The organism is Streptomyces sp. NBC_00252 (genome assembly GCF_036187565.1).
Lineage (GTDB): Bacteria > Actinomycetota > Actinomycetes > Streptomycetales > Streptomycetaceae > Streptomyces.
This window is the reverse complement of sequence record NZ_CP108087.1, coordinates 8350001-8407671: the sequence shown is the minus strand read 5'-3', so window position 1 is coordinate 8407671 and position 57671 is coordinate 8350001. Positions and strand designations below refer to the sequence as shown.

44 protein-coding genes, 2 rRNA genes and 1 riboswitch (2 of these 47 running past the window's edge) are annotated in these 57671 nt (G+C 69.6%); of the genes, 15 read left to right on the top strand and 31 right to left on the bottom strand.

Annotation, left to right across the window (positions count from 1 at the left end; all coding sequences use genetic code 11):
- Positions 1-722, bottom strand: the start of a protein-coding gene (locus OHT77_RS37320) for a potassium transporter Kup (protein WP_328832762.1). Its footprint begins 1249 nt before the window's first position; the window shows 722 of its 1971 coding nt (coding positions 1-722); its start codon is at positions 720-722; its stop codon lies beyond the left edge, outside the window.
- Between the two features lie 202 nt (positions 723-924).
- On the opposite strand from OHT77_RS37320, the gene OHT77_RS37315 reads away from it, so the two are divergent.
- Entirely contained in the window at positions 925-1734 is an 810-nt protein-coding gene (locus OHT77_RS37315) for a PhzF family phenazine biosynthesis protein (RefSeq protein ID WP_328832761.1), read from the top strand.
- A gap of 28 nt (positions 1735-1762) precedes the next feature.
- On the opposite strand, the gene OHT77_RS37310 is transcribed toward OHT77_RS37315, so the two are convergent.
- Positions 1763-2563 (bottom strand): CPBP family intramembrane glutamic endopeptidase, encoded by an 801-nt coding sequence (locus OHT77_RS37310; protein ID WP_328832760.1) that lies wholly within the window; start codon positions 2561-2563, stop codon positions 1763-1765.
- Positions 2564-2749: 186 nt separating this feature from the next.
- Here OHT77_RS37310 and OHT77_RS37305 point away from each other — a divergent pair, with 186 nt between their 5' ends.
- Positions 2750-4537: a substrate-binding and VWA domain-containing protein gene (locus OHT77_RS37305; RefSeq protein ID WP_328832758.1), complete on the top strand. Its 1788-nt coding sequence runs from the start codon at positions 2750-2752 to the stop codon at positions 4535-4537.
- Positions 4538-4588: 51 nt separating this feature from the next.
- On the opposite strand, the gene OHT77_RS37300 is transcribed toward OHT77_RS37305, so the two are convergent.
- Positions 4589-6106: a glutamate-cysteine ligase family protein gene (locus OHT77_RS37300; RefSeq protein WP_328832757.1), complete on the bottom strand. Its 1518-nt coding sequence runs from the start codon at positions 6104-6106 to the stop codon at positions 4589-4591.
- A 518-nt stretch (positions 6107-6624) separates the two neighbouring features.
- Here OHT77_RS37300 and OHT77_RS37295 point away from each other — a divergent pair.
- The gene (locus OHT77_RS37295; protein WP_328832756.1) at positions 6625-7209 is read left to right on the top strand and encodes a hypothetical protein; all 585 of its coding nucleotides are present in this window, start codon (positions 6625-6627) and stop codon (positions 7207-7209) included.
- A 283-nt stretch (positions 7210-7492) separates the two neighbouring features.
- Entirely contained in the window at positions 7493-7684 is a 192-nt protein-coding gene (locus tag OHT77_RS37290) for a DUF5999 family protein (RefSeq protein ID WP_033283380.1), read from the top strand.
- A 94-nt stretch (positions 7685-7778) separates the two neighbouring features.
- Here OHT77_RS37290 and OHT77_RS37285 read toward each other — a convergent pair whose 3' ends face one another.
- The 9 genes from OHT77_RS37285 to OHT77_RS37245 form a co-directional block, all read right to left on the bottom strand.
- Positions 7779-8822 (bottom strand): endo-1,4-beta-xylanase, encoded by a 1044-nt coding sequence (locus tag OHT77_RS37285; protein WP_328832755.1) that lies wholly within the window; start codon positions 8820-8822, stop codon positions 7779-7781.
- Between the two features lie 91 nt (positions 8823-8913).
- Complete coding sequence (locus OHT77_RS37280) at positions 8914-10359, bottom strand: glycoside hydrolase family 43 protein (protein ID WP_328832754.1); 1446 nt, start codon at positions 10357-10359, stop codon at positions 8914-8916.
- A 57-nt stretch (positions 10360-10416) separates the two neighbouring features.
- Positions 10417-12963, bottom strand: coding sequence for a sensor histidine kinase KdpD (locus OHT77_RS37275; protein WP_328832753.1), 2547 nt, complete (start codon positions 12961-12963; stop codon positions 10417-10419).
- Between the two features lies 1 nt (position 12964).
- Complete coding sequence (locus OHT77_RS37270; RefSeq protein WP_328832752.1) at positions 12965-13648, bottom strand: response regulator transcription factor; 684 nt, start codon at positions 13646-13648, stop codon at positions 12965-12967.
- A 100-nt stretch (positions 13649-13748) separates the two neighbouring features.
- The gene (locus OHT77_RS37265; RefSeq protein ID WP_328832751.1) at positions 13749-14417 is read right to left on the bottom strand and encodes a potassium-transporting ATPase subunit C; all 669 of its coding nucleotides are present in this window, start codon (positions 14415-14417) and stop codon (positions 13749-13751) included.
- Positions 14418-14423: 6 nt separating this feature from the next.
- Positions 14424-16520, bottom strand: a complete 2097-nt coding sequence (gene kdpB / locus OHT77_RS37260; RefSeq protein WP_402413485.1) for a potassium-transporting ATPase subunit KdpB — start codon at positions 16518-16520, stop codon at positions 14424-14426.
- Positions 16521-16549: 29 nt separating this feature from the next.
- Positions 16550-18214, bottom strand: coding sequence for a potassium-transporting ATPase subunit KdpA (gene kdpA, locus OHT77_RS37255; protein WP_328832749.1), 1665 nt, complete (start codon positions 18212-18214; stop codon positions 16550-16552).
- Positions 18215-18221: 7 nt separating this feature from the next.
- A complete protein-coding gene (kdpF, locus tag OHT77_RS37250) occupies positions 18222-18311 on the bottom strand; it encodes a K(+)-transporting ATPase subunit F (RefSeq protein ID WP_016434100.1) in 90 nt (29 codons plus the stop codon).
- Positions 18312-18555: 244 nt separating this feature from the next.
- Positions 18556-20400 carry an APC family permease gene (locus tag OHT77_RS37245; protein WP_328832747.1) on the bottom strand — a complete coding sequence of 615 codons (1845 nt, stop codon included), beginning with the start codon at positions 20398-20400 and terminating at the stop codon, positions 18556-18558.
- Between the two features lie 269 nt (positions 20401-20669).
- On the opposite strand from OHT77_RS37245, the gene OHT77_RS37240 reads away from it, so the two are divergent.
- Entirely contained in the window at positions 20670-21209 is a 540-nt protein-coding gene (locus tag OHT77_RS37240; RefSeq protein ID WP_328832746.1) for a hypothetical protein, read from the top strand.
- A 163-nt stretch (positions 21210-21372) separates the two neighbouring features.
- On the opposite strand, the gene OHT77_RS37235 is transcribed toward OHT77_RS37240, so the two are convergent.
- A complete protein-coding gene (locus OHT77_RS37235; protein ID WP_328832745.1) occupies positions 21373-23886 on the bottom strand; it encodes an ATP-binding protein in 2514 nt (837 codons plus the stop codon).
- A 152-nt stretch (positions 23887-24038) separates the two neighbouring features.
- Between OHT77_RS37235 and OHT77_RS37230 the strand changes: the two genes are divergently transcribed.
- From OHT77_RS37230 to OHT77_RS37220, 3 genes are all read left to right on the top strand, one after another.
- Positions 24039-25643, top strand: a complete 1605-nt coding sequence (locus tag OHT77_RS37230) for a Na+/H+ antiporter (RefSeq protein WP_328832744.1) — start codon at positions 24039-24041, stop codon at positions 25641-25643.
- Positions 25644-26012: 369 nt separating this feature from the next.
- Positions 26013-27968 (top strand): APC family permease, encoded by a 1956-nt coding sequence (locus OHT77_RS37225; RefSeq protein ID WP_328832743.1) that lies wholly within the window; start codon positions 26013-26015, stop codon positions 27966-27968.
- 152 nt (positions 27969-28120) lie between these two features.
- The gene (locus OHT77_RS37220) at positions 28121-28642 is read left to right on the top strand and encodes a hypothetical protein (RefSeq protein ID WP_328832742.1); all 522 of its coding nucleotides are present in this window, start codon (positions 28121-28123) and stop codon (positions 28640-28642) included.
- Here the strand turns inward: OHT77_RS37220 and OHT77_RS37215 are convergent.
- Complete coding sequence (locus tag OHT77_RS37215) at positions 28620-29210, bottom strand: DUF1707 domain-containing protein (protein WP_328832741.1); 591 nt, start codon at positions 29208-29210, stop codon at positions 28620-28622. The two genes, OHT77_RS37220 and OHT77_RS37215, sit on opposite strands and share 23 nt — an antisense overlap.
- A 98-nt stretch (positions 29211-29308) precedes the next feature.
- Here OHT77_RS37215 and OHT77_RS37210 point away from each other — a divergent pair, with 98 nt between their 5' ends.
- On the top strand, positions 29309-29704 hold the full coding sequence (locus tag OHT77_RS37210; protein WP_328832740.1) for a TOBE domain-containing protein: 396 nt from the start codon (positions 29309-29311) through the stop codon (positions 29702-29704).
- 22 nt (positions 29705-29726) lie between these two features.
- Here OHT77_RS37210 and OHT77_RS37205 read toward each other — a convergent pair whose 3' ends face one another.
- The 3 genes from OHT77_RS37205 to OHT77_RS37195 all read right to left on the bottom strand — a co-directional run bounded on the left by OHT77_RS37205 (position 29727) and on the right by OHT77_RS37195 (position 33447).
- The gene (locus OHT77_RS37205; RefSeq protein ID WP_328832739.1) at positions 29727-30887 is read right to left on the bottom strand and encodes an NAD-dependent formate dehydrogenase; all 1161 of its coding nucleotides are present in this window, start codon (positions 30885-30887) and stop codon (positions 29727-29729) included.
- A 101-nt stretch (positions 30888-30988) separates the two neighbouring features.
- Positions 30989-31924, bottom strand: a complete 936-nt coding sequence (locus OHT77_RS37200) for a LysR family transcriptional regulator (protein ID WP_328832738.1) — start codon at positions 31922-31924, stop codon at positions 30989-30991.
- 41 nt (positions 31925-31965) lie between these two features.
- Complete coding sequence (locus OHT77_RS37195; RefSeq protein ID WP_328832737.1) at positions 31966-33447, bottom strand: helix-turn-helix domain-containing protein; 1482 nt, start codon at positions 33445-33447, stop codon at positions 31966-31968.
- 180 nt (positions 33448-33627) lie between these two features.
- Here OHT77_RS37195 and OHT77_RS37190 point away from each other — a divergent pair, with 180 nt between their 5' ends.
- Together OHT77_RS37190 and OHT77_RS37185 are read left to right on the top strand one after the other, a co-directional pair.
- A complete protein-coding gene (locus tag OHT77_RS37190; RefSeq protein WP_328832736.1) occupies positions 33628-34449 on the top strand; it encodes an FAD binding domain-containing protein in 822 nt (273 codons plus the stop codon).
- Positions 34446-37187: a molybdopterin-dependent oxidoreductase gene (locus OHT77_RS37185; protein WP_328832735.1), complete on the top strand. Its 2742-nt coding sequence runs from the start codon at positions 34446-34448 to the stop codon at positions 37185-37187. The genes OHT77_RS37190 and OHT77_RS37185 overlap by 4 nt, the downstream gene beginning before the upstream one ends.
- Here OHT77_RS37185 and OHT77_RS37180 read toward each other — a convergent pair.
- The gene (locus tag OHT77_RS37180) at positions 37102-37590 is read right to left on the bottom strand and encodes a molybdopterin-dependent oxidoreductase (protein WP_328832734.1); all 489 of its coding nucleotides are present in this window, start codon (positions 37588-37590) and stop codon (positions 37102-37104) included. The genes OHT77_RS37185 and OHT77_RS37180 overlap by 86 nt on opposite strands.
- Before the next feature lie 205 nt (positions 37591-37795).
- Between OHT77_RS37180 and modA the strand changes: the two genes are divergently transcribed.
- Genes modA through OHT77_RS37165 form a run of 3 tightly spaced genes read left to right on the top strand, consistent with a single transcriptional unit; the run spans position 37796 to position 40547 of the window.
- Positions 37796-38617, top strand: coding sequence for a molybdate ABC transporter substrate-binding protein (modA, locus tag OHT77_RS37175; RefSeq protein WP_266766830.1), 822 nt, complete (start codon positions 37796-37798; stop codon positions 38615-38617).
- Positions 38614-39471 carry a molybdate ABC transporter permease subunit gene (gene modB, locus OHT77_RS37170; protein WP_328832733.1) on the top strand — a complete coding sequence of 286 codons (858 nt, stop codon included), beginning with the start codon at positions 38614-38616 and terminating at the stop codon, positions 39469-39471. The genes modA and modB overlap by 4 nt, the downstream gene beginning before the upstream one ends.
- Positions 39468-40547, top strand: a complete 1080-nt coding sequence (locus tag OHT77_RS37165) for an ABC transporter ATP-binding protein (RefSeq protein WP_328832732.1) — start codon at positions 39468-39470, stop codon at positions 40545-40547. Before modB ends, OHT77_RS37165 begins: the two co-directional genes overlap by 4 nt.
- Before the next feature lie 397 nt (positions 40548-40944).
- Here OHT77_RS37165 and gcvP read toward each other — a convergent pair whose 3' ends face one another.
- Entirely contained in the window at positions 40945-43830 is a 2886-nt protein-coding gene (gene gcvP, locus OHT77_RS37160; RefSeq protein WP_328832731.1) for an aminomethyl-transferring glycine dehydrogenase, read from the bottom strand.
- A 181-nt stretch (positions 43831-44011) separates the two neighbouring features.
- Positions 44012-44107, bottom strand: a riboswitch (glycine riboswitch).
- Between the two features lie 114 nt (positions 44108-44221).
- Between gcvP and OHT77_RS37155 the strand changes: the two genes are divergently transcribed.
- Complete coding sequence (locus OHT77_RS37155; protein ID WP_328832730.1) at positions 44222-44593, top strand: PRC-barrel domain-containing protein; 372 nt, start codon at positions 44222-44224, stop codon at positions 44591-44593.
- Here OHT77_RS37155 and OHT77_RS37150 read toward each other — a convergent pair.
- From OHT77_RS37150 to OHT77_RS37095, 12 genes are all read right to left on the bottom strand, one after another.
- Positions 44515-46194, bottom strand: coding sequence for a DNA polymerase IV (locus OHT77_RS37150; RefSeq protein ID WP_405879371.1), 1680 nt, complete (start codon positions 46192-46194; stop codon positions 44515-44517). The genes OHT77_RS37155 and OHT77_RS37150 overlap by 79 nt on opposite strands.
- 57 nt (positions 46195-46251) lie before the next feature.
- Positions 46252-46896, bottom strand: coding sequence for a MerR family transcriptional regulator (locus OHT77_RS37145; RefSeq protein WP_327405541.1), 645 nt, complete (start codon positions 46894-46896; stop codon positions 46252-46254).
- Between the two features lie 215 nt (positions 46897-47111).
- Positions 47112-47585, bottom strand: a complete 474-nt coding sequence (locus tag OHT77_RS37140) for a bifunctional nuclease family protein (protein ID WP_006123076.1) — start codon at positions 47583-47585, stop codon at positions 47112-47114.
- 85 nt (positions 47586-47670) lie between these two features.
- Positions 47671-48408, bottom strand: coding sequence for a transcriptional regulator FtsR (gene ftsR, locus OHT77_RS37135; RefSeq protein WP_328832729.1), 738 nt, complete (start codon positions 48406-48408; stop codon positions 47671-47673).
- Positions 48409-48451: 43 nt separating this feature from the next.
- Complete coding sequence (locus OHT77_RS37130) at positions 48452-49333, bottom strand: FHA domain-containing protein (protein WP_328832728.1); 882 nt, start codon at positions 49331-49333, stop codon at positions 48452-48454.
- 61 nt (positions 49334-49394) lie between these two features.
- Positions 49395-50231, bottom strand: coding sequence for a DUF881 domain-containing protein (locus OHT77_RS37125; protein ID WP_328834446.1), 837 nt, complete (start codon positions 50229-50231; stop codon positions 49395-49397).
- Positions 50232-50236: 5 nt separating this feature from the next.
- On the bottom strand, positions 50237-50569 hold the full coding sequence (locus tag OHT77_RS37120) for a small basic family protein (protein ID WP_019059351.1): 333 nt from the start codon (positions 50567-50569) through the stop codon (positions 50237-50239).
- Positions 50566-51402, bottom strand: coding sequence for a DUF881 domain-containing protein (locus OHT77_RS37115; RefSeq protein ID WP_328832727.1), 837 nt, complete (start codon positions 51400-51402; stop codon positions 50566-50568). Before OHT77_RS37115 ends, OHT77_RS37120 begins: the two co-directional genes overlap by 4 nt.
- Before the next feature lie 167 nt (positions 51403-51569).
- The gene (locus tag OHT77_RS37110) at positions 51570-54065 is read right to left on the bottom strand and encodes a mannose-1-phosphate guanyltransferase (protein WP_328832726.1); all 2496 of its coding nucleotides are present in this window, start codon (positions 54063-54065) and stop codon (positions 51570-51572) included.
- Positions 54066-54180: 115 nt separating this feature from the next.
- Positions 54181-54789: a CDP-alcohol phosphatidyltransferase family protein gene (locus tag OHT77_RS37105; protein WP_266766841.1), complete on the bottom strand. Its 609-nt coding sequence runs from the start codon at positions 54787-54789 to the stop codon at positions 54181-54183.
- A gap of 110 nt (positions 54790-54899) precedes the next feature.
- Positions 54900-55016: ribosomal RNA gene (gene rrf, locus OHT77_RS37100) — 5S ribosomal RNA — on the bottom strand.
- A gap of 91 nt (positions 55017-55107) precedes the next feature.
- Positions 55108-57671, bottom strand: a 23S ribosomal RNA gene (locus OHT77_RS37095) (it continues 559 nt past the right edge of the window).

Genomic DNA, 57671 nt, shown 5'->3' with positions numbered 1-57671 from the left:
GCCGTGCCGAAGTGGCCGAACAGGAAGCCCAGGGCGTAGCTCGGCCACAACGCCCGCAGGATGCCCGGGTGTTCGGTGATGCCGACGACTCCGCACGCGCCGATCGCCGTGAACCAGGCGATCATGACCGGCCCGAACACCCGGCCCACCGCGGCCGTTCCCCTGCGCTGCACCAGGAACAGCACCACGATGATGACCGCGGTGACGGGCACGACCGCGCTGTCCAGGGACGGTTCGACGACCTTGAGCCCTTCGACCGCGGACAGCACCGAGATCGCCGGGGTGATCATGCTGTCGCCGAAGAACAGCGACGCGCCGAAGATGCCAAGTCCGGTCAGGACGAGGGCCGCTCGCCCGCCCCGCTCCGAACTCCAGCGCCGCAGCAGGGTGATGAGCGCCATGATGCCGCCCTCGCCCTCGTTGTCGGCGCGCATCGCCAGCAGTACGTAGGTGACCGTGACGATGACCATCACCGACCAGAACACCAGCGAGACCACGCCGTACACGTTCTGCGTGCTGACCGGGACGGGGTGCGGGTCGCCCGGGTTGAACACCGTCTGCAGGGTGTAGATCGGGCTGGTCCCGATGTCACCGAAGACCACGCCGAGCGCACCGACCACCACCGCGAGCCGTACGGCGTCCCGCGCGCCCCCGTGACGGGCTTCCGGCGGCCCCGGCGCGGGCGCCTCGTCCGCCTCGGTGCCGTGTCCACGGTCGGCCATGGTGTTCCTCCTCGTCATGGACCGCGGTGCCGCGGGCCCGGTACGTCGGGGCGGACATTACCCATGCGCCGGGGCGATCGCCGGTAGGTGTGCGCCGCTTCACCTCGGACCGCGTCGCCTCCCCGCCGCCGGTGCGCGAGTCGGTCCAGTGACCGTGAATTGGCCTTGGGCCGGGAGGCGGCGGCGCGGCTAGCGTCGCCGTATGCGGATCCGAATCGTCGACGCCTTCACCGACCGCCCCTTCGCCGGCAACCCGGCCGGGGTGCTGCTCCTCGACGCCTTCCCGGCGGACGCGTGGCTCCAGCGGGTCGCGCTGGAGGTGAACCACGCCGAGACGGCGTTCGCGCACCGGCTGCCCGAAGGCGGGGACGCGGACTGGGCGTTGCGGTGGTTCACCCCGGCGACGGAGGTCGCGCTGTGCGGGCACGCGACCCTCGCGACGGCCCATGTGCTGCACAGCACCGGCGCCCATGAGGGGCCCGTGCGGTTCGCGACGCGCAGCGGGGTGCTCAGCGCCACCCCGGCCGAGGACGGGTCGATCACGCTGGACTTCCCGACCGCTCCGCTCACGTCCGTCGAGATCCCGGACGGTCTCGCCGAGGCGCTGGGTGCCGAGCCGCTGACCGCGTTCGACACCGGCCCGGCCATCGGGGACCTCGTCGTCGAACTCGCCGACGAGGAGACCGTCGTAGGACTCGCGCCGGACCTCAGGGCTCTCGGGGCCGCGTCCGAGCGCGGCATCATCGCGACCGCCCGGGCCCAGGACCCCACCGGGGGCTACGACTTCGTGTCGCGGTGCTTCTTCCCGAACATCGGGATCGACGAGGACCCGGTCACCGGCAGCGCGCACACGGCGCTCGCGCCGTACTGGTCCGAGCGGCTCGGCGGCACGGTCCTCACCGGGCTGCAGGCGTCGCCGCGCTCCGGGCGGGTGCGTACCGAACTGCGGGGCGAGCGGACCCTGTTGACCGGTCGGGCGGTCACGGTCGTCGACGGCGAGTTGCTCGCCTGAGCCGTAACAGGCGTGCCCTGTACGGCTGTTATGCGGTGGGCAGCCAGCCCACCTTGCCCGCGAGCAGCGCGTAGCCGACGAACGCCCCGATGTCGAGCAGGGAATGCGCCACCACCAGGGGACCCACGCGGCCCCAGCGCCGGTACAGGTAGACGAAGACCACGCCCATCACCATGTTGCCGATGAAGCCGCCGATGCCCTGGTAGAGGTGGTAGCTACCGCGCAGTACGGAACTGGCCACCAGCGCGGTGCCCGGTGTCCAGCCCAACTGGCCCAGCCTGCGCAGCAGATAGCCCACCACGATCACCTCTTCGAGGATCGCGTTCTGCATCGCGGAGAGGATCAGGACGGGGTACTTCCACCAGACGTCGGGCAGTGCCTCCGGCACCACCGTGAGGTTGAAGCCGAGGCCGCGTGCGGCCAGGTAGAAGGCGATTCCGGTGGAGCCGATGACCGCCGCGACGCCCGCTCCGCGCCCGAGGTCGGGCCAGGGGCGGGTGCGGTCGAAGCCGATCGTGCGCAGGCTCTCGCCCTCCCGCAGGAGGAAGTGCGCGACGAGGGCTACGGGGACGAGCGCGGAGGCGATCCCGAACAGCTGCCAGGCCAGATCAAGCCAGGGACGGCCCGGCGCGGCCGAGGCGTTGAGGGTGGCCGCCTGGTCCTTGAGACCCCCCGGTTTGGTGACCGATCCGACAAAGCTGATCAGGGCGGACACTCCGCTCGCACCGAGCGAAAGCCCCAGAACGAGCAGCGCCTCGGACCGGAGAATCCGCCGCGTGGGCCGCTCCAGCGGAAAAGTTTCGGCCACCTGCCCTGCCTCCACCTGCACACCTGCCTTCAGTTCGGAAATCCCGCCTCATGCCCATCTTCGCCCCGCTAGGGTCTCGAAAGAACTTACGAAGATCGTGCGCGACAGGCCGTTGGGGGGACGGACGCCGTACGGGGCGAACCTCCCCCATGTCTGCCATACGGCCGCATACCGGCACGAGGTTCAACAGGGAGGGGCACCACCGTCATGGGACGTCACAGCTTGCCCGATCAGTACCGGGCGGGCGGCAGCGACCCCCGTCCTCGCGCGCGTCGCCGTACGATCGCCATCGCCACGGTGCTGGTGCTGACCGTCGCCGGCGGTACCGCCGTGGCGGTGCAGAGCGGGTTGCTCTCCTTCGGCTCCTCCTGCCGGAAGGACGCGGTACGGCTGAAGCTCGCCTCCTCCCCCGACATGGCCCCCGCCCTGCGCGCCGCGGCCGGCCAGGCCCGCGATGAGAACATCACGTCGGACGGGCAGTGCCTGAACATCTCGGTGACCGCCGAGGAGTCGTACAAGTTCGCGGACACGCTGAAGGCGGGCAAGCACCCGGACGTGCAGGTGTGGGTGCCCGATTCGGAGCTGTGGGTCAGCGAGGTCTCGTCGGCCGCCGACAGCTCGGCCACGGAGGTGACGCCCGCGGGCAACGTGGCCTCCACGCCGGTCGGGGTCGCGATGGTGCCGGCCGCCGCGAAGTCGCTGGGCTGGCCGGAGAAGACGTACACCTGGCTGGACCTGGCCGGCGCCACCCTCCAGGACGATTCGCTCCGGCTGGGCGCGGCCGACCCGGCGCGCAGCGCGACGGGACTGCTGGCGCTGACGCAGCTGAGCACGGCCGCCGGGAAGGTCAAGGGCGGGGCGACGCAGGCGGCGGCGATGATGAAGACCCTGTCGCAGCGGATCTCGGACACCGACGGCCAGGTCCTGGACACGCTGCCGCGCAACGCGTCGGGCACCGAGCAGGGCAACCCGAAGCGCAACCAGGCGCTGGTCCTCAGTGAGCAGTCGGCGTTCTCGTACAACGCGTCGGCGGACAGTGACGCGAGCCTCGACCTCTTCTATCCGAAGGACGGCTCCCCGCGGCTCGACTACCCGTACAACCTGGTCGACCAGGACCGGTTGACCACGGACCAGAGCCGGGCCGCGATCCGGTTCGAGACGTATCTGAGCCAGCCCGCGCAGCAGAAGCTCATGGAGAAGTACGGCTTCCGCACCGATGACGACACCGCGCCGAAGGCGGTGGTCGCCAAGGCCGGTGGCACCAGCCCGCAGCCGTACGCCGTGGCGGCGGCCGAGCCCGCTTCCGACGCGGCGCTCCAAGAGGCCCTGGGCACTTGGACGATCACCGTGCAGAGCGCGCGGATCACCACGGTCGTCGACGCGTCCGCCTCGATGGCGGAGAAGGTGCCGGGGACCGGCCAGTCGCGCATGGACGTCACGAAGGCGTCGCTGCTCCAGGCGCTCGCCACGTTCACGCCCGAGGACGAGATCGGGCTGTGGGAGTTCTCCACGAAGCTCGACGGCGACAAGGACTACCGCGTCCTGGTCCCGACCGAGCGGCTCGGCGACCACAAGGGCGACGGCACCCAACGCGACGCCCTGTCAGCGGCGTTCGGCTCGCTGAAGCCGGTGCGGAACGGCGCGACCGGGCTCTACGACACCACGCTCGCCGCGTACAAGGCGGCCACCTCCTCTTATGTGAAGGGGAAGTTCAACGCGCTGGTGATCCTGACCGACGGCGTCAACCAGGATCCGGGCAGCATCTCCCGCACCGCGCTCATCAAGCAGCTGCAGCAACTCGCCAGCCCGGAAAGGCCGGTGCCGCTGATCATGATCGCGGTGGGCCCTGAGGCCGACAAGGAGGAGGCCCGGCAGATCGCCGAGGCGACCGGCGGCTCGGGGCACGAGGTGAACAACCCGGCTGAGATCCAGTCGGTGATCCTCCAGGCCATCGTGGCGGCGGGGGCGTCGGGCGCGTCGGCCAACGCAGGCTGAGACAGAGGCAGTTCACCCGCATCCGCCAACGCGCCCCGGAACAGCCGCCGTTCACCCCAGCGGCGCCGGCTCCGGCAGTCCCACCGGCCAGGTGTGGACCGGCTCGCCGAGGTGCATCAGCTCGCTGTAGCGGCGGGTGGTCGCGGCCAGCGCGGCCTCCCTGCTGAGCCCCTGCTCCAGGGCCTGGTGGAAGGTGGCGGCCTGCCAGGTCGCACCGTTGGCCCGGCGCCTGCAGCGCTCGTCGATGACCCCCAAGTACAGGTCCCGGTCCGCCGGTTCGACCCCCCACGCGTCCAGCCCCGCCTCCGCGAGCGGCAGCAGTTCGTCGCGTACGAGGGTCACCGCGTCGATCTCGGTGGTGCCGCCGAGCCGTCCGCGCCGGGGCCAGACGAGGCGGGCGTCGATGCCGTCGCGGCACGCGGTGTCGAAGTTGGCGGCGGCGGCCTCGAACGGCAGCCGGGTCCACACCGGCCGCGACTCCTCGGCGAGGGCGCGCACGACGCCGTAGTAGAACGCGGTGTTGGCGATGACGTCGGTCACCGTGGGGCCCGCGGGCAGCACGCGGTTCTCGACGCGCAGGTGCGGGACGCCGTCGGCGATGCCGTAGACCGGACGGTTCCAGCGGTACACCGTGCCGTTGTGCAGGACGAGTTCGGCGAGGGAGGGGATGCCGCCCTCGTCGAGGACGTCGAGGGGTTCCTCGTCGTCGTGGATCGGGAGGAGGGCCGGGAAGTAGCGCAGGTTCTCCTCGAAGAGGTCGTACGCCGACGTCACCCAGCGTTCGCCGAACCAGGTGCGGGGGCGGACGCCCTGGGCCTGGAGTTCGGGCGGGCGGGTGTCGGTGGCCTGCTGGAACAGCGGGGGCCGGGACTCGCGCCACAGCTCACGGCCGAACAGGAACGGCGAGTTGGCACCCACTGCGACCTGCACGGCGGCGACGGCCTGCGCCGCGTTCCACACGTCCGCGAAGCGGTCCGGGGTGACCTGGAGGTGCAACTGCACGGAGGTGCAGGCGGCTTCGGGCGCGATGGAGCCCGAGGTGCAGGTGAGGTGCTCGACGCCCTCGATGTCGAGGACGAAATCCTCGCCGCGGGCGGCCACGATCTGATCGTTGAGCAGGGTGTAGCGGTCCACCGCGGAGAGGTTCGAGGAGACCAGGTCGTCCCGGTCGAGTGTCGGCAGAATGCCGATCATCAGTATTCCCGCGTCGACCTCGCCCGCTTTTCGATGGGCATATGCCAGTGACGTACGGATCTCCTCTGCGAGCCGGTCGAATACCCGGCCGTCCAATCGGTGTGGGGCAATGTTGACTTCCAGATTGAACATGGCGAGTTCTGTTTGGAAATCTCGGCTCGCGATGCGCTCGAGAACCTCTCCATTCAGCATTCTCGGCATGCCGTCGGTGCCGACCAGGTTCAGTTCGATCTCCAGCCCCATGAGGTTCTTGGGGCGGTCGAACCGCTTCTCGGCCAGCAGCCGCTCCAGCCCCGTCAGGCACCGCCCCAGCTTGGCGCGGTAGCGCTGGCGGTCGGCCAGCTCGAACGGCCCTGCCACGACCTTCTCGCCCATCGAAGCGTCACCTCCTCGTCCCGGGTCAGGAAGGATGATGCCCAGACATCGCGATCGATAACGTCCCGGGGCGGCCCGGCGCCCGCTACTCTGGTCGGACGTGACCCGCGGCACATTCACGAGGCATGCCGCAGTAAGCGGTTCCTCGCCCTATGAGCCCTCGTGAAAAACGCCGACGAGAATTGGCCGACCCAGCCGGAGACAAGTCCCGAGGTCATGGCCGTGGAGCCGGTTCGGAACCGGGATGATTCCCGTGAATCGCTGACCGAATAGGCCCTTGTTGTTCATACGGGAAACGGTTAGACGAAACATCTTCTGAACACGTGTCGTATAAACTCCGCGAACAAGGCAGAAGGTTGGCGCCCCGGTCCCGGAACCTGCCGTCGAGTGACGTGCGGCAGGCCGCACCCATGCTCACGGAACCCGGCCCGGCCTCTTGACCCCGAGAGCTGACAGCGCCGTCCGCCCCCGCCCCGCCCTCGCGCCACCAGTGCCTGTCGAATGAGAGGCGACCCACCATGCCGCTGCATGTCCCCTCGGCTCCCGCGCCCGCCCTGCGCTCCGTTCTCACGGCACTCGGTTCCCCCACCGCAGTCCGCGAGGCCAAGACCCCGTCCCTGCGCACGGCCCAGGGACCCGCGACACCCGAACTCCCTCTGCCCCTCCATGTGTTGGACCGCGTCTCCGAGGACGGCACGGCCGTCACCCGGCTGGCCGGATGGCGTTTCCTGATCCGCTGCGGGGACCGCGCGGTCGCCGCCGCGGAGACCATGCTGACGCCCGACGGCTGGGCGTTCTCGCACTTCTTCGAGGGGCCGTACATCGCCTCCACCGAGCGGGCGCTGCGCCAGGCCGAGAACATGAAGGGCGCCCACCAGCCGCGCCTGCTCTCCGTTCCCGGCCTCTACATGCTCACGCTGTGGCTGCACGGGGACCTCACGGCGGACGGCGCCGGCGGCCACCCGGCGGCGACCGATCTGCTGGTCCCGCTGGCCCCCGCGCCGCCCGGCATCGCGGCCCACCGTCCGCACCGGGTCGCCGAGTTGCTGCCGATGCTGACCCATCGGGTGACTCCCGCGCCACTGCTCGGTTCACCCGCCTGACTTTCCCCCGCCGCCACCCCCGTACCCCGCCGCCGAATTCCCGGCAGCGGGGTACGATCGCGTTTCCGGCCCTTTTACGCTCGTAACGCTCGTACGAGCAGGAAAAAGCTCGTACGAGCTGGGAATTGGGATGAACCGTCCGCGCGGGTGATGCGTCATCAACCTGTGAGAAGCGGTGCTGCTAAATCCCTGCGGATTGACGCCCGTGGGGCAACACTGGGTTCGGACCGACTCAACACCACGGGGGACGGACATGACCACAACAGAGCGAGAGATCCCACCAATGTGCAAGCACCAGCCACCGTGTCCCACAGCCGAATCCGCCGACCGGGAATCCGCCCGCCTCATGGCGCACCACCCGGAACAGGGCTGGAGCCTGCTGTGCAACGGCGTTCTCCTGTTCGAGGACACCGGTGAGCTCCTGCCCGACGGCCAGATCATCGCCCCGCACCGCCAGGTGGTGACAGCGGCCTGAGCATTTCGGGAACTGAGGGGCCGGACGCACGACTTCCACGGTGCGCACCGGCCCCGACGCATATCCGGGGTCGCTCACTCCCCGTAGTCGCTCGCTATCCGAGCGCCGAACGCAGCGCGTAATAGGCCGGTTTCGGATTCAGCAGTTCGTCCCACGGAAGTGCCGCCCCTTCACCAGGGAAGACGGCCGGAATCCACGAATACTTGTCCGTGTAATCCCAGATGGTCACCCCGACACAGCGGCGCACCGCGAGGCACGCCTTGGTCAGATCCCGGTACCAGGTGGCCTGCTCGGTCAACTTGGCATCCGTCGCCGGGAGTTGCATCCGGACGTCGACCTCGGTGAGCGCGGTGTCCAGGCCGAGGCGGGAGAAACGCCGGAGGTTGTCCTCCAGGGTCGTCGGATAGCCGTACTGAAGCGCCAGGTGAGCCTGGAAGCCGACACCGTCCAGCGGGACGTGCTGGGCCTTCAGCTGCTTGGCGAGGGCGTAGTAGGCGTCGCTCTTCGGGCCTGTCGCCTCGATGTTGTAGTCGTTGACGTACAACTTGGCGTGCGGGTCGGCCTGGTGGGCCCAGCGCAGGGCGTCGGCGATGTAGCCGGGACCGAGCGTCCGATACCAGATGGTGTCGCGGTAGGTGCCGTCCTCCTTGAAGGCCTCGTTGACGACGTCCCAGGAGTAGACCTTGCCGCGGTAGTGCCGGACTTCGGTGGTGATGTGCTTCTTGAGTACGGCCCTCAGCTCGGCCGCCGTCCAGGTGCGGGACGTGAGCCAGTCGGGCAACTGGCTGTGCCAGACCAGGGTGTGGGCGCGGACCCGCTGGTGGTGCGCGCGGGCGAGGTCCACGATCTGGTCGCCGTTCGTCCAGTCGAAGACGCCCTGTCGGGGCTCGGTGGCGTACCACTTCATGCCGTTGCCCGGGGTGATCATGTCGAATTCGCTGCCGAGGATCCTCGTGTACGCGGTGTCGGTCAGCTCGGGGTTGTCGGTGGCGCTGCCGAAGTAACGGCCGTGCCGCTCGGCGAGTTGGGCCAGGGTGGGCTGCTTTCCGTGGGCCTGCGCGGGCGTGCCGCCGGCGATGCCCGCGGCGATCAGGACGGCGGCGAGGGCGGCGGCGAGTCTCAGTCTGGTTCCGGGCATGGTGCGACTCCTGTCCATGGGTGAGCGGTGCGTGAGGTTGCGCCCGTACTGGTGGGGGTCGAAAGTTTCGGAGCCGGTCCTGAAAGATGTGTTACCGCGGCTGGTAGTCGAACCAGTCGAAGGCCGCCCCGCCCTCGGCCGCGTACATGCCGATCACGCGACCGGTGAAGCCCCCGGCGACCTGCGTCGAGAGGTAGCGTCCGTCCAACTCCGTGAGTCCTACGGCTCCTTCGGGGCCCTCGACGGAGAAGGTCAGGATGTCGGGGCCACAGGTGTCGGCGCCGGTCGCGGTGATGTCGACGGTCAGGACGACCGGCCCCGGCGCCACCGGGTGCTCCGCGATCCGCTGCCGTACGGGACCGATCCGCGCGACCACGCTCGCCACTCCCCCGGCGATCTCGATGTCGTAGTGATGGACCTCGTCCATGCGGACGGAGAGGCCGGCGCGGCCGGAGCCGGGGTCGATCCGGGTGGACGCGCGGCAGTCGGGGTGCTGTTGGCGGCGGCCGAGGAACACCGGGTCGGACTTCGCGTCGAGGGTCAGCCAGCCGGGGCGTTCGGTCAGTGACCAGGTGTCGTCCGGTCGGCTGCGCGGGGAGATCCAGGAGAAGGCGAGGGCCGAGGCGTCGAAGTCGTCGCGTACCGGCGGGAGTTCGAGGGGGTGCCAGGCGGCCGGTGCCGGCTGCTGCTCCCGCACCGGGCCGACCCGGGGCCAGCCGTCGACCCAGTCCACCGGGGTCAGGAAGGTCTCGCGGCCCAGGACGTGGAAGCCGGGGAAGAAGCCCCGGGGGCGGGTGCCCAGGAGGACCATCCACCAGGTGCCGTCGGGGGCGGTGACCAGGTCGGCGTGGCCGGTGCTCTGAATGGGGAGGTCGGTGCTGCGGTGGGTGAGGACGGGGTTCGCGGGGGCCGGTTCCCAGGGGCCGCGCGGGGAGCGGGCGCGGGCGACGGAGACGCTGTGGCCGTGCGCGGTGCCGCCCTCGGCGAGCAGCAGGTACCACCAGTCGCCGATGCGGTAGAGGTGCGGGGCCTCGGGGTGCTGGAGTCCGGTGCCGGACCAGGCCGGGAGCGGGCCTTCCAGGACCTTGCCGGTCCCCGGGTCGATGCGGGCCACCTTCACCCCGGCGACCGCGCACCAGCAGTTGCCTTCGTCGTCCCAGGCCAGGTCGGGGTCGATGCCGGGCATGTCGACCAGGATGGGGTCCGACCAGGGGCCTTCGGGGCGGTCGGCGGTGACGATGAAGTTGCCCTTTCCCCTCACGTCGGTGGTGATCAGGTGGAAGCGGCCGTCGTGGTGGCGGAGGGTCGGGGCGTAGATGCCGGCCGAGGCGGGGGTGTCGGCCGGGAGGTCCAACTGCCCAGGTCGGTCGAGGACGTTGCCGATCTGTCGCCAGTGCACCAGGTCACGGCTGTGGAAGAGCGGGACCCCGGGGAAGTACTCGAAGCTGGAGCACGCGAGGTAGTAGTCCTCGCCGACCCGGCACACGCTGGGGTCGGGGTGGAAACCGCCGATGACCGGGTTGTCGTAGGTCCGCATGTGGTCCCGCCCCTCCGTCCGGCCCGGGTTCGAAAGTTTCGGGCCGATCGACGAACATTACGGAGCCGGACTGTAGGTGGATCCTTCGGCGGGAGCAAGGGTGGGCGCAGGGGTGAGGTGGAGGCTGAGGACCATCGTGAGGCCGCCACCCGGGGTGTCCTCGGCGCTGAGTGTGCCGCCGAGGGCCTCGGTGAAGCCGCGGGCGACTGCCAAGCCGAGGCCCACTCCGGCGCCGCGCGGGGCGTCGCCGTAGCGCTGGAAGGGTTCGAAGATGCGGTTCTTGGCCTCGTCGGGGACGCCTGGGCCGCGGTCGACGACGCGGATCTCGACGCGGTCGGCAATGGCACTCGCCGTGACCAGTACGGGAGTTCGCTCCGGGCTGTACTTCACCGCGTTCTCGACGATGTTGGCGACGGCGCGCTCCAGGAGGCCCTTGTCGACGGGGACCATGGGGAGGCTTTCGGGGATGTCGAGTTCGACGCTGTCCTCCGGGACACCTCCCAGGGCCATCGGGATCACTTCGTCGAGGTCCGCCTCGCGGATGATCGGGGTGACCGTGCCGGTCTGGAGGCGGGACATGTCGAGGAGGTTGCCGACGAGGTGGTCGAGGCGGTCGGCGCCGTCCTCGATGCCCTCCAGCAGCTCGGCCTGGTCCTCGTCCGACCAGGCGACGTCCTCGGAGCGGAGTGAGGACACCGCCGCCTTGATGCCGGCGAGCGGGGTGCGCAGATCGTGGCTCACGGCCGCCAGGAGGGCCGTACGGATGCGGTTGCCTTCCGCCAACGCCCTTGCCTGGTCGGCCTCTTCGCGGAGGCGGCGGCGGTCCAGGACCACGGCTGCCTGTGCGGCGAAGGCGGCCAGGACGCGGCGGTCCTCGGCGGGCAGGACCCGGCCGGAGAGGGCGAGGGCCATGTGGTCGCCGACCGGTACGTCGACGTCCGCGTCCTCCGGGTTCCGGCAGGGACGGGGGCCCACGCTGCCCGCGCAGGTCCAGGGTTCGACGTCGCTCGCGCGCTCCAGCAGGGCCGCGGACTCCATGCCGAAGGTCTCCCGGACCCGTTCCAGGAGCGCCTCCAAGCTGGTCTCGCCGCGCAGCACGTTGCCCGCGAGGTAGGAGAGGATCTCCGACTCGGCGCGCAGCCGGGCCGCCTGGTGGGTGCGGCGGGCCGCGAGGTCGACCACCGAGGCGACCGACACCGCTACGGCCACGAAGATCGCGATGGCCACGATGTTCTTGGGGTCGGCGATGGTGAACGTATGGACGGGCGGGGTGAAGTACCAGTTCAGGAGCAGTGATCCGACCGCCGCCGAGGCCAGCGCGGGGAAGAGTCCGCCGAGCAGGGCCGCCGCCACCGTCAGGGACAGGTACAGCAACATGTCGTTGGCCAGGCCGACTTCGGGGGCGACGCTGCTCAACAGCCAGGTGAGCAGCAGCGGTCCGCCGATTCCGGCCAGCCAGCCCCAGACGATCCGGGCCCGGCCGAGCCGTGTGCCCCGGTTCACGGGGAGTCCGCGTCCCTTGCCCGCCTCGTCGTGGGTGATGAGGTGGACGTCGAGGTCGGGGCCGGACTCCCGGGCGACCGTCGCGCCGACGCCGGGCCCGAAGACGTACTGCCAGCCCTTGCGGCGGGAGACGCCGAGGACGATCTGGGTGGCGTTGACGCCACGCGCGAAGTCCAGCAGCGCGGCCGGTACGTCCTCGCCGACGACATGGTGGAAGGTGCCGCCCAAGTCCTCGACGAGAGTGCGCTGTTGGGCGAGTTCCTTCGGGGAGGCCGAGGTGAGGCCGTCGCTGCGGGAGATGTAGACCGCCAACACCTCGCCGCCCGCGCCCTTTTCGGCCAGGCGCGCGGCCCTGCGGATGAGGGTGCGTCCCTCGGGCCCGCCGGTCAGGCCCACGACGATCCGCTCACGGGAGCCCCAGATCGCCGAGACGCGGTGTTCGCTGCGGTACTCCTGGAGGTAGGCGTCGACCCGGTCGGCGAGCCAGAGCAGCGCCAACTCCCGTAGTGCGGTGAGGTTTCCGGGGCGGAAGTAGTTGGAGAGGGCCGCGTCGACCTTGTCCGGTTTGTAGATGTTGCCGTGGGCCATCCGGCGCCGTAGCGCGGGGGGTGACATGTCGACCAGTTCGATCTGGTCGGCGCGGCGCACGACCTCGTCGGGGACGGTCTCCTGCTGGCGGACGCCGGTGATGGACTCGACGATGTCGCCCAGGGATTCCAGGTGCTGGATGTTGACGGTCGAGACCACGTCGATGCCCGCCGCGAGCAGCTCCTCGATGTCCTGCCAGCGCTTGGCGTTGCGGGAGCCGGGGATGTTGGTGTGCGGCAGCTCGTCGACGAGGGCGACCTCGGGGCGGCGGGCGAGGACCGCGTCGACGTCCATCTCGGTGAACGTCGTGTCCCGGTAGGCGAGTTCACGGCGCGGGATCTCCTCAAGGCCGTGCAGCATCACCTCGGTGCGGGGCCTGTTGTGGTGTTCCACGAAGGCGACCACGCAGTCGGTGCCCCGCTCGATCCGCCGGTGCGCCTCGGACAGCATCGCGTACGTCTTGCCGACGCCCGGTGCCGCGCCGAGGTAGATCCGGAGCTTGCCGCGTCCCATGTCATCCTTCGAAGCGGTAGCCCATGCCGGGCTCGGTGATCAGATAGCGGGGGCTCGACGGGTCCCCCTCCAACTTGCGGCGCAACTGGGCCATGTAGACCCGGAGATAGTTGGTCTTGTTGCTCTGGGTCACCCCCCACACCTCCTGGAGCAGGTACTTCTGGGTGATCAGGCGGCCGGGGTTGGTGACCAGGATCTCCAGCAGATGCCACTCGGTGGGGGTGAGCCGGATGTCGTGTCCGGCGCGGGTGGCCTTCTTGGCCAGCAGGTCGATGGTGAAGTCGTCGGTGGTGACGAGGGTGGCCGTCGGGGCGAGCGGCACGTCCTCGACGCGGCGGACGGCGGCCCGCAGCCGGGCGAGGAGTTCGTCCATGCTGAACGGCTTGGTGATGTAGTCGTCGGCGCCCGCGTCGAGCGCGGCGACCTTCTCGTCGGAGGCCTGCCGGGCCGACAGCACCAGGATCGGGACCCGGGTCCAGCCGCGCAGTGCCCTGATGACGTCGACGCCGTCCATGTCGGGCAGCCCGAGGTCGAGCATCACGACGTCGGGCTGTCGCATGGCGGCGAGCCGGAGCGCGGTGGCGCCGTCGGGGGCGGCGTCGACGCCGTACTGCCGGGCCTGCATGTTGATCACGAGGGCCCGCACGAGCTGCGGGTCGTCCTCCACCACCAGCACCCGTGTCATGGGGGTGTGCCTTTCGTGTGGTCCCTGGCATGGCGGTGGGAGTCGGCGGCGCCGGGATCTCTCCCGGGCCGCCGACTCCCCTGCCGGTCGTGTAACGCCATCAGCTCTTCGTCACAAGGGACTTGAGCGCGATGTTGAGCTCCAGCACGTTCACCGTCGGCTCGCCGATGAAGCCGAGGGTGCGGCCGTCGGTGTGCTCGTCGACCAGCTTCTGCACCTGGGCGACGGACACGCCGTTCTTCTCGGCGATGCGGTGGACCTGGAGGTCCGCGTAGGCCGGGGAGATGTCCGGGTCGAGGCCGGAGCCGGAGGACGTGACCGCGTCGGCGGGCACCTGGGACGCACTGACCGTGTAGCCGGGCACCGAGTTGTCCTTGATGACGGCGGCCTTGGCGTCCTTCACCTGCTGGACGAGGACCTTGCTGTCGGCGGAGAGGTTGGTGGCGCCGGACAGGATCAACGAGTACTGCGTGTTGATGCTGTTGGTGCCGAGACCGTTCTGCGGCCGGCCCTGGAACCACTTCAGGTCAGGGTCCGGGGTCTCCTGCCCCTTCTTCAACGGCAGGTTGTACGACTGCCCGATGAGGGACGAGCCGACGACCTTGCCGTCCGCCTTGATCTCCGAGCCGTTCGCCTTGCCGGAGAAGATCCCCTGGGCGATGCCGGTGACGACCAGCGGGTAGATGACACCGGTCACCAGGGTCAGCACGAGCAGGGCGCGCAGGCCCGCCCAGAGCAACCGGGCTGTGTTGGATACCGAGATGTTCATAGCCGATCAGCCGATTCCGGGGATGAGGGAGATGAGGAGGTCGATGATCTTGATGCCGATGAAGGGGGCGATCAGACCGCCGATGCCGTAGATCGCGAGGTTGCGGCGGAGCATCTTGTCGGCACTGACCGGCCGGTACTGCACGCCCCGCAGGGAGAGCGGGACCAGCGCGATGATGACCAGCGCGTTGAAGATGACCGCCGAGAGGATCGCGGAGTCGGGCGAGGCCAGGTGCATGATGTTGAGCTTGTCCAGGCCCGGGTAGACGGCCGCGAACAGCGCCGGGATGATCGCGAAGTACTTCGCGACGTCGTTGGCGATCGAGAACGTCGTCAACGCGCCCCGGGTGATGAGGAGTTGCTTGCCGATCTCGACGATCTCGATGAGCTTCGTCGGGTTCGAGTCGAGGTCGACCATGTTGCCGGCCTCCTTCGCGGCCGACGTGCCCGTGTTCATCGCCACGCCGACGTCCGCCTGCGCGAGCGCGGGGGCGTCGTTGGTGCCGTCGCCGGTCATCGCGACCAGCTTGCCGCCGGCCTGCTCCCGCTTGATGAGGGCCATCTTGTCCTCGGGAGTGGCCTCCGCGAGGAAGTCGTCGACACCGGCCTCGTCCGCGATCGCCTTGGCGGTCAGCGGGTTGTCGCCCGTGATCATGACGGTCTTGATGCCCATGCGGCGCAGTTCCTCGAACCGCTCGCGCATGCCCGTCTTGACGACGTCCTTGAGGTGGATGACGCCCAGCACCCGTGCGCCGTCGGTGTCTTCGACCGCCACGAGCAGCGGGGTGCCGCCCGCCGCGGAGATCCGGTCGGTGAGCGCGCCGGCGTCCTCGGACACCTCGCCGCCCCGCTCGCGGACCCAGGTGACGACCGAACCGGCCGCGCCCTTGCGGATCTTGCGCCCGTCCACGTCGACGCCGGACATCCGGGTCTGCGCGGTGAAGGCGATCCACTCGGCGTGGGCCAACTCGCCCTGGTGGCGCTCCCGCAGGCCGTACTTCTCCTTCGCCAGGACGACGATGGAACGGCCCTCGGGCGTCTCGTCGGCCAGCGAGGAGAGCTGGGCGGCGTCGGCTACCTCGGCCTCGGTGGTGCCGGTGACCGGCACGAACTCGGAGGCCTGGCGGTTGCCGAGGGTGATGGTGCCGGTCTTGTCGAGCAGCAGGGTCGACACGTCGCCGGCGGCTTCAACTGCCCTGCCGGACATGGCCAGTACGTTCCTCTGCACCAGCCGGTCCATGCCCGCGATGCCGATCGCGGAGAGCAGGGCGCCGATCGTGGTCGGGATCAGACAGACCAGCAGGGCGACCAGCACGATCATCGTGAGGTGGGTGCCCGCGTAGTCCGCGAACGGCGGCAGCGTGGCACAGGCCAGCAGGAAGACGATCGTCAGCGACGCCAGCAGGATGTTCAGCGCGATCTCGTTGGGCGTCTTCTGCCGGGCGGCGCCCTCGACGAGGGCGATCATCCGGTCGATGAAGGTCTCGCCCGGCTTCGTCGTGATCTTGATGACGATGCGGTCGGAGAGGACCTTCGTGCCGCCGGTGACGGCCGAGCGGTCGCCGCCGGACTCGCGGATGACGGGCGCGGACTCGCCGGTGATGGCCGACTCGTCGACGGACGCGACGCCCTCCACGACGTCCCCGTCACCGGGGATGATGTCGCCGGCCTCGCACACGACCAGGTCGCCGATGCGCAGTTCGGTGCCGGGGATCTGTTCCTCGGCCGTGCCGTTGAGGCGCCGGGCCACCGTGTCGGTCTTGGCCTTGCGCAGGGTGTCGGCCTGCGCCTTGCCGCGGCCCTCGGCGACCGCCTCCGCCAGGTTGGCGAAGATGACGGTCAGCCACAGCCAGGCGCTGATCGTCCAGCCGAACCAGTCGCCCGGGTCCTTGAAGGAGAAGACGGTGGTCAGCACCGAGCCGATCCACACCACGAACATGACGGGCGACTTGACCATCACCCGCGGGTCGAGCTTGCGGCAGGCGTCGGGCAGGGACTTGATCAGTTGCTTCGGGTCGAACAGACCCGCGCCGACACGTCCCTCTTCCTTGTGACCGGTCGGCACATCGCTGTGCGGCGCCCTGGTCGGAGTGGCTGTGGACATCGAGTCCTCTTGGTTGTCTGTGCGGGTGCTCATGACGCCAGCCCCTCGGCCAGCGGTCCCAGCGCCAGGGCCGGGAAGTAGGTCAGACCGGTGATGATGAGGATCGCTCCCACCAGCAGGCCGGTGAACAGCGGCTTCTCGGTGCGCAGGGTGCCCGCGGTGACGGGCACCGGCTTCTGCTCGGCGAGCGAGCCGGCCAGCGCCAGCACGAACACCATCGGCAGGAAGCGGCCGAACAGCATCGCGAGCCCGGTCATCGTGTTGAACCAGTCGGTGTTCGCGTTGAGCCCGGCGAACGCCGATCCGTTGTTGTTCGCGGCGGAGGTGAAGGCGTACAGCACCTCGGAGAACCCGTGCGCGCCGGAGTTCAGCATCGAGTGCGGCGGGGTCGGCAGCGCCATGGAGGCCGCCGCGAAGATCAGCACCAGGGCCGGGGTGATCAGGATGTAGCAGGCCGCGAGCTTCATCTCGCGGGTGCCGATCTTCTTGCCCAGGTACTCGGGCGTACGGCCGACCATCAGGCCGGCGATGAACACCGCGATGACCGCCATGATCAGCATTCCGTAGAGGCCGGAGCCGGTACCACCGGGTGCGATCTCGCCCAACTGCATGCCCAGGATGGTGATTCCGCCGCCGAGACCGGTGAACGAGGAGTGGAAGGAGTCCACCGCGCCCGTCGAGGTCAGGGTGGTCGACACCGCGAAGATCGAGGAGGCGCCGACGCCGATGCGCTGTTCCTTGCCCTCCATCGCACCGCCGGCGGCCTGGAGCGCAGCGCCGTGGTGGGCGAACTCGGTCCACATCATCAGGGCGATGAAGCCGACCCAGATGGTGGCCATGGTGGCGAGGATCGCGTAGCCCTGCTTGATCGAGCCGACCATCACGCCGAAGGTGCGGGTCAGCGCGAACGGGATCACCACCAGCAGGAAGATCTCGAACAGGTTGGTGAACGGGGTGGGGTTCTCGAAGGGGTGGGCGGAGTTGGCGTTGAAGTAGCCGCCGCCGTTGGTGCCCAGCTCCTTGATGGCCTCCTGCGAGGCGACCGCGCCGCCGTTCCACTGCTGGTGGCCGCCCATGAACTGGCCGACCTCGTGGATGCCGGAGAAGTTCTGGATGGCACCGCAGGCCACGAGCACGAGGGCCGCGACGACGGCCAGCGGGACCAGGATGCGGATCGTGCCGCGCACCAAGTCGGCCCAGAAGTTGCCGAGTTCACCGGTGCGGGAGCGCGCGAAGCCCCGTACGAGAGCGACCGCCACCGCGATGCCGACGGCCGCGGAGACGAAGTTCTGCACGGCCAGACCGGCGGTCTGCACGACGTGACCCATGGTCTGCTCGCCGTAGTACGACTGCCAGTTGGTGTTCGTCACGAACGACACGGCCGTGTTGAACGACTGCGCCGGGTTCACCGAGGAGAAGCCCAGCGAGCCGGGCAGGATGCCCTGGAGGCGCTGAAGGAGATAGAGGAAGAGGACGCCGACGGCCGAGAAGGCGAGTACGCCGCGCAGATACGCGGGCCAGCGCATCTCGGTGTTCGGGTCGGCACCGATGCCCTTGTAGATCCACTTCTCGACGCGCCAGTGCTTGTCGGAGGAGTAGACCCGGGCCATGTAGTTGCCGAGGGGGACGTAGACGAGCGCCAGTGCCGCTATGAGGGCGATCAGCTGGAGCACGCCGGCGAGGACGGGACCCATACGCTACTCAGAACCTCTCCGGGAAGATCAGGGCGAGGACGAGATAGCCCAGCAGGGCGACGGCCACGACGAGGCCGACGATGTTCTCGGCGGTCACAGCTTCGTCACCCCCTTGGCGACGAGGGCCACCAGCGCGAAGACCGCGATCGTGGTGACGACGAAGGCCAGATCGGCCATCGTGAGCTCCTGGAATGAGGTTCGAATGGAACGGACGCTTAGAGGTAACCGCGCCCATGACCGGATTCGGCCGCCGTTGACGGGTCCCTTACGGCGGCGCACACGCCTTTGACGCGACTCTTACGGCGAGGCCGCGAACCGGGCGTGCGCACCGCGTCCGGGCGTCAGAACAGCCGGAACCGCAGCCGGCAGATCACCGCGTCCGTGTCCCGCCGTACGGCATGGGCGACGACGGCCCCGCGCTGGTTCTGCAGCAGCCGCTGCCACAGCCGTACGGGCTCCACCTCGGCGATCAGGACGGTGACCCGGGTGTCCGGTTCCGTCGCCGAGACGTCCCGTACGTAGGCGGCGATCGGGCGGCCGAGCGTGCGGCGCTCGCAGGCGAGCCGGACCAGGGGGACGCCCGGGTCCCACTCGGCCCAGGCGCGCTCCAGGGCGTGCAGATGGACGCGGTCCTCGGGGTCGGGGTAGCAGACGGTGACCGCGCGCACCTCGTCGCCGAGGGAGGCGGCGGCCGTCAGCGCCTCGGAGGTGAGGCGGGACAGCGACGAGACGGGCACGATCACCACGGACCGGTCGCGGTGCGGGGCCTCGGGGATACGGCCGAGGCCGAGCCGTTCGCCGATGTGCGCGTAGGCGCGGTGCACGGTCTCGAAGGCGACCACGAGCAGCGGCAGGGTGATCACGATCAGCCAGGCGCCGTCCGCGAACTTGGTCGCGGTGACGACGACCGCGGCGACACCGGTGAGGACCGCGCCGAAGCCGTTCAGCAGGGTTTTTCCACGCCGTCCGGAGCCGCCGCGTTCACCGCGCCAGTGCCGGACCATGCCGACCTGCGCGATCGTGAAGCCGACGAAGACGCCGATGGCGAAGAGCGGCACGAGGGTGTTGGTGTCGCCGCCGGAGAACACCAGCAGCGCGGCCGAGACCGCGGCCAGCGCGAGCACACCGTGCCGGTGCACCTGGCGGTCGGCCTTGAGGGCGAAGACGTGCGGGAGGTAGTTGTCGCGGGCCAGCAGTTTCAGCAGCACCGGCAGCCCGCCGAAGGACGTGTTCGCGGACAGGGCGAGCAGGATCATCGTCGCGAACTGGATGACGTAGAAGGCCCAGTTGTGGCCGAGGGAGGCGTCCGCGAGCTGGGCGAGGACGGTGACTCCCTGGACGGGCTGGAGGTGGAAGCGGGAGATCAGGACGGACAGGCCGATCAGCATCACGCCGAGCACCGCGCCGAGGGCGACCTCCGCGCGCTGGGCCCGCTTCACGCGGGGTGCGCGGAAGGAGGGCACGGCGTTGGCGATGGCCTCGACGCCGGTGAGGGCGCTGCACCCGCTGGCGAAAGCTTTCAGCAGCAGCAAGGTGCCGACGCTCGTCGCGTTGTCGGCGAGCGCGGAGGCGTGTCCGTCGGCGGTCGCGGTGCTCACCGGCACGGACCGGAACAGCCCGACCGCGATCAGCACGAAGACGGAGCCGACGAAGACCACGGTGGGCACGATGAAGGCGCGGGCCGACTCGACGATCCCGCGCAGGTTCACCGCCGTCACCAGCACGAGCACCGCGAGACACAGCCACAGCCGGTCGTCGTAGAGTCCCGGGAAGGCCGAGGTCAGAGCGGCGACACCAGCCGTGACGGCCACCGCGACGTTCAGGACGTAGTCCAGCACCAGCGAGGCCGCCGCGACCAGACTCGTCCGCGCGCCGAGGTGGGTCTTCGCCACGGCGTAGGAGCCGCCGCCGTCCGGGAAGGCCGCGATGACCTGCCGGTACGAGGCGACGAGCACCGCGAGCAGACCGGCGATGGCGAGCGTGACCGGGAGGGTGAAGCCGAGCCCGTGCGCACCGGCGGCGGCCAGCACGAGGACGATCGCCTCGGGGCCGTAGGCCACCGACGCCATGGCGTCCAGGGAGAGGGCGGCGAACCCGGTGGTCGCGGTCAGCCGGTGGCGTTCGCCGGTATCCGGGGGCTCCTCGTCGGCGGGGGTCGCACCCGGCTGGACGGCGAGAACGGTCATGCTGGTGGCTCCTTCACGTACGGGCGCGCGGTGACGGGATCGCGCGAGTGCGCTTCAGGTTCTGTCCCGCCGTGGCCGGTTTCCTCTTCTCCTTGCGGCTTCTTCGCGCCGAACAGGCTTTCCTTGACGGGAACTTGACGGCCGTGTGACCTGCGCGACCGCCCGTGATCGCCGTCGTCCGCTGCGACGGCGTCAAGAAGCACCGGCCGCCCGTCAGAGTCCCGTCAAGGCCCGGCCGCCGTACGTCCGGAGTCCCTACCGTCGCCACCATGGGACGCCCCGACGACGCACACGCGCAGGCACCCGCCCACGCGTCCGCGCACGACCGCCTGTGGAGACGGGACCTGCGCGACACGTTCCGCTGCGCGGGCGCCCTGCTCGTACTCCTGCTGGTCGTCGACCACTTGACCGGGCACTTCACGCTCTGGCGCGGCGCGCTCTGGCTCGCCCTGGCCGTGCTGCTCTTCGTGGTGCTGTACCCGGCCCGGGTCCGGGCGGGCGAGGGCTGGCTGTCCTCACGCGGGCTGCTGCGCGAGCGGCGCGTCCGCACCGACCGGCTGGTGTCCGTGCGCTGTCTCGACGGGATCTCTCAACGGATGGTGCTGCGCGACGAGTTGGGGGGCAGGGTCGAGATCGACCCCGCTTTGCTGGTGACCAATCCCGACCTGTGGCACCGCGTCTCCGAGGACTCCCGCCACGCTCTCGCCTCCGGCACGCTCACCTGCGGGGCGACCGCGCTGCGGCGGATCGCGGAGCGCGTCGAGCGGGAGACCGCGGAGACCGTGTTCAAGGTGTCCGGCCTGGAGTAGCGGCCGCGGGCTGAATTCAGCGTGTCCGGTGGGGAGTTGTCGCGGCCTGAATTCACGGTGCCCGTTGGGTAGTTGGCGCGGCCTGAATTCACGGTGCTCGGTGGGAAGTTGGGGGGCGGCCTGAATTCACCTTGGCCGACCGGGAGTTGGGCACAGCCTGAATTCACGTTGCCCGGTGGGGAGTTGGCGTGGCCGTCGCCGGATCCGGACCGCTCGCCCGATCGGCCAGCGGGAGGGACACCACCATGGTGAGACCGCCTCCCGGTGTGTCCTCGGGGGTCAGGCTCCCGTTCATCGCCTCGGTGAGGCCGCGTGCGAGGGCGAGACCCAGGCCGAGCCCGGTGGTGTTGTCCGTGTCGCCGAGCCGCTGGAAGGGCTCGAAGAGGCGTTCGCGCCCGGTGGTTGGCAACCCCGGCCCTCGGTCCACGACCCGCAACTCCACCCGCCCGCCGAGCGCACTCGCGGTGACCATGACGCGCCGCCCGGCCGGGGTGTGCCGCGCCGCGTTGCCGGCCAGGTTGGCGATCACGCGCTCCAGCAGCGGCGGGTCGACGAGCACCGGCGGGATCGACTCCACGTCCCGCAGATCCACATCGGGCACGTCCGCGAGAGCCATCGGCAGCGCCTCCTCCAGGCTCGTGGCACGGAGGTTCAGCGGCAGGACGCCGGCTTCGAGGCGGCTCAGGTCGAGGAGATTCCCCAGCAGCCGGTTGAGCTTGGCCATGGACTCGTCGGCGGTGGCGAGCAGTTCGTCCCGGTCCTCTTCCGAGAACTCGACGTCCCGCCCGCGCAACGAGGTCACCGCCGCCCACCCCGCCGCGAGCGGGGTCCGCAGATCGTGTCCCACGGCCCGCAGGAGTGCCGTCCGCAGACGGTCGGCGGCCTTGACCGGCTCTATCTCGGCCGCGGCCTCGGCGAGTTGGGCCCGCTCGACGGCGGAGCCGACATGCGCGGCGAAGGCGGCGAGCACCCGGCGCTCCGAGGAGGAGAGGGTGCGTCCGCGCAGGACGAGGTAGGCACCGGGGCCCGCGGGGACCGTGGTGACGCCCGAGCCGACCTCGTGGTCCGGTGGCGCGTCGACGAGTTCCGCCGAGTCGGTGCCGAAGGTCTCGCGGGTGCGTTCCAGCAGGGCCGGGATCGTCTGGCCGCCGCGCACGATGCTGCCCGCGAGGGACGACATCGTCTCGGCCTCCGCGGTGGCACGCGCCGAGCGCCGGGAGAGTCGTAGCGAACGGTCGACCACGGCGGCGACCGTCGCCGCCACGACCGTGAACACCCCCAGCGCGAGAAGGGCGTTGGGGTCGTCCAGGGTGAACTGGCCGATGGGCGGGATGAACCAGTAGTTGAGCAGCAGCGAGGCCGTGACCGACGCGATGACCGCCGAGGCGACCCCGCCGATGCAGGCGACCCCGACCACCGCGAGGAGGAACAGCAGGGCCTCGCTGGTGAGGTTGACCGTGCCGCGCACCTGCGCGAGGCAGAAGGTGAGCAGCACCGGCAGCACAAGTCCCGCCACCGGTCCGGCAATCAGCCGTGCCGTGGACAGCGTGCGGCGACGGGACGGCAGGAGGGTGCCGCGTCCGGCGCGCTCGTGGGTGACCCGGTGGACGTCGATGTCACCGGAGAGTTCGGTGACGGTCTCGCCCGTGCCGGGGCCGGTGAGGAAGCGTTCGAGTCGGCCCCGGCGGCTGGTGCCGAGGACGAGTTGGGTGGCGTTCTCGGTGCGGGCGAAGTCGACCAGGGCGGTGGCGACGCCGTCGCCGACCACCGAGTGGTAGCTGCCGCCGAGGTCCTCGACGAGGCGCCGCTGACGGGCGAGCGAGGCGTGGGAGACCCCGGCGGCGAGTCCGTCGCTGCGGGCCACGTGCACGGCGAGCAGATCGCCGCCGGCGGAGCGGTCGGCGATGCGGGCGGCGCGCCGGATCAGCGTGTCGCCCTCGGGGCCGCCGGTGAGGGCGACGACCACCCGTTCCCGGGTCTCCCACACCCCGCCGATCGCGTGCTCGGCGCGGTAGGTGTGCAGGGCCTCGTCGACCCGGTCGGCGACCCACAGCAGCGCCAACTGCCGCAGGGCGGTGAGGTTTCCGGGCCGGAAGTAGTTGGCGAGGGCCGCGTCGATCTTCTCCGGCGCGTAGATGTTGCCGTGCGCCATCCGCCGCCGCAGTCCCTCGGGCGGCATGTCGATCAGCTCGATCTGCCGGGCCCGGCGTACGACGTCGTCGGGCACCGTCTCGTGCTGCGGCACCCCGGTGATCTTCTCGACGACGTCCTTGAGGGAGGCCAGGTGCTGCACGTTGACGGCCGTGACGACGTCGATGCCGGCGGCGAGCAGCACGTCGATGTCCTGCCAGCGCTTGGCGTTGCGACCGCCGCCGGGGACGTTGCTGTGCGCGAACTCGTCGACGACGGCGACCTCCGGGCGGCGCGCGAGGACCGCGGGGAGGTCCATCTCCTCGAAGTACCCGCCCCGGTACGCGCACGGGGACCGGGGCACCACCTCCAGGCCGTCGAGCATCGCCTCGGTCAGCGGGCGCCCGTGGCACTCGGCGAACCCCACCACCACATCGGCGCCGCGAGCGGCCCGGCGCCGTGCCTCGTCGAGCATGCGGTAGGTCTTGCCGACACCCGGGGCCGCCCCGAGGTAGACCTTGAGTCGCCCGCGTCGTACGTCGTTCATCGCCTCCCAGACAAGCGCCCCGCGGCCGCGCGGGCAGGCTTCTTGACGCGTCTCTGGCGCCGCCCGCGGGGACGTTGACACTGTCTTGACGGCGCCCGGCCGGGTTAGGGTGTGCGCGGTGTGCCGGGAAGTCTGGTCGGCGGGGAGTCCACATGGGCTCGTCCAAGCCCCAGGGGGACGGCATGCGCGGCGTCGGTACGGTTCTGGCACTCGTGGTTCTGGCGACGCTGGTCGCGACGTTCGCCCGCCGCTGGCGGATCCCCGCGCCCTCCCTCCTCGTGGTCGCCGGTCTCGCCGTGGCCCTGCTGCCGGGCACCCCGGCGATCGAGATCAGCCCGGACGTGATCGGCCTGGTCGTCCTGCCGCCGCTGCTGTACGCGAGCGCCGAGGACATGTCGTGGCGCGAGCTGAAGGCGGTGTGGAAGCCGGTCGGGATCCTGGCGATCGGCCTGGTCCTCGCGTCCGCGGCGGCCGTCGGCTGGGTGGCGTCGACGGTGACCCCGCTGTCCTGGCAGATGGCGCTCGTGCTCGGCGCGGTCCTCGCGAGCACGGACCCGGTGGCCGTCACCGCGCTGGGCCGCCGGCTCGCGCTGCCGCCCCGGGTCCAGGTCCTCGTCCAGGCGGAGTCCCTGTTCAACGACGCGACCTCGCTGGTCCTGTTCCGGGTCGCGGTGAGCGTGGCGGTGGCCTCGGCGGCGGCCGACTGGGGTGCCGCGGGCGGGGAGTTCGTCGTGCTCGCGGGCGGGGGCACGGTCATCGGGGCGGCCGTCGCCTCCGTCGTCACCCTGATCCGGCGGCGCACCGAGGACCCGGTCCTGGAAACGGTGATCTCCCTCGTCACGCCGTACGCGGCCTACGTCCTCGCGGAGGGCGCCCACACCTCCGGCGTAACGTCCGTCGTGGTGGCCGGAGTTGTCCTCGGCGGCCGCGGCGACCGCCTCACCAACGCCCGCATACGGCTCCAACTCCACGCCGTCTACGGCACGGTGGTGTTCCTGCTGGAGAGCGTGGTCTTCTCGCTCATCGGCCTCGCGCTGCCCGCCCAGGTGCGGGCACTGTCCGACGGCGACCGCGCGTGGCCGCTGTACGCGCTCGCGGTGGCGGGCACGCTGATCGCCGTACGACTGCTGTGGCTCGCGCCGCTGTCGGCGGTCGTGCAGCGCAAGGGCGGTGTGCACAGGGTGAATTGGCGGGTGCCGATGGTGCTGACCTGGGCGGGCACCCGGGGTGTCCTCCCGCTGGCGGCGGCCCTGTCGATCCCGGAGGTCACCAGGTCCGGCGCCACCCTGCCCGACCGCCCCCTCGTCCTGGTCCTCACGACCTCGGTCGTGGTCGTCACCCTCGTCGTCCAGGGCTTCACCCTCGCGCCGGTCGTCCGCCGCTCCGGCATCGCCCTCGAACCCGACCACACGGAACGCGAAGAGGCCTCCGCCCGCTGCCGGTTGGCCGACGCGGGCATCCGCCGCCTCGACGAACTCGCCGAGCTGGAAGCCGTACCGGACGTCGTCCTCGACCGCCTCCGCCGCGGCCTCAACGCCCGCCTCGACGACGCCCGCGACCGCCTCTCCGACCCCGACGACCACGCCCCGCACGCAGAATCGGCCGACCTCGTCTACCGCCAGCTCCGCCGCGACCTGATCGCCGTGGAGACGACCGAACTGCAGCGCCTCTACGACGACCACACCATCAGCGACACGACCCGCCGCCGCCTCCAACGCTCACTGGACCTGGAGGAGGCAAGGCTGACAGACGCGTAACACCGAAAACCCACCCGCGGAAAGCCCCTTCAGGGGCGCGAGGAACTGCGCGACAAGCCACAGACAACTCGCACCCGCCCCCAACGACAGACCCCCACCCCCTTAGGCGCCCCCCGCCCCCGTAACGCTGGGTATCCACCACCCCCGGCCATCCCCCCGCACCCCCCATACAGCCCAACACACCCCCAACCAGCCCCGTCCCCCCTTTCCTGACGCACCCCCTCCGCGAACCGGGCCAGTCTTAACGCAAGATTGACGCCCATCGCCCCCACATCCATGGGCCCACGCGTCACTCTCCGCATACGCTGGTGCCGCCGTCCGCGTGATGGCCGGAGCCCACACGCTGACCCGCACCTCAGGAGCACGCCGATGGTCACGACCGAACACCCTCCCAGTCGTCTGCGCGCCTGGATGCTGGAGGGCCTGGCCGACATGGGCAAGGGCAGCCACCAGGTCGCGCAGACCGCCCCGGAACCCCAGCAACACGCCCACCAGGGCCAACGCTGGTGGCGTGTGATGTGCCTGACCGGCGTCGACTACTTCTCCACCCTCGGCTACCAGCCGGGCATCGCGGCCCTGGCCGCAGGGCTGCTCTCCCCCGTCGCGACGATCGTCCTCGTGGTCGTGACCCTGGCCGGTGCCCTCCCCGTGTACCGCCGCGTCGCCGAGGAGAGCCCCCACGGCGAGGGCTCCATCGCGATGCTGGAACGGCTGCTGTCGTTCTGGAAGGGCAAGCTGTTCGTCCTGACCCTGCTCGGGTTCGCGGCGACGGACTTCCTGATCACGATCACCCTGTCCGCGGCGGACGCCTCCACCCACCTCGTGGAGAACCCGCACCTGACCAGCTTCCTGCACGACAAGCAGATGCTGATCACGCTCATCCTGGTCGCCCTGCTCGGCGCGGTGTTCCTCAAGGGCTTCCTGGAGGCGATCGGCGTCGCCGTGTACCTGGTCGCCATCTACCTGAGCCTCAACGTCGTCGTCGTGATCGTCGGCCTGTGGCACGTGGTCACCCACGGGCACGTGGTCACCGACTGGAGCAGCGCCCTGACCACCGAGCACGGCAACGTCTTCGCGATGATCGGCGTCTCCCTGCTGGTCTTCCCGAAGCTGGCGCTGGGCCTCTCCGGTTTCGAGACCGGTGTGGCCGTCATGCCGCACGTCGAGGGCGACCCGGACGACACCCACGACAACCCCAAGGGCCGTATCCGCGACACCAAGAAGCTGCTGACGACCGCCGCGCTCATCATGAGCGTGTTCCTGATCGCCACGAGCTTCATCACCACGGTGCTGATCCCGGAGAACGAGTTCAAGGCGGGCGGCCAGGCCAACGGCCGCGCGCTCGCCTATCTCGCGCACGAGTACCTGGGCAACGGCTTCGGCACGGTCTACGACCTCTCGACCATCGCGATCCTCTGGTTCGCCGGCGCCTCCGCGATGGCCGGCCTGCTGAACCTGATGCCTCGCTACCTGCCCCGCTACGGCATGGCCCCGCACTGGGCCCGCGCGGTCCGCCCGATGGTGATCGTCTTCACCCTGATCGCGTTCCTGGTCACCTGGATCTTCGACGCCAGCGTCGACGCACAGGGCGGCGCCTACGCCACCGGCGTCCTCGTCCTCATGTCCTCGGCGGCGATCGCCGTGACCATCGCGGCCCACCGCGCCCGGCAGCGCAACTGGACCGTCGTCTTCGGCATCGTCTCCGCGGTCCTTCTCTACGTCACCGTCGTGAACGTCATCGAGCGCCCCGACGGTGTGAAGATCGGCGCCTGCTTCATCGCCGGCATCATCCTGGTCTCGCTGCTGTCCCGGCTGGCCCGCGCCTTCGAACTCCGCGTGACGAGCGTGCAGTTGGACCCCATGGCGGAACGATTCATCCGTGACATGGCCAGCCGGAAGATCCGCTTCGTCGCCAACGAGCCCGACCGCCGCGACAAGGCCGAGTACCGCGAGAAGATCGAGCAGATCCGCAACGACAACGACATCCCCGGCGAGGACTTCGTGTTCGTCGAGGTGACGGTCCTCGACGCCTCCGAGTTCGAGGCGGGCCTGACGGTGCGCGGCGAGGTCCTGCACGGCCGCTACCGGGTGCTGACCCTGGAGTCGTCCTCCATCCCGAACGCCCTGGCCGCGCTGATGCTCAACGTGCGCGACTCGACGGGCCGCATCCCGCACATGTACTTCGAGTGGACCGAGGGCAACCCCTTCGCCAACTTCCTCCGCTTCTTCCTGTTCGGCCAGGGCGAGGTCGCCCCGGTGACCCGGGAGGTCCTCCGCGAGGCGGAACCCGACCGCGCCCGGCGCCCGCGCGTGCACACCGGCTGACCGGCGCACCGCGCCCGCGCACACACCCGGCGCCCCTTCGGAACCGCCCGGGCCGACGGCACCGTAAGAGCCGCGACAAAATCGGGTCCCGGTGTGTAAGAGCTCCGTCAGCGGCCCATGCCCCGCGCTTCGGGCGGCCTACGGTCGGCCTCATGCGGCACAGCACCCTCCCACCGGACCCGGCCGGCGACCGTCACTGGCGTGGCGACGCCCGGCTGGCGACGGGCTGCGCGCTCGGCTTCCTCGTCATGACCCTGGTGGTCGACGGGGAAGCCGGAACCCTCACCCTGACCCGCGCGCTGCTGTGGTTCGCCCTGTCGGCCGCGCTCTTCGCCGTCCTGCTCCCGCACCGCGTCACCGCGGGCCCCGGCTGGCTCACCGTGGACAGCCCGCTGCTGCGGCGCACGGTGCACACGGACGCGCTGACCGTCGTACGGCAGTACGGCGACGTCTCCTCCCGCCTCCTGCTGCGGGACACCTACGGGCAGTGGCTCGAACTGGACCCCCGTGTCCTGGTCGCCAACCCCCTGCTCTGGCACGAGCTGGACACGGGCATGCGGCGCTCGATGGAGCGCGGCACGCTGCGCCAGGGCACCGATGTCCGGCGTCACCTGGGCCATCTGATCGACGACGAGACCGCGCGCTCGGTCCTCAGGGCGTCGGGGATTTCCTGACCGCGCGCCGCGTCCTGCGCACCTTGACCTTCCCGAAGCCCAGCTTCCCGACGACCTCGATCCGCAGCTCGACCGGAGCCCCGGCGTCGGCCGGCCCGCGCGTCTTGACCTTGCTGTAGTTGAGCACCAGGGAGTCGGTGTCCACCACGATGCCGGGCGGGAGCAGCAGCCGTAGCTCACCGAGGTGCATGTCGAGGTCGATGCGGAGGGTGCTGCGGGTGATCACGGCCTGGGTGAAGTCCAAGGTCACATCGCCGAGGCGGGACTGGATCTCCAGCCGGCCGGGCACCACCCAGCCGTCGGCGCGGCGCGTGGACCCGCCGTTCTGCTCGATGCGGACGACGTCCTTCACCTCGACCGGGGTGGTGCCCGCGACCGCGGGGAGGTCGGCCGTGAGGACCGCCAACTCCCCCATCGTGCGGGCGGACAGCGCGGCCTCGACCCGCTCGTCGAGTTCCTCGGAGGTCAGTCTTCCGTCGCCGGCCGCGCCGGTCAGCACGTCCACGACGCGGTCCCGGTCCGCATGGGAGGCCCGCAACTCGGTCGTGCCCATCAGCTCACCCGACATACCCTCACCCCGATCGACGGACTGACGCTATATCGCGTTATACCCCAGGGGCGGCCCCCCGTCCACCGCCTTTCGTTTCTGGCCCTAGGGTGACGCCTATGCAGTCCTACACAATCGGCCAGGCGGCGCGGCTGCTCGGCGTGAGTCCGGACACCGCGCGCCGGTGGGCGGACGCGGGCCGGGTGACGACCCACCGCGACGAGGGCGGGCGCCGGCTCATCAACGGCGTGGACCTGGCCGCGTTCTCCGTGGCGCTGGCCAAGGCGGGCGGCGTCGAGGAGGACACGTCGTACACCTCGGTGCGCAACGCGTTCCCCGGCATCGTCACCGCGATCAAGCTCGGCGATGTCGCTGCCCAGGTCGAGATCCAGGCGGGCCCGCACCGTCTCGTCTCGCTGCTGACCCGCGAGGCCGTCGAGGAACTCGGCCTGGAGGTGGGCATGGAGGCCACCGCCCGCGTGAAGTCGACGAACGTGCACATCGACCGGGTGTGACGCGGGCCGTGGCCTCCGTCCGTCACTTGTTGACCGAGTAGGAGTGCGCGCCGGTACCCGCCAACGCGCCCCCGTCCACGATCAGATACTCGTCCCGGATCGGCCGCCCCGCGAAGAACGCCTCCAGGATCTCCCGCGTGCCCGCCGCGTACCGGGCCTGCGCCGACAGCGACGAACCGGAGATGTGCGGGGTCATCCCGTGGTGCGGCATGGTGCGCCACGGGTGGTCCGCCGGAGCGGGCTGCGGGAACCACACGTCACCCGCGTATCCCGCCAACTGCCCGCTGCGCAGGGCCCGGTCGACCGCGTCCCGGTCCACGATCTTGGCCCGCGCGGTGTTGATGAGGTACGCGCCGCGCTTCATCCGCTCCAGCAGCTTGTCGCCGAACAGCCCCTCCGTCTCGGGGTGCAGCGGCGCGTTGATCGTCACGACGTCGCAGTGCGGCACCATGTCCTCGGCGCTCTCGTGCCAGGTCAGCCCCAACTCCCGCTCCAGGTCCTCGGGAAGCCGGTGCCGGTCGGTGTAGTGCAGCTTGACGTCGAAGGGCGCGAGCCGCCGCAGCACCGCGAGCCCGATCCGCCCGGCGGCGACCGTCCCGACGTGCATGCCCTCGAGGTCGTACGAACGGGCCACGCAGTCCGCGATGTTCCAGCCGCCGTCGAGCACGACCTGGTGGGACGGCAGGTAGTTGCGCACGAGGGACAGCGTCATCATCACGACGTGTTCGGCGACGCTGATGCTGTTGCAGTACGTCACCTCGGCGACCGTCACGCCGTGCGAGATCGCCGAGTCGAGGTCGACGTGGTCGGAGCCGATGCCTGCGGTGACCGCCAGCTTGAGGTTTTTGGCGGCGGCGATGCGCTCCGGGGTGAGGTACGCGGGCCAGAACGGCTGCGAGATCACGATGTCGGCGTCGACCAGTTCCCGGTCGAAGACCGAGCCCTCGCCGTCCTTGTCGGAGGTGACGACGAGGGTGTGGCCGGCCGCCTCCAGGTAGGCGCGCAGGCCGAGTTCGCCGGAGACACTGCCGAGGAGCTGCCCCGGCGTGAAGTCGACCGCCTCGGGGGTGGGTGTGGTCTGACCGCCCGGGTAGTGGTCGATCACGGGCAGGTCGTCACGGGCGTACGAGGTCGGGTAACCGTCGGTGGGGTCGTCGTACAGGACACAGAGAACCTTGGCCATGTCGCGGCTCCTCAACTCCGTTGTCGGAAGGTGGACTTCACGATCCTCGGGGTCAATCGCCGCGGTCAAAGCGAACGTCGCTATGCCTGCATAGCCCGCTTCTATGAGCGGCCGTCGCCCAGGTAGGTGTGCAGGAGTTCGTCGAGGGCGTCCCGTACGCCCGCTCCCCTGGCCACCTTCAACAGGGCCTCCGCCAGCACCGATTGGGGTTCGCTGCGGGCGACGACCAGTCCGACCCGGGGACCGTGCGCGGGCCCGTTCAGCGGTACGACCCGCATGCCGTCGGGTACGTCGAACATGTGCAGCCAGGCGTGCGAGATCACGCTCGACCAACGGCCGCCGGGCAGCAGGGTGTAGAGCCCGGCGACGCTGTCCGACTCGACCGCCGGGGAGGCCGTCGCGCCCTCGGCGGCGAAGCACTCGTCGATGATGCGGCGGTTGCGCATCCGCGAGTTGAGGAGGCAGAGCGGCAGCGTGGCGGCCTGGGCCCAACTCGCCCTGGGGACACCGCCGAGCGGCCCGTCGACCGGGGTCAGCAGGACGTACCGCTCCTCGTAGAGCGGGAAACGGCGGACGTTGCGGAGCGTGTCGTCGTCGAGGTACGTCATCGCCGCGTCGAGCTCGAACTCGGCGAGCCCGTGGGTGATGTCGACGGACGCGAGCGACTCCAGGGCGACCCGGGCCCGGGGGTGCCGTTCGCAGAACGGGGTGGTGAGGAGGGACGCGGCGGGCAGCGCGGTCGGCACCACCCCGAGGCGCAGCGTGCCGGTCAGTCCGCCCCGCAGCGCGGACAACTCCTGGTGCAGCGCGTCCTGTTCGGCCAGGATGCGGTGCGCCCAGGCGAGCACGACCTCGCCTTCCGGGGTCAGCCCCTCGTACCGCCGGCCGCGCCGCACGATCGGTACGTCCAACTCGTGCTCCAGGCGCCGGATCGCGGCCGACAGCGAGGGCTGCGAGACATAGCAGGCCGCCGCGGCACGCGCGAAGTGCCGCTCACGGGCGAGCGCGACCAGGTACTCCAGCTGACGCAGCAGCACGCCCGACCTCCCCTGGACCACCGGACCGTAGAACGTGCAGGTTAGGCGCTCTCCGTCCGGCACAACAGGGCCGCCCACAGGTCGAGGCGGTCGTAGAGGCGGGAGAGGTCGCGGCCGGTGAAGTGCTCGATGCGGCCGATGCGGTAGTGGACGGTGTTGACGTGCAGGTGCAGCGCCTGGGCCGTCCGCGCCCAGGAGCCGTCGCGGGCCAGGAAGGTCTCCAGGGTCTCCAACAGGACGGCGTTGGAGCGCAGTTCACCGAGCACGGTCCGGCTGTAGGCGGTACGGACCTCCGCCGGGACCCCGGTGAGCAGCGCGTCGAGTCCCGTGAGCGCCGAGGCGTCCGCGAGCGCGGAACCGCCGGGCCCCGCGATGCTCCGCGCCGAGGCAAGGCCGTAACGCGCTTCCGCCAAGGCCCCGTTGAGCGCCTGGGCGACGTCGACAGGGGCACCGGTGCCGCCGTGGAGCGGCACTCCGTTCTCGGCGGCGGCGACCAGCGGCCAGACGTCCTGGAGCGCCCCGACCTCGATCCCGCACACGACCGCGAAGGCGGTGCCGTCCGCCAGCCGCCCGACCGCACCCTGCCCCGCGTGCGCGACCACCTCGGCCAACGCCCCCTCCGCCGGCCCGGCCCGCTGGGCCCCGGTCTCCGCGACGAGCACCCGGTACGGCCCCTCGTCCGGCAGCCCGCAGGCCCGTACCGCCGCCGTCACCGTCGCGCCGTCGACACCCGGCGCGACGAGCAGCGCCCCCAACTCGTCGGCTGTCCGCCGCTCTTCGGCCCGCGCCCGAACCCGCGCCTCCTGGCAGCGCCCCAGCACCGAGGCCAGCTCGTGCACCATGCGCGGCGGCGCGTCGTCGGGGTCGGGGAGGTAGAGGTGCCAGCGCTCGTACGGCGAGACCCCGTCGGCGTCGACGGGCACCGCCTCCGCCAGCAGACCCGCCGCCTTCCCCACGGGTATCTCCCGAGCGCCCGGCGTCGACGCGACCGTCCGGCCGGAGGGCGTGAGGACGTAGGCGACGGCCCGTTCGAGGTGCGCGAAGGCGGTAGCGACGATCGCTTCCGGGCCTGCACCCTGCGCGGCCATGCGGCTCAGCCGCCCCCGCACGTTCTCGGGCAGCGTGTGCCGGCGGCTCAGCTCGCCCCAGCGCCCGAGGTACACGGTGTCGGTGATCGCGCGGAACATGATGTGCGCCGGCACGGCGGCCACCGGCACCCCGTGCCGCACGCACGCCTCGACGAGGTCGTCCGGCACCGAGCCGTGCGTCTCCTCCCCGGCGAGCAGCGCGGCGGCGCCCGCACCGCGGAGCGCGGACACGAACCGCTCGGCCCGCCCGGGCCCGTCCTCGGCGGACCACCACACCAGCCCGCTGAGCACCACCTCGTCCCGCCGGACGAAACGGGCGGGGTCCTCCAGGTCGGTCACGGTCACTCCGCTGATCTCCCGGGCCAGCTGGGCGTCCTCGGCCCACAGCAGCCGCAGGCCGAGGGACTCGTCCTGAAGAAGGTGTTCGACGTGCATGGTTCCGGCTCCTCGCATCTCGCATTCGCCAGGTGAATGCGAGTGATTGCATGGTAAGTGCAAGATCAATCGGCCGAAACGCCTCTTGGTTGATCCTCCAGGGTCTCGGCGTGGAACGTCGGTGTTTCCGTGCTGTGAACCAGTCGTCCCGACCGGGTCCGCGTTGCTTCACTGGCGGTCATGGACCTGAACACGGTGGCCGAGATTCTCGACGCCCGGCAGCCGACACCCTGGCGGCCGGGCGACGCCTGGCTCGGCGGCGGCACGTATCTCTTCTCCGAGCCGCAGCCGCACCTGCGCCGCCTGGTGGACCTGAGCCGCACCGGCTGGACGCCCGTCGAGCGCCACCCGGACGGTTCCCTGGAGATCGCCGCGACCTGCACGATCGCCCAACTCTCCCGTTTCGCGAAGGAGTTGAGGACGACCGCGGCCCCGCTCGTCGAGCAGTGCTGCCGTGCCTTCCTCGCATCCTTCAAGATCTGGAACATGGCGACGGTCGGCGGCAACCTCTGCAACGCCCTCCCCGCGGGCCCGATGATCTCCCTCACCGCCGCCCTGGACGCCGAGTACCTGCTCCTGGCCCAGGACGGCGTACGGCGCCGGGTCCGCGTCGCCGACTTCGTGACCGGCGCGGGCCGCAAGGACCTCGCCGACGGCGAACTCCTCCGCTCGATCACCGTCCCGGCCCGCGCCCTGACCTGCCGCACGGCCTTCCGCCAGGCCTCCCTCTACGGCCTCGGCCGCTCCGGAGTCCTGGTCATCGGCACCCTGGACCCGCTCGACGGCTCGCTCGCGCTGACGATCACCGCGTCGACGGTCCGCCCGTTCCGCCTGTGGTTCCCGCTGCCCCCGACGGCCGGGGAACTGCGCACGAGCATCGCCTCCGCCGTCGCCGACGACGAGTGGTTCGACGACATCCACGGCCTCCCCGAGTGGCGGGCGCACATGACGTTCCGGTACGCGGAGGAGATCCGCCGGGAGCTGGGAGAGACGGCAGCATGAAGATCGAGGTCAACGGCCGGTCGTTCGCCGAGGAGCCCCGCCCGGGTCAGTGTCTGCGGACCTACCTCCGCGAGCGCGGCTGGTTCGGCGTGAAGAAGGGCTGCGACGCGGGCGACTGCGGCGCCTGCACGGTCCATGTGGACGGCGAGCCGGTGCACAGCTGCCTCTACCCGGCGTTCCGCGCCGACGGCCGTACCGTCACCACGGTCGAGGGCCTGGCCGACGAGAACGGTGAACTCCACCCCGTCCAGCGGAAGTTCCTCGACGCGCAGGGCTTCCAGTGCGGCTTCTGCACGGCCGGCTTCCTGATGACGACGGCCGCCCTGAACGAGGACCAACTCACCGACCTCCCCAGGGCGTTCAAGGGCAACCTCTGCCGCTGCACCGGCTACCGCGCCATCGAGGACGCGGTACGGGGCGTCCGCCACGCCGAGGCACCGGGCGCGGGCGAGGCGGTGGGCCGCAACCTCCCCGCCCCCGCCGGACCCCAGGTGGTCACGGGCACCGCCCGCTACACCTTCGACATCGACGTCCCCGGCCTGCTCCACATGAAGCTCCTCCGCTCCCCGCACGCCCACGCCCGCATCACCGCGATCGACACCACGGCGGCGCTCCAAGTCCCGGGCGTGCACGCCGTGTTCACCCACTACGACGCCCCCGAACGGCACTTCTCCACGGCCCGCCACGAACACCCCACCGAGGACCCGGACGACACCCGCGTCCTCGACGACACCGTCCGCTACATCGGCCAGCGCGTCGCCGCCGTCGTCGCCGACAGCGAGGCCGCCGCCGAGGAGGGCTGCCGACGCGTCGAGGTGACGTACGAGATCCTGCCGTCGGTCCTCGACCCGGAGGCGGCGATGCGCCCCGGCGCCCCGGTCGTCCACGACAAGGACGCCGTCACGGCCCGCATCTCCCGCCCGCAGAACAACGTCGTCGGCGAGGCACACGGCGAGATCGGCAGCGTCGATGCGGGCTTCGCGGAGGCCGACGCGATCCACGAGTCCACCTACCGCACCCAGCGCGTCCAGCACGCGAGCCTGGAGACGCACGGCGCGGTCGCGTGGTTCGACGAGGACAACAGGCTGACGGTACGCACCAGTTCACAGACCCCGTTCCTCACCCGCCGCGCCCTCTGCGCGCTCTACGACCTCCCCGAGGAACAGGTCCGCGTCGTCGCCGGCCGGGTCGGCGGCGGCTTCGGCGGCAAGCAGGAGATGCTCGTCGAGGACATCGTCGCCCTCGCGGTCCTGCGCCTGCGCCGCCCGGTGAAACTGGAGTACACCCGAGCCGAACAGTTCTACGGCGCGACCACCCGCCACCCCTTCACGATCCACGTGAAGGCAGGCGCCCGCAGGACCGGCCGACTCACCGCACTCCAACTGCGAGTCGTCTCCAACACCGGCGCCTACGGCAACCACGGCCCCGCCGTCATGTTCCACAGCGTCGGCGAGTCCATGGCCGTCTACCGCGCCCCACACAAGAAGGTCGACGCCTCCTCCGTCTACACGCACACCGTCCCGGCGGGCGCCTTCCGCGGCTACGGCCTCGGCCAGGTGATGTTCGCCGTGGAGTCCGCACTCGACGAACTGGCCCGCCAACTCGGTCTGGATCCACTGGAGTTCAAGGCGAAGAACATCATCGGCCCCGGCGAGGCGATGATCACCCCGGGCGGCGAGGAGGAGGACCTGCACATCGCGAGCTACGGCCTCGACCAGTGCCTCGCCATCGTCCGCCGCGCGCAGGCGGAGCCGGTGACCGAACTCCCCCCGGACGGCTGGCTGGTGGGTGAGGGCACGGCCCTGGCGATGATCGCGACCGGCCCGCCGGGCGGCCACATCGCCGACGCGAAGGCGAGCCTCCTGCCCGACGGCGGCTTCGATCTCGCCGTGGGCACGGCCGAGTTCGGCAACGGCACCACCACGGTCCACCGCCAGATCGCCGCCGGTGAACTCGCCACCACCGTTGACCGCATCACCGTCCGCCAGTCCGACACCGACGTCGTACGGCACGACACGGGCGCGTTCGCCTCCACGGGCACGGTCGTAGCGGGCAAGGCCACACTGCGCGCCTCCAGGGCCCTCGCCGACCACCTGCTCGACTTCACCGCAGCCCACCTCCAACTCCCGCGCGCAGACTGCACGTTGGCCGAGGAGGCCGTCCTGCACCCGGGCGGCCGCCTCACCCTGAAGGAGCTGCACGCGGCGGGTGCGGCGGTCGGGGTGGAGTTCAGCGCCGACGGGCACTTCGGCGGGACCCCGCGCTCGGTGGCCTTCAACGCCCAGTGGTTCAGGGTCGCGGTGGACCCGGACACGGGTGAGATCCGCATCCTGCGCAGTGTGCACGCGGCCGACGCGGGCAAGGTGATGAACCCGATGCAGTGCCGGGGTCAGGTCGAGGGCGGGGTCGCGCAGGCGCTCGGCGCGACCCTCTTCGAGAACGTCCGCGTCGACGAGCGGGGCGAGGTGGAGACGGCGGCCTTCCGGCGCTACCGGCTCCCCCAGTACGCGGACGCGCCGCGCACCGAGGTGCACTTCATGGAAACGGCGGACGCCATCGGGCCGTTGGGCGCCAAGTCGATGAGCGAGAGCCCCTTCAACCCGGTCGCGCCCGCCTTCGCCAACGCCCTGCGGGACGCGACCGGCGTGCGCTTCACCGAACTTCCGCTGACCCGAGACCGGGTGTGGCGGGCACTGGCGGAAGCGTCCGGTACCCCCCGTCCACCCGTATCGCCCTGATCCCACTGATGTGCCGGGCCCCGCAACGGTCCTGGGGAAGCACCAGTTGCGGTCCTGCGCGGTCGAGCGGAGTGTCGTCGATGCCGACGGCGAGCAGAACAGGGGCATGAGCGAAGTCGGGGTCGATCTCGGCCCAGGACAGCAGCGCGTGGTGCCCGTCCGCACCGCTGACCGCGATGAGGAAGCGCAGCCGGTCCTTGCGGCGGACGGGGTCGAAGCCGGGGCCCGCCGAGGACAGGACGTCGTAGAGACGAGGTCCTTCGAAGCGGTGCACCTGGGTGCCGCTGGTGGCGCACTCGAAGCTGACCCGCACCCGGTGCTGCGGCCAGCCGAGCAGGTCGGGCACGGTCAGCCGGGCGGGGCGGGCCAGGTCTCCGGTCAGGTCGAGCTGCGCGAGCGTCACGAGCCATCACCTCCCGGAATGTGGTACCCGGACGACCCTCCCGTACAAACGCACATGCGCACCCCGCAAGCCAATAGCGCAGCTCATGCGACGCGACAGGAGACTTATGCCTTGCAACTGCGGCAGTATCATCGCGGCACGGCCATTGCGGCCGGGCAAGGGCGCGACGATCCCTTATCAGCAGAATCAGAGGAGTAGAACCGTGATGACCCGTTCCGCGCGTCGGACCCGCCGGACCCTGCAGGTGGCCGGTGCAGGAGCCGCCGCGCTGCTGGCCCTGAGCGCCTGCTCCTCCAGCGACGACTCGTCCTCCTCGAAGTCCGACTCCTCGGCCTCCGCGTCCCCGAAGATGTCCGGCACCGTCACCGTGTTCGCCGCCGCCTCGCTCCAGGAGTCGTTCACGACCCTGGGCAAGGAGTTCGAGAAGGCGCACCCGGGCACCAAGGTCACCTTCAACTTCGGCGGCAGCGACACCCTCGCGGCCAGCATCACGGGCGGTGCCCCGGCCGACGTGTTCGCCGCCGCGAGCCCCAAGACCATGGCGATCGTGACGGACAAGGGCGACGGCGTCGGCACGCCGGCCACGTTCGTCCGCAACCAGCTGGAGATCGCCACCCTGCCGGGCAACCCCGACAAGGTGACCTCCCTGAAGGACCTCACGAAGTCCTCGCTGAAGGTCGTGCTCTGCGACAAGACGGTGCCGTGCGGCGCCGCCGCCCAGAAGGCGCTCACCGCGAGCAAGTTGAAGCTCACCCCGGTGTCGTACGAGGCGGACGTCAAGTCCGCGCTCAACAAGGTGGTGCTGAAGGAGGCCGACGCCGCGGTCGTCTACAAGACCGATGTGCACGCGGCCGGCAGCAAGGTGGAGGGCGTCGAGTTCCCCGAGTCCGCCAACGCGATCAACGACTACCCGATCGTCCTCCTGAAGAACGCGCCGAACGCGGTCGCCGCCAAGGCGTTCATCGCGCTGGTGCAGTCCGCCGAGGGCCAGAAGGTGCTGTCCGCCGCGGGCTTCCTCAAGCCGTGACTCTGCCCGACACCTCCGACGCCGCGGCCGAGACCCTCAAGGGCGGGCCGCGGCGTCGCCGCGTCCGGATGACCGGGCGGGGAGTGCCGCTCCCCCTCCTGCTGCCCGCGCTCGTAGGACTGGCATTCCTGCTCCTCCCGCTGATCGCCCTTCTCGTACGGGCCCCTTGGCGCTCCCTCCCGTCCCAGCTGACCAGCACGCAGGTCTGGCAGGCGCTGCAGCTGTCCCTGTTCAGCGCGACGGCGGCGACGGTCGTGAGCCTGGTCCTGGGCGTCCCGCTGGCGTGGGTCCTGGCCCGCACGGAGTTCCCCGGCCGCGGCTTCCTCCGCGCCCTGGTGACCCTCCCGCTGGTCCTGCCCCCGGTGGTGGGAGGCGTGGCCCTCCTCCTGGCGCTGGGCCGCAACGGCGTCGTGGGCCAGTGGCTGGACTCCTGGTTCGGGATCACCCTCCCCTTCACCACGACCGGTGTCGTGGTCGCGGAGTCGTTCGTGGCGATGCCGTTCCTCGTCATCAGCGTCGAGGGCACCCTGCGCGCCGCCGACCCGCGCTACGAGGAGGCCGCCCAGACCCTCGGCGCCTCCCGCTTCACCGCGTTCCGCCGGGTCACGCTCCCGCTGATCGCCCCGGGCATCGCCGCGGGCGCGGTCCTCGCCTGGGCCCGCGCCCTGGGCGAGTTCGGCGCGACGATCACCTTCGCCGGCAACTTCCCCGGCCGCACCCAAACGATGCCCCTGGCGGTCTACTTGGCCCTCCAGAACGACCCAGAAGCAGCCATCGCCCTGAGCCTGGTCCTGCTGGCCGTGTCGATCGCGGTCCTGGCAGGCCTACGGGACCGCTGGATGACCACGTCATGACCTACACCAAGTCCTACGACCCCGAACTCCCCGGCGCCCAGGGCCTGGACGCCCACCTCGTCGTGGACCGCGGCACGTTCCGCCTGGACGTGGAGCTGACGGCCGCCCCCGGAGACGTCGTGGCCCTGCTCGGCCCGAACGGCGCGGGCAAGACCACGGCGCTCCGCGCACTCGCCGGCCTGGCCCGCCTGACGGACGGTCATCTACGGCTGGACGGCGAGGAGTTGGACCGCACACCACCGGAGTCCCGCCCGGTGGGAGTCGTCTTCCAGGACTACCTGCTCTTCCCCCACCTCACCGCCCTCGACAACGTCGGCTTCGGCCCCCGCTGCCAGGGCGCGACCAAGGCGGAGTCCCGCGCGGTGGCAGCGGAGTGGCTGGACAGGATGGGCCTCGCCGAGCACGCGTCCGCCAAGCCCCGCCGGCTCTCCGGCGGCCAGGCCCAACGCGTGGCCGTGGCAAGGGCGTTGGCAACCCGCCCCCGCCTGCTTCTCCTGGACGAGCCCCTCGCCGCCCTGGACGCCCGCACCCGTCTGGACGTAAGAGCCCAACTCCGCCGCCACCTGGCTGAGTTCGAGGCGGTCGCCGTCCTGGTCACCCACGACCCCCTGGACGCCATGGTGCTGGCCGACCGCCTGGTCGTGATCGAACACGGCACGATCGTCCAGGAAGGGACTCCGGCCGACATCGCCCGCCACCCGCGCACGGACTACATCGCCCAACTGGTGGGCCTCAACCTCTACAAGGGCCACGCAGACGGCCACCAGGTCGTCCTGGACTCGGGCCCCACGATCACCACGACCGAGGAACTCCAGGGCGAGGCCTTCGTAGCCTTCCCACCCAGCGGAGTCACCCTCTTCCGCACCCGCCCCACCGACACCAGCGCCCGCAACCTCTGGCACTGCGAGGTAGCGGGCCTGGAATCCCACGGCGACCAGATCCGCGCCGACCTGACCGGCGAACTCCCCCTGACCGCCGACCTGACAACAGCCGCAGCGGCAGAACTGGACCTACACCAGGGCGCGTCGCTCTGGGCAACAGTAAAGGCCACCCAGACCCACGCGTACCCGGCGTGAGCTAGGGCCTTGCGGCTCGGCAGCGCCGCCCCATAGCGGCACGGGGCTGCATCAATTCGCGGCTCCGCCGCAGGGCGCGACCGACCCGCCACTGCAGCGCCCCAAAAAAGCGGCACGGGGCTGCATCAATTCGCGGCTCCGCCGCAGCGCGCGACCGACCCGCCACTGCAGCACCCCAAAAAAGCGGCGCGGGGCCGTATCGATTCGCGGCTCCGCCGCAGCGCGCGACCGACCCGACACTGCAGCACCCCAAAAAAGCGGCGCGGGGCTGCATCAATTCGCGGCTCCGCCGCAGGGCGCGACCAGCCCATCGCTGCAGCGCCCCATAGGGGCGCGGGGAACTGCGCGACCAGCCACAGCGCACCCGCGCCCGACATCCGACCTACAACCGGACCGCTCAGTCCTCGTACGCATCCAACGGCGGGCAAGAACACACCAGGTTCCGGTCCCCGAACGCCTGGTCGATCCGACGAACCGGCGGCCAGTACTTGTCGGCAACGGAAACCCCCGCCGGGAACACCGCCTCCTCACGCGTATACGCGTGCTCCCACTCCCCACCCAGCGCAGCCGCCGTGTGCGGAGCGTTCCGCAGCGGGTTGTCCTCCCCAGGCCACTCCCCCGACCCGACCTTCTCGATCTCCCCACGAATGGCGATCATCGCCTCGCAGAACCGATCCAGCTCGATCAGATCCTCGGACTCGGTCGGCTCGATCATCAACGTCCCGGCCACCGGGAACGACATCGTCGGCGCATGGAACCCGTAGTCGATGAGCCGCTTCGCGATGTCGTCGACGCTGACACCCGTCGCCTTGCTGATCGGCCGCAGATCGATGATGCACTCGTGCGCGACAAGCCCACCGGGCCCGGTGTAGAGCACCGGGTAGTGCGGCTCAAGCCGCTTGGCGATGTAGTTGGCGCTGAGCACAGCCACCTGAGTGGCCCGCTTCAGCCCCTCCCCACCCATGAGCCGGACGTAGGCCCAGGAGATCGGCAGAATCCCGGCAGAACCCCAAGGCGCCGCCGAGATGGGCCCCACTCCCGTCTCGGGCCCAGCCGCAGGCTGCAACGGGTGGTTCGGCAGATACGGCGCCAGATGCGCCCGCACACCCACAGGACCGACACCCGGACCGCCACCACCGTGCGGAATGCAGAACGTCTTGTGCAGATTCAGATGCGAGACGTCCCCGCCGAAGTGCCCCGGCTTGGCAAGCCCCACAAGGGCGTTGAGGTTGGCGCCGTCGACGTAGACCTGCCCGCCGGCCTCATGGACCTGCGCGCAGATGTCGGCGACGTGCTCCTCGAACACCCCGTGCGTGGACGGGTACGTGATCATCAGCACGGAAAGCTCGTCACGGTACTGCTCGATCTTCGACCGCAGATCCTCGACGTCGATCTCGCCGTCCCCGGCGGTCTTCACAACGACGACCTTCATCCCGGCCATCACGGCACTCGCGGCATTGGTGCCGTGCGCGGACGACGGAATAAGGCAGACAGTCCGCTGCTCGTCACCGTTGGCCCGGTGATACCCGCGAACGGCAAGCAGCCCGGCCAACTCGCCCTGCGAACCGGCATTCGGCTGCAAGGACACCTTGTCGTACCCGGTGACCTCGGCGAGCCGCTCCTCCAACTCCCGGATGAGCGTGAGGTATCCCTGCGCCTGCTCGGCCGGCGCGAAGGGGTGCAGCTGCCCGAACTCGGGCCAGGTGACCGGCTCCATCTCGGTGGTCGCGTTGAGCTTCATCGTGCAGGAGCCCAGCGGGATCATGCCCCGGTCGAGCGCGTAGTCCCGGTCGGCGAGCCGCCGCAGATACCGCAGCATCGCGGTCTCGGAACGGTGGTCCCGGAACACGGGGTGCGTGAGGTAGGCGTCGGTCCGCAACAGCCCCTCGGGCAGCGTGTCCTCGGCGGCCCCGTCCAGCGACTCGACGTCCCCGTCGACCCCGAACGCGGTCCATACGGCGGCGAGTTGGTCCCGCGTGGTGGTCTCGTCACAGGCGATGGACACCTGGTCGGCGTCCACGAGCCGCAGATTGACCCCGTCCTCGCGAGCCGCGGCGACGACCTCGGCGGCCCGGCCCGGAACCCGTACGGTCAGCGTGTCGAAGTAGCCACCATGCACGACCTCGACGCCGCCCGCGGTGAGCCCGGCGGCGAGGATCGTGGCGTAGCGGTGCGTCCGCCGCGCGATGCCCTTCAGCCCCTCGGGCCCGTGGTAGACGGCGTACATCCCGGCCATGACGGCGAGCAGCACCTGGGCGGTGCAGATGTTGCTGGTGGCCTTCTCGCGGCGGATGTGCTGCTCGCGGGTCTGGAGCGCGAGGCGGTAGGCCTTGTGACCGTCGGCGTCGACGGACACGCCCACGAGCCGCCCGGGCAGGCTGCGCGCGAACTTCTCGTGCACGGCCATGTATCCGGCGTGCGGCCCGCCGAAGCCCATCGGCACCCCGAACCGCTGCGTCGTACCGACCGCGATGTCCGCCCCCAGCTCACCGGGCGACTTCAGCAGCGTCAGCGCGAGCAGATCGGCGGCGACGGTGACGAGCGCGCCCAGCGCGTGCGCCTGCTCGATCAGCGGCTTGATGTCGCGTACGGCTCCGGAGGCACCCGGGTACTGCACGAGCACGCCGTTGATCTCGCGCTCGGCGACCTCGGCCGGGATGCCCTCGCTGAGGTCGGCGACGACGACCTCGACACCGGCCGGCTCGGCCCGGGTCTCGATCACGGCGATGGTCTGCGGCAGCGCGTCCGCGTCGACCAGGAAGAGGCCCTTCTTGTTCTTGCCCATGCGCCGCGACAGGGCGACGGCCTCGGCCGCGGCGGTGCCCTCGTCGAGCAGGGAGGCACCGGAGGTCGGCAGCCCGGTCAGCTCGGCGACCATCGTCTGGAAGTTCAGAAGCGCCTCGAGCCGCCCCTGGGAGATCTCCGGCTGATATGGCGTGTACGCCGTATACCAGGCCGGGTTCTCCATCACGTTGCGCAGGATCACCGGCGGGGTGAAGGTCCCGTAGTACCCGAGGCCGATCATGGAACCGAGGACCTCGTTGCGGTCCGCGAGGGAGCGCAGCTCGGCCAGCACCTCGGCCTCGGTGCGGGCACCCGGCAGGTCGAGGGAGTCGGCGTTCTTGATCACGTCCGGGACCGCGGCGGCGGTCAGCTCGTCGAGCGAGCCGTAGCCGACCTGCGCGAGCATCTTGGCCCGCGCCTCCTGGTCGGGCCCGATGTGACGCTGCTCGAACGGAATGCCCTGTTCGAGCTCGGAGAGCGGAATGCGAGGGGCGGTCATTACGGAGGCCTCCTGGTCAGACACGACCTTCGAGGGACACCACGGCGGTGGGGTGCCCGGACGGCCTCCCCCTCTGTCATCTCGACCTGAGAGCTTCACCGGGCATCCCGAAGGCACCCGGCTTTCACCGTCGGTGAGAGCGGGAGCCGTCGTCGGCACCCGCCCTGCTTTCCAGAGTGACCTCGTCCGTGCGGTACGTGAGCCTGAGAGATTCCGGGGAGGAGTTGCTCCTTCGGCGCCTCCGATGAAGTCTGGAGGACTCTCCCGCACGGGGTCAGCAGCCGCTGGCCAGCCTACCAGCGAGCACTGGAGCCCGGCTTTCGAGTGGCCACCGGCCTGAATGTGCTCTTTTGTAGTGTCTACGGATGAGTTGCGACCAGGAGGAGGGCCCGTGCAGACCGATATCGATCCGCGCAACCTGATCGGCCGCAAGGCGTTCGACCGCACCGGCGCCAAGATCGGCACGATCGACGAGGTCTACCTCGACGACGCGACCGGCGTGCCGGAGTGGGCGGCCATACGCACCGGCCTGTTCTCCAGAGACGCCTTCGTCCCCCTGGAGCCGAGCAAGCTGATCGAGGGCACGCTCCACATCCCCTTCGACCGCGCCCTGATCAAGGACGCCCCCGACTTCGGCGTCGGCCGCCACCTCTCCCCGGACCAGGAACTCCAGCTCTACCACCACTACGGCCTCGACGTGGCCCCGCCTCCGTCGCTTCCGGACCACGACTTCGGCAAGCTGGCGGGCTCGGAGGACAGTTGAGGCAGCCCGGCTGACGGGTCGTCGCCGGGTCTTCGAGTCTCCGGGGCTGCCGACGCGGCGGGCGGGGCATGAGGGTCCGGCGCCGTCGACTGCGTCGGACCGTCCGGCGTGACGTCGGCAGGCCGTGCGTCCGCGGACAGCGACTCGGCCTCCGCAATGCCGAGGCCGGGCTCCACCGAGGGCGGCAGCTCCGCCGACCGTTCGCCCGTTCCCCGTGCCGTCAAGGGATACGGCGTCGGCAGGAGCCCGGCCGCCCCGCCCTCCACCTCCCGCGTCACCAAAGGCAACGGCTCCGCCGGCTCCAGCTCCGGATCATCGGTCCGGAACGTCCGCACGCGCCCCGGCCCCGGATCCTCCGGCGTCTCAAACCGCACGGTGACCCGCCCCAGCCCGCTGCCCTGCACCCACCCGTGCCCGAACCCGGCGTGCCGCACGTCGTGTCCCGCGGGCCAGCGCCGCTCCACCGGGGCCGCCGGCTGCTCGCCGGGCGCCTCCGTGTGCTCCTCCTCGAGCAGATCGACCTGCTCCCCGGCCGCCTGCGCGAACAGGTCCTCCTGCGTGTAGTCGGCGAGCCCGGAGACACCCACCCCGAGCAGCCGCACCCCGCCCGTGGTGTCCACGGAGTCCAGCAGCCGGGCCGCGGCTTCCCGCACCACCCCCGGGTCGTCGGTGGGCCCGCGCAGCGTCTCGGACCGGGTCAGCGTCGAGAAGTCGTACCGCCGCACCTTCAGCACGATGGTCCGCCCGGACAGCCCGGCCGCCCGCAGCCGCCGTACGCACCGGTCGGCGAGCCGCTGGACCTCGAGTCCGACCCTGGTCCGGTCGTGGATGTCGACGTCGTAGGTGTCCTCGACCGACACCGACTTGGTCTCCCGCTCGGCCACCACGGGCCGCTCGTCGTGGGCCAGCGCCATCGCGTACAGCCCGTGCCCGTGCGCCTTGCCGACCAGCCGTACGAGCTCGTCCTCGCCCGCCTCGGCGATCTCGTCGACCGTGGTGATCCCGGCCCGCCGCAGATGGTCACCCGTCGCGGGCCCGACCCCCGGCAGTGTGCGCACCGACAGCGGTCCCAGCAGCGCCCGCTCGGTCCCCGGCTCGATCATCACCAGACCGTCGGGCTTGGCCCGCTCGGAGGCGATCTTCGCGATCATCTTGGAGGCGGCGAGTCCCACCGACCCGGTGAGCCCCGTGACCGCCCGTATGTCCGCCCGCAGGCGCTCGCCCGTCAGCTGGGCCGACTCGGCGTCCCAGGCCGCTCCCCCGGCCTCCAGGTCCACGAACGCCTCGTCCAGGCTCAGCGGCTCCACCAGCGGCGACAGCGCCCGCAGCAGCGCCATCACCTGTTCGCTGATCGACCGGTAGAACCCGAAGCGCGGCACCAGATACGCGGCGTTCGGCGCGAGCCGCCGCGCCTGGGCCATGGGCATCGCCGAATTCACCCCGAAGACCCGCGCCTCGTACGACGCGGTGGCCACCACCCCGCGCGGCCCGAGCCCGCCCACCACGACGGCCTTCCCACGCAGGCTCGGCTTGGACGCCTGCTCCGCCGAGGCGAAGAAGGCATCCATGTCGAGATGCAGGATCGTGGGCGCGGTTCTCACATCTCCGATGCTGCCCTACGCCACTGACAATGCCCCGCCACGGCTCCCGCCGGGCCCTCAGACGGCCCGGTTGCGCCGCCTGGCCAGCTCGTCCGCGGGGTTGGACCCGACGAGCGTCTCGCCGGTGTCGACGCGCTCCCCGTGCAGCTGCGACAGGGCGCTCTCGACATCCCGCCACACGACCCCCACGGCGATGCCGAAGACCCCCTGGCCGCCCTGGAGCAGCGCGTGGACCTCGTCCGGGGAGGTGCACTCGTAGACCGTGGCGCCGTCGCTCATGAGCGTCATGCGCTCCAGATCGCGGAAGCCGCACTCCCTGAGGTGCAGGACGGCGCTGCGGATGTTCTGCAGCGACACCCCCGTGTCGAGGAACCGCTTGACGATCTTCAGGACGACGACGTCCCGGAAGCTGTAGAGCCGCTGCGTCCCCGACCCGTGTGCGGGCCGCACGCTGGGCTCGACGAGCCCGGTGCGCGCCCAGTAGTCCAGTTGCCGATAGGTGATGCCGGCCGCCGCACAGGCCGTCGGGCCCCGGTAGCCGATCTCCTCGGACGCCATGGACGTCGCCCCTCCGCTGCTCGGCACTGCCGCCGGCCGCTGCGGAATGCGATCGGCCGTACTGCCGTGAAGCGGGTACGGACCTCTGTCCCCGAAACTGCGTTCCGGGGCACCCCCAGCCGTACCGTCGCCGCTGCTTCTCACGCCGACCTCCGTCCTTGACCTGCCTTCTCGACGGTAGGCAGTCACCAGGGGTGCGTCAACGATCGCCACACTCGGCACGCCGAGTGATAATCACCCAAGGAGTGGTTTCCCGTGTCCCACCGCGGGGAAAGGCTAGCCGAATGCGCTCGCGGAGGGCCGCAGGACGCTCTCACACGCCGGTGGCAAATGCCAGCATTTTCTGACCGGCCCTCTGCTCACTGGCTGTTGGTGCCGAAGTCCTCGGGCGAGATCTGGTCGAGGAACTCACGGAACTTCTCCACCTCGTCCTCCTGCTCGTCCGGGATCGCGATGCCCGCGTCGTCGAGCACACCGTCACTGCCGTAGATCGGCGTGCCGGTGCGCAGGGCGAGCGCTATGGCGTCGGACGGGCGGGCGCTCACCTCGACGCCGCTGGCGAAGACCAGCTCCGCATAGAAGACGCCCTCCCGCAGATCCGTGATGCGCACTTCGGTCAGCTCCTGGCCGACGGCCTCCAGCACGTCCTTGAACAGGTCGTGGGTCAGCGGTCGTGCGGGGGCCATGCCCTGCTGCGCGAAGGCGATCGCCGTCGCCTCCCCGGGCCCGATCCAGATGGGGAGGTAGCGGTCGCCTCCCACTTCACGCAGGAGCACGATCGGTTGGTTGGAGGGCATTTCGACCCGGACACCTACGACATCGAGCTCGTTCACACAGCAACCCTAGGCCGTGCTCGGGACGTTTGGGTAGTCGGGCCGAGAACGGGTGACCGATCAGGCAGCCGTGGAACCGCCCGTCTCAGGGCAGCCGGACGCCGAGCGCGGTCTGCACCAGGGCCGCGTGCAGCTTCACCGTGAGCCCGGCCAGCTCCTTCGTACGGGCCTCCGCGTGCGCCCTGGTCTGCGGATTGCGGTGGCGCTTGAGCGGGGCCACCACCTGGTCGACGAGCCCGGCCTCACGGTCGGCGGCGGCCTTCATGACGCGCAGATGGCGCGGCTCGATCCCGAACCGCCCGAGCTCAAGGACAAGTCCGGCCACGGTGACGGCTTCCGCGTCGTACACGCCGTCCGGCAGCGGGGCGATGAGTCCGTACGACTCCCACTCCTCGAGCTCCTGCTCGCCGATCCCGGCGGCGGCCATCAGCTCGGCCCGGCCGATACGGGCGGCGGTGGGCCCCTCCACGGGCTCCAGGGCGGCCTCTCCGTCCCGCTGGCGCCCCACGGTGGGCAGGGGCGCCGCCTCGCCGCGCGCCATGGCATCGAGGTGCTCGCGGATCACCTTGAGCGGCAGATAGTGGTCCCGCTGCATCCTCAGGACGTGGCCGAGGCGCTCTACGTCGGCGGGGCTGAACTTGCGGTACCCGGAGGGGGTCCGCTGGGGCTCGATGAGGCCCTCGGACTCCAGGAACCGGATCTTGGAGATGGTGACTTCGGGGAACTCGTCACGCAGCACGGTCAGCACCGTGCCGATGCTCATCAGGCCAGTGTCCGCGGCGGCGGTACCGTGTCCGGCACCGCCGCTCGGTGTTTCAAGCATGGACCTTCCTGGGGGAATCCCCCGGACCCAGTCCGAGGGAGGGTCAGTAACCCCGCTGGCTCGCGTAGAACACCAGCCGGTACTTGCCGATCTGCACCTCGTCACCGTTCGCCAGCGGGACCGAGTCGATGCGCTCGCGGTTGACGTACGTGCCGTTGAGGCTGCCGACGTCGGCGACCGTGAACGAACCGTCCGGAGAGCGCCGGAACTCCACGTGCCGGCGCGAGACCGTCACGTCGTCCAGGAAGATGTCGCTCTGCGGATGACGGCCGGCCGTGGTCAGCTCGCCGTCCAGCAGGAAGCGGCTGCCCGAGTTGGGACCGCGACGGACCACCAGCAGCGCCGAGCCCAACGGCAGGGCGTCGACGGCGGCCTGCGCCTCCGGGGAGAGCGTGGGCATCTGCGTCTGCCCGGTCACTTCGGCGTCGTAGGCCTCGAGACCGGAGATGGAGATCGTGGAGGTCGTCTCGGACGGACGCTCCGGGGTCGCGCCGGGACGCAACGGCGCACCGCAGTTGGAGCAGAAGCGGCTGTTCTCCGCGTTGCGGTTACCGCACCTCGTACACACCAGGGCCGACATAGGGGAAAACCCTCCACCCGTACTTGAGGTTGACGGTTGCCCGAAACCTATGTCGCCGGACTGCGCAGGGTCAACCGACGACGCGCCCTGGCCCGCGACCTGGTCACGGAACAGCGGGCGCTGGCCTTCTGCGTCCGGTTGTGCGCGGTGGCGAGCGGTCTGACTGTCGCTGGCCTCTTTCGCACTCTTGCCGAACAACTTCGCAAACAACTTCACGGGCGATTCCCCTTGACCGAAACAGACCCGCCCGTGGGGCAGGACGAACCCTGATTGAACACACCGGTTGACCCGGACATCCTCACAACGTCCGTATCCACCAGACAGTTTCCACCACGCACCACCCAATCGGTGCGTCGACCCCCCGCAACCTCATGCCCTCGCCTGACGGTCCCCATGCACCCCCGGTTCACCGGGAGGACGACCGAGCGTAGTCAGGCTGCTTCGCGGCCCGCAAGGCATCCACGACGATCTTGGCCGACCGCCCGACGGTAACGGTGGCCTGCTCCTTCTCGAGAGTCTGCACCACGCCTCCAGGGATGTTGAGCGCCGGTTCGAGGTCCTGCGGCTTGCCGATGACCTTGAAACGATACGGGGCGTTGATCTTGTTCCCGTCGACGCTCACGCTCTTGTCGGAGTCCGACAGATACGTGTTCGCCACGACCCGCACACCGTTCACCTGGATCGCCTCCGCGCCGGCCGCGCGCAGCTCCTGGATCGCGTCGAGCAGCATGTCCGCCTCGACCGTTCCCTTCGTGTCGTCGATGGTCATCGTGATGCCGGGTCCCTGCGCGGCCACGGTGCCCGCCAGAATGCCGAGTTGCTTCTCCTTCTCGGCCGTCTGCTTGCGGGCCTCCTCGGCCTGGTCGGAGCTGTTCTCCAGCTCGTCGCGCTGTTTCTGCAGACCCTGCTTCTCGTCCTCAAGACGCTGAGTACGGTCATCCAGTTCATCGAGAATGCGAACGAGATCTTCCTGACGTGCCCCACGGAGCGCGCTGTCGCTGTTGCTGTTGGACGCGACCTGCACGGCCAGCCCGAAACCGAGGCCGAACAGCAGCACGGCGACGATGAGTTGGGCCCGGCTCACACGCGGCGGCCACAGCCCCTGCACCAGCCGCTGCCGACCGGTCACCCCGGACGCGGCCCGCTCCCCCGGAACCGGCGCCTCCGAGGAAGCGGACGCCGTCACCTCCTCGGGCAGTTCCCTGCGCAGCCGGTGTTCGGGCCGCTCGTCTTCGTGGCTCATCGACGTCACGCCCGGAAGACGTGCCGGCGAATGGCCGCCGCGTTGGAGAAGATCCGGATGCCGAGGACGACCACGACACCCGTCGACAGCTGGGCGCCGACGCCCAACTTGTCGCCCAGGAACACGATCAGGGCGGCCACGACCACGTTCGACAGGAACGACACCACGAAGACCTTGTCGTCGAAGATCCCGTCGAGCATGGCCCGCAGCCCGCCGAAGACGGCGTCGAGCGCCGCGACCACGGCGATCGGCAGATAGGGCTCCACCACCACCGGCACCTCAGGCCGGACCAGGATTCCGGCCACCACTCCCACGATGAGGCCCAGTACGGCGATCACGATGTGCCCTTCTCAGTTCTCGGCTGTGCTGTACGTACGATCACACTCGGCGCGGCGGGCAGCCGGAGATCACTCTCGACGGCGATGGTCGCCCTGATGCCGTAGGTGTCCTCCAGGGCGTGCAGATACAGCCCGTCGGCACCGTTCTGGAACTTGCTGCTCAGCCGTTGGCCGTCCCCCACCGCGAGCACCGTGTAGGGCGGCACCAGTGGCTTGTTGTCGACCAGTATCGCGTCGCCCGCTGCCCTGATCGCGGAGAGCGCCGTCAGCCGCTGTCCGTTGATGGAGACCGCCTCGGCGCCCGCCGCCCACAGTCCGTTCACGACGCGCTGCATGTCGCGGTCGCGCACCCGGCCGGTGTCGGAGAAGTCCGCGGTCTCACGCGGGTTGTCGCCACCGCCGCTGCTGGCTTCCTTCGCGTCATTGACGACGAGCCGCACACCGGGGCCGTGCACCGCGGTGGCACCGGAGAGCATGCTCACCAGGTCGGCCTGCCCGCTGCCACCGCTCGTCTTCAGCGCCGCCCGCTGCCGTGCGCTCACGTCGTCCCGGAGCGTGTCGACGGACCCTTCCAGCTTGTCCGCCGACTTGGTCTCCTTGTCGATACGGTCGATCAGCTCCTGGCGTTCCTTGGCCACCACCGGGGCGGCCACCCGCGCCTGTGCCGCACCCACGGTCACGACAAGCGCCGCCAGCACCAGGCCGGCGGCGAGACCGAGCTTCGATCGGAGGGTCTTCGGCATGCCACTCGCGCCAGCGGCCTTCTTCCGGGCGGCGGCCTCGGCGTAACCGTCGTCGAGGCTGTGGTCCATGACGTTGGTGAGCAGCGACATGGACGCGTCCGGCCGCGAAGGGCGCGTGGGTGTGCTCCGAACGGGGGGCTGCTGCGGCATGCCGCACATCGTCGCACGTGGTGGCCTGTACCTCCGAATGGCCCCACCGACGTGCCGGACAGGCCCCCTTGGGGGCACATGTCCGGCACGCGCGCGTGCTCCGTGTTTTACCGTCCGGCGCTGTCCACGACCGCCGACCACTCGTCCAACAGGGCCTGCGCGGAGGCGTCGTCGGGCCCTTCGGCCCACAGATGCGTGACCGCCTCGGCGACGTCGGGCAGCACCATCACCCAGCGCCCGTCGGTCTCGACGACCCGTACACCGTCCGTCGTGTCGACGAAGCGATCGCCGGCCGCCTCGACGACCCGCCGCATCACAAGTCCCTTGACGGCCCAGGGAGTCGCCAGGTCCCGCTTGAGGACATGCGCCCGCGGAATCCGGGCGTCGATCTGGCTCAGCGTCAACTGCGTCCGCGCCACCAGCCCGATGAGCCGCACGAACGCCGCCGCGCCGTCGAAGACACTGCTGAACTCCGGAATGATGAACCCGGCCTTGCCGTCCCCGCCGAAGATGGTCGTCTCGTCGCGCCCGACCCTGGTCAGGTCGTCCGGCGAGGTCGTCGTCCACTCGACCTGGGTCCCGTGATACGCCGCCACCTGCTCGGCGATCCTCGTGGTGGTCACCGGGAGCGCCACCCGCCCGCTGCGCCGCTCCGCGGCCACCAGGTCGAGCATCACCAGCAGGGCCCGGTCGTCCTCGACGATCCGCCCCTTCTCGTCGACGAGCGACAGCCGCTCACCGACCGGGTCGAACCGCACTCCGAACGCCGCCCGCGCGGAGGCCACGATCTCGCCGAGCCGCACCAGCCCCGACCGCCGCGTGTCCGCGGTCTCCGTCGGCCTGGACTCGTCGAGCCCGGGATTGATCGTCAGCGAGTCCACTCCGAGCTTGCCCAGCAGGCTGGGCAGCACGAGCCCGGCGCTGCCGTTCGACGCGTCCACCACGACCTTGAGGCCGGATTCGGCGATCCCGGTCGTGTCGACGTTCCGCAGCAGAGACCCGGTGTACGAGTCGAAGACGCTGGCCGGGAAGTGCAGGTCCCCGATCTCACCGGGGAACGCACGCCGGTACTCCTGTCGCGCGAACACCCGGTCCAGCTTGCGCTGACTGCCCTGCGAGAGGTCGGCGCCCTCGCTGTCGAAGAACATGATGTCGACGGAGTCCGGCACCCCGGGTGTGGTCCGGATCATGATCCCGCCGGCACTGCCCCGAGCGGTCTGCTGCCGGGCCACGGGCAGCGGCACGTTCTCCAGGTCCCGTACGTCGATGGCGCTCGTCTGCAGGGCGGAGATCACCGCCCGCTTGAGCGCACGGGCGCCTCGGGAGTGGTCACGGGCCGTGGTGACCGTGGACCCCTTCTTGAGCGTCGTGGCGTAGGCACCGGCGAGGCGTACGACCAGTTCCGGTGTGATCTCCACGTTCAGGATTCCGGAGACACCGCGCGCTCCGAAGAGATGCGCCTGCCCTCTGGACTCCCAGATCACCGACGTGTTGACGAAGGCGCCGGCTTCGATCGTCTTGAACGGGTAGACCCGCACATTGCCCTGCACGATCGATTCTTCACCAATGAGGCACTCGTCACCGATGACGGCGCCGTCCTCGATCCGCGCGGCACGCATGATGTCGGTGTTCTTTCCGACGACGCAGCCCCGCAGATTGCTGTGCTGGCCGACGTACACGTTGTCGTGGACGACGGCCCGGTGCAGGAAAGCCCCGGACTTCACGACGACGTTGGAACCGATGACCGTGTGTTCGCGGATTTCGGCACCGGACTCGACCTTGGCGTAGTCACCGATGTACAGCGGCCCGCGGAGAACCGCGTCCGGGTGCACCTCGGCACCCTCGGCCACCCACACGCCCGGCGACAGCTCGAAGCCGTCGATCTCGACGTCGACCTTGCCCTCCAGGACATCGGCCTGCGCCTTCACATAGCTCTCGTGGGTGCCGACGTCTTCCCAGTAGCCCTCGGCGATAAAGCCGTAGACCGGCTTGCCTTCCTTCATCAGCTGCGGGAAGACATCGCCGGACCAGTCGACCGGAACATCGGCCTCGACATAGTCGAAGACCTCGGGCTCCATCACGTAGATGCCCGTGTTCACGGTGTCCGAGAAGACCTGACCCCAGGTCGGCTTCTCGAGGAACCGCTCGACCTTTCCCTCTTCGTCGACGATGGTGATGCCGAATTCCAGCGGATTGGGCACCCGGGTCAGACAGACAGTGACCAGAGCGCCTTTTTCCTTGTGGAAATTGATCAGTTCGGTGAGGTCGAAGTCGGTCAGGGCATCACCGGAGATGACGAGGAAGGCATCGTCCTTCAACGCCTCTTCAGCGTTCTTGACGCTTCCGGCGGTACCGAGTGGCTTCTCCTCATTGGCATACGAGAGCTCCATCCCGAGCTCTTCGCCATCACCGAAGTAGTTCTTGACCAGCGAGGCCAGGAACTGCACGGTGACTACGGTCTCATTGAGCCCATGCCTTTTGAGCAGCCTGAGCACGTGCTCCATGATCGGTCGATTGACCACGGGCAACAGTGGCTTGGGCATGCTTGAGGTCATGGGGCGAAGGCGTGTGCCTTCGCCTCCGGCCATCACTACGGCCTTCATGTCGGAAGCGTCCTCCTCTGCGAGACGACGGTCTAGCCGACTTCACCAGTCCTGATTGTCCCGCACTTTTGTGCAACGGGCCATCGAGCGACTGTTACCGCCCCAATCGGCAAGGTCAGTCGGCCATGGCGTCCGCACGCAGTAGGCGGCGGACTTGTACCACGTACAGCACTCCTGCCCACCAATAGAGCGTTGTACCCCATCCTGCGAACGCCCATCCGAAAATCGCTGCGAGTGAGGGCAGCCATCCACTTCCGTCACTGAGCAGCAGCAACGGGAAGGCGTACATCAGGTTGAACGTGGCGGCCTTGCCGAGGAAGTTCACCTGCAGCGGCGGATAGCCGTGGCGCCGGAGGATGCCCACCACGACCAGCAGGACCAGCTCACGCGCCAGCAGCACGGCCGTCAGCCAGATTGGCAGGATCTCGCGCCAGGTGAGCCCGACGAGAGTCGAGAGGATGTAGAGCCGGTCCGCGGCAGGATCAAGAAGCCGGCCGAGACTGCTGATCTGGTTCCAGCGCCGCGCGAGCTTCCCGTCCAGGTAGTCGCTGATCCCGCTGAACATCAGCACCAGGAGCGCCCAGCCGTCGCTCTTGGGGCCGCCGAACTCGGGCCTGAGGATCAACCACAGGAAGATGGGTACGCCGACCAGGCGCGCCATGCTGAGGATGTTCGGGATGGTGAGCACCCGGTCTGTCTGGACGCGGGTCTCCTGGACCTCCACCCGGGGGCCTCCTGTGGGAAAACGTGCCGATGATTCCCCCGAACCTTACCCCAACGCAAAAAAGCTCTGGCTCTTGGGCTGCATGCCCAAGAGCCAGAGCTCTAAAAGGAGTTCGGCGGCGTCCTACTCTCCCACAGGGTCCCCCCTGCAGTACCATCGGCGCTGTAAGGCTTAGCTTCCGGGTTCGGAATGTAACCGGGCGTTTCCCTCACGCTATGACCACCGAAACACTATGAAACAGACAACCGCACCATCACCGTGACCATGGCAATGGGGTTGTTCGTGGTTTCAGAACCAACACAGTGGACGCGAGCAACTGAGGACAAGCCCTCGGCCTATTAGTACCGGTCACCTCCACCCATTACTGGGCTTCCAGATCCGGCCTATCAACCCAGTCGTCTACTGGGAGCCTTAACCCCTCAAGGGGGTGGGAACACTCATCTCGAAGCAGGCTTCCCGCTTAGATGCTTTCAGCGGTTATCCCTCCCGAACGTAGCCAACCAGCCATGCCCTTGGCAGAACAACTGGCACACCAGAGGTTCGTCCGTCCCGGTCCTCTCGTACTAGGGACAGCCCTTCTCAATGTTCCTGCGCGCGCAGCGGATAGGGACCGAACTGTCTCACGACGTTCTAAACCCAGCTCGCGTACCGCTTTAATGGGCGAACAGCCCAACCCTTGGGACCGACTCCAGCCCCAGGATGCGACGAGCCGACATCGAGGTGCCAAACCATCCCGTCGATATGGACTCTTGGGGAAGATCAGCCTGTTATCCCCGGGGTACCTTTTATCCGTTGAGCGACGGCGCTTCCACAAGCCACCGCCGGATCACTAGTCCCGACTTTCGTCCCTGCTCGACCCGTCGGTCTCACAGTCAAGCTCCCTTGTGCACTTACACTCAACACCTGATTGCCAACCAGGCTGAGGGAACCTTTGGGCGCCTCCGTTACTCTTTAGGAGGCAACCGCCCCAGTTAAACTACCCATCAGACACTGTCCCTGATCCGGATCACGGACCCAGGTTAGACATCCAGCACGACCAGACTGGTATTTCAACGACGACTCCACCCACACTGGCGTGTGAACTTCACAGTCTCCCAGCTATCCTACACAAGCCGAACCGAACACCAATATCAAACTGTAGTAAAGGTCCCGGGGTCTTTCCGTCCTGCTGCGCGAAACGAGCATCTTTACTCGTAGTGCAATTTCACCGGGCCTATGGTTGAGACAGTCGAGAAGTCGTTACGCCATTCGTGCAGGTCGGAACTTACCCGACAAGGAATTTCGCTACCTTAGGATGGTTATAGTTACCACCGCCGTTTACTGGCGCTTAAGTTCTCAGCTTCGCCACCCCGAAGAGTGACTAACCGGTCCCCTTAACGTTCCAGCACCGGGCAGGCGTCAGTCCGTATACATCGCCTTACGGCTTCGCACGGACCTGTGTTTTTAGTAAACAGTCGCTTCTCGCTGGTCTCTGCGGCCACCCCCAGCTCATGAAGTAAATTCAATCACCGGTGATGGCCCCCCTTCTCCCGAAGTTACGGGGGCATTTTGCCGAGTTCCTTAACCATAGTTCACCCGAACGCCTCGGTATTCTCTACCTGACCACCTGAGTCGGTTTAGGGTACGGGCCGCCATGAAACTCGCTAGAGGCTTTTCTCGACAGCATAGGATCATCCACTTCACCACAATCGGCTCGGCATCAGGTCTCAGACTATGTGTGATCCGGATTTGCCTAGACCACGTCCTACACCCTTACCCCGGGACAACCACCGCCCGGGATGGACTACCTTCCTGCGTCACCCCATCACTCACCTACTAACCGCTTGGGCCGGCGGCTCCACCACTTTCCATTCCCCGAAGGGTCCGGAACGGCTTCACGGCCTTAGCATCACGATGCTCGATGTTTGACGCTTCACAGCGGGTACCGGAATATCAACCGGTTATCCATCGACTACGCCTGTCGGCCTCGCCTTAGGTCCCGACTTACCCTGGGCAGATCAGCTTGACCCAGGAACCCTTAGTCAATCGGCGCACACGTTTCTCACGTGTGTATCGCTACTCATGCCTGCATTCTCACTCGTGAACCGTCCACCACTAGCTTCCGCTGCAGCTTCACCCGGCACACGACGCTCCCCTACCCATCCATACACCCGTTGGGGCTGTTGCATGAATGACACGACTTCGGCGGTACGCTTGAGCCCCGCTACATTGTCGGCGCGGAATCACTAGACCAGTGAGCTATTACGCACTCTTTCAAGGGTGGCTGCTTCTAAGCCAACTTCCTGGTTGTCTCTGCGACTCCACATCCTTTCCCACTTAGCGTACGCTTAGGGGCCTTAGTCGATGCTCTGGGCTGTTTCCCTCTCGACCATGGAGCTTATCCCCCACAGTCTCACTGCCGTGCTCTCACTTACCGGCATTCGGAGTTTGGCTAAGGTCAGTAACCCGGTAGGGCCCATCGCCTATCCAGTGCTCTACCTCCGGCAAGAAACACACGACGCTGCACCTAAATGCATTTCGGGGAGAACCAGCTATCACGGAGTTTGATTGGCCTTTCACCCCTAACCACAGGTCATCCCCCAGGTTTTCAACCCTGGTGGGTTCGGTCCTCCACGAAGTCTTACCTCCGCTTCAACCTGCCCATGGCTAGATCACTCCGCTTCGGGTCTTGAGCGCGCTACTAAATCGCCCTATTCGGACTCGCTTTCGCTACGGCTTCCCCACACGGGTTAACCTCGCAACACACCGCAAACTCGCAGGCTCATTCTTCAAAAGGCACGCAGTCACGACGCATTGAGTAAACTCAATGCGCGACGCTCCCACGGCTTGTAGGCACACGGTTTCAGGTACTATTTCACTCCGCTCCCGCGGTACTTTTCACC

Bases quoted from the DNA above. Each gene is read 5' to 3' on its own strand.
- OHT77_RS37205 (WP_328832739.1), bottom strand. From the start codon at position 30,887: ATGGCCAAGGTTCTCTGTGTCCTGTACGACGACCCCACCGACGGTTAC.
- gcvP (WP_328832731.1), bottom strand. From the start codon at position 43,830: ATGACCGCCCCTCGCATTCCGCTCTCCGAGCTCGAACAGGGCATTCCG.
- OHT77_RS37280 (WP_328832754.1), bottom strand. From the start codon at position 10,359: ATGCGGACCTACGACAACCCGGTCATCGGCGGTTTCCACCCCGACCCC.
- OHT77_RS37225 (WP_328832743.1), top strand. From the start codon at position 26,013: ATGGTCACGACCGAACACCCTCCCAGTCGTCTGCGCGCCTGGATGCTG.
- OHT77_RS37315 (WP_328832761.1), top strand. From the start codon at position 925: ATGCGGATCCGAATCGTCGACGCCTTCACCGACCGCCCCTTCGCCGGC.
- OHT77_RS37300 (WP_328832757.1), bottom strand. From the start codon at position 6,106: ATGGGCGAGAAGGTCGTGGCAGGGCCGTTCGAGCTGGCCGACCGCCAG.
- OHT77_RS37220 (WP_328832742.1), top strand. From the start codon at position 28,121: ATGCGGCACAGCACCCTCCCACCGGACCCGGCCGGCGACCGTCACTGG.
- OHT77_RS37305 (WP_328832758.1), top strand. From the start codon at position 2,750: ATGGGACGTCACAGCTTGCCCGATCAGTACCGGGCGGGCGGCAGCGAC.
- OHT77_RS37190 (WP_328832736.1), top strand. From the start codon at position 33,628: ATGGACCTGAACACGGTGGCCGAGATTCTCGACGCCCGGCAGCCGACA.
- modA (WP_266766830.1), top strand. From the start codon at position 37,796: ATGACCCGTTCCGCGCGTCGGACCCGCCGGACCCTGCAGGTGGCCGGT.
- kdpB (WP_402413485.1), bottom strand. From the start codon at position 16,520: ATGTCCACAGCCACTCCGACCAGGGCGCCGCACAGCGATGTGCCGACC.
- kdpA (WP_328832749.1), bottom strand. From the start codon at position 18,214: ATGGGTCCCGTCCTCGCCGGCGTGCTCCAGCTGATCGCCCTCATAGCG.
- ftsR (WP_328832729.1), bottom strand. From the start codon at position 48,408: ATGCTTGAAACACCGAGCGGCGGTGCCGGACACGGTACCGCCGCCGCG.
- OHT77_RS37265 (WP_328832751.1), bottom strand. From the start codon at position 14,417: ATGAACATCTCGGTATCCAACACAGCCCGGTTGCTCTGGGCGGGCCTG.
- OHT77_RS37270 (WP_328832752.1), bottom strand. From the start codon at position 13,648: ATGACACGGGTGCTGGTGGTGGAGGACGACCCGCAGCTCGTGCGGGCC.
- OHT77_RS37110 (WP_328832726.1), bottom strand. From the start codon at position 54,065: ATGAAGGCCGTAGTGATGGCCGGAGGCGAAGGCACACGCCTTCGCCCC.
- OHT77_RS37185 (WP_328832735.1), top strand. From the start codon at position 34,446: ATGAAGATCGAGGTCAACGGCCGGTCGTTCGCCGAGGAGCCCCGCCCG.
- OHT77_RS37290 (WP_033283380.1), top strand. From the start codon at position 7,493: ATGTGCAAGCACCAGCCACCGTGTCCCACAGCCGAATCCGCCGACCGG.
- OHT77_RS37295 (WP_328832756.1), top strand. From the start codon at position 6,625: ATGCCGCTGCATGTCCCCTCGGCTCCCGCGCCCGCCCTGCGCTCCGTT.
- OHT77_RS37285 (WP_328832755.1), bottom strand. From the start codon at position 8,822: ATGCCCGGAACCAGACTGAGACTCGCCGCCGCCCTCGCCGCCGTCCTG.
- OHT77_RS37240 (WP_328832746.1), top strand. From the start codon at position 20,670: ATGGGACGCCCCGACGACGCACACGCGCAGGCACCCGCCCACGCGTCC.
- OHT77_RS37275 (WP_328832753.1), bottom strand. From the start codon at position 12,963: ATGGGACGCGGCAAGCTCCGGATCTACCTCGGCGCGGCACCGGGCGTC.
- OHT77_RS37115 (WP_328832727.1), bottom strand. From the start codon at position 51,402: ATGTCGCTGCTCACCAACGTCATGGACCACAGCCTCGACGACGGTTAC.
- OHT77_RS37215 (WP_328832741.1), bottom strand. From the start codon at position 29,210: ATGTCGGGTGAGCTGATGGGCACGACCGAGTTGCGGGCCTCCCATGCG.
- OHT77_RS37195 (WP_328832737.1), bottom strand. From the start codon at position 33,447: ATGCACGTCGAACACCTTCTTCAGGACGAGTCCCTCGGCCTGCGGCTG.
- OHT77_RS37235 (WP_328832745.1), bottom strand. From the start codon at position 23,886: ATGAACGACGTACGACGCGGGCGACTCAAGGTCTACCTCGGGGCGGCC.
- OHT77_RS37245 (WP_328832747.1), bottom strand. From the start codon at position 20,400: ATGACCGTTCTCGCCGTCCAGCCGGGTGCGACCCCCGCCGACGAGGAG.
- OHT77_RS37125 (WP_328834446.1), bottom strand. From the start codon at position 50,231: ATGAGCCACGAAGACGAGCGGCCCGAACACCGGCTGCGCAGGGAACTG.
- OHT77_RS37230 (WP_328832744.1), top strand. From the start codon at position 24,039: ATGGGCTCGTCCAAGCCCCAGGGGGACGGCATGCGCGGCGTCGGTACG.
- OHT77_RS37165 (WP_328832732.1), top strand. From the start codon at position 39,468: ATGACCTACACCAAGTCCTACGACCCCGAACTCCCCGGCGCCCAGGGC.
- OHT77_RS37210 (WP_328832740.1), top strand. From the start codon at position 29,309: ATGCAGTCCTACACAATCGGCCAGGCGGCGCGGCTGCTCGGCGTGAGT.